Source organism: Aeromonas sp. 25-AL00135, assembly GCF_054052385.1.
The window spans coordinates 56,746-112,089 of sequence record NZ_JBSTYQ010000009.1; the positions used below are offsets into that span (position 1 = coordinate 56,746).

Below are 55,344 nucleotides of genomic sequence, written 5' to 3' on the forward strand. Positions count from 1 at the left end.
ATCGGCGGGAGTTTGGCGGGCAGCGGCGGCGCGGCGAGACGGCCCTGCGGGCGGCGGCACCACCAGATCCACAGACCACTCACGGCGCTGGCCAGCACCATCAGGCAGATAAGCAGCATGGCGAGCTGGTGGGGCCAGCCGTAGAGCTTGCCCATGTGCAGCATGACGCCGCTCTCCACTGTCTTGGCGACCAGGCCGTAATCCTGCCAGCGCACATCGGCCATCACCTTGCCGCTGTATTGATCGATATGCAGGGTGGCGTCGTTGCGTGGATCGTCGGCAAACAGGGCGATGGTATAGACACCGGTGGCGCCGACCGGCGGTGTGATGCTGTACCCCGGACTCACTTTCCGGGCAGTGGCGATATCCACCACCTGTTGCAGCGCAATGCGCTGGCTTGCCATCACAACTCCCTCATGCTCGCCGTGGTTCATGGCACCGTGATCGTGCCCCTCATCGACCGGCTGCGAGCTGGGCATGGGAGTGCTCTCCACCGCCCAGGGAACCGTCTGCTCGTGGGCCTGATTCAGGCTGCGGGCCAGCGGTGCCGATTTGGGCACCTCGTTCCACATGGCGGCGGGGAAGCGGTTCCAGACTGCGGCAAACTGATCGCCCCAGAAACCGGTCCAGGTCATGCCGCTCAGCAGTAACAGCAGCAGGAAACCTGCGCCCCAGAAGCCGACCACGGCGTGCAGATCCCGCCACCAGAGGCGGCCACGCTGGCTGACTCTGGGCCAGAGGATGCCGCCCACCCCGGGCCCCTTGCGTGGCCACCAGAGGTAGAGACCACTCAGCAGCAGCACCAGCCCCCAGCCTGCGGCCAGTTCGATCAGCCGATCTCCGGTGGTACCGAGCAGCAGGTCGGCGTGTAGCGCACGGGCCACCGCTTGCAGATTCCACTTGTTGTCCATGGTGCCGAGCAGGGCGCCGCTGGCGGGATCCATAAACAGGGTCAGTTCCTGTTCACCCCGATTGACGATGAACTGGGCGCTCAGGTCGGGAGCTGCAGGCGGCAGGTATTTACGCAGGCTGGCATCGGGCATGGTCATCATCGCCTTGGCCAGCAGTTGGTCGGCACTCAGGGTCTGGCTGGCGGGGGCGACCTTCATCAGCTCTGGGTACATCAGGTTGTCGAGCTGGGGTTTGAACAGATAGACGATCCCGGTCAGTGACAGCAGGATCAGGAAAGGGGCGACAAAGAGACCGGCGTAGAAGTGCCAGCGCCAGATCCGTTGGTAATGACTCGAGTCCCTGTTTTTCATTGCACATCCTTGTTGGGGTGCCAAACCTTTCGGTTGGTGGAATGTTTGTGGCGGCGCGGATAATAGCAGTAACGTTTCGTTAACTGCAATCACACATCTCGAGACCGATTCAGTGCGGGATGTCGGTAACATGAGGTGCCGACGGTTTGCAGGATAGGATGATCACGCTTTGGGGAAAGCCTGTTTGCTGCTGGACTTTTCCTTATAAATTATTACCTTGTGGTAACAATTTGCAGGTGATGGTGGTGGTAACGGAATGGGAGCAGTCATGCAGCCACATGGGCAATTTGACATGGAGCGCAGGGGTCAGATGCTGATCTGCCGCCCGAGTGGCCCTTTCAATCTGGCTGGTGCCATGGCCTATGAGGCGCGTTTTCGTCACGAACTGGCCGGTCTGATGGATGGCCCCTGGGGGATTGTCGAGGTCGCGACCGAGTTTGAAGCGGCCGGGCCCGAGGTGCTGGCCCGTTTTCGTCGCCAGTTTGGCTGGTGTGCCGAGAGTGGCTGTCAGTTTCTGGCGGTGGTCTTCGTAGGGGGCTTCAAGCGCTATCTGGCGGATAACATCTTCAAGGGATTGCCCTTTCGGGCGGTACGTTACTTCGAGCAGGAGGCAGCGGCCATCCAGTGGCTGGGGGAGCAGCTCAACACAGCTCCCTGTGAACCTGCGAGCGCTTGACGACCCCGCATTCTGGTTGGCTCGGGTTTACTCCAGCTTGATAAACCACTTGTCCCGTTCGTCAACGCAGTCGGGTTCACCCATTTCGAATTCGCGGCAGATCAGCGGTCGCACCTCGTAGATACGGCACATCATGGTGTTGCGGTCGAGGGCGGCGCACCAGCCATCGTCCAGCCGGCGCATGACCGGTATCTCGCCATCCCGTTCCAGTACATAACGGTCCGGCACGCCGGTATCGGTAAAGAGCATCACTTCGAGGCGGCAGCAGCAGGCTTCGCAGTTCTGGCAGCTCACATCGGTTTGGATTGCTTGGGTCATGGTGCCTGTCTTGCCGCATGGCGGCATCGGAGATATGAAACAGGCGCCTGTCTGGCGCCTGTGGTCTGGCTAACGGCTTGCAAAAAACCTTAGCCCAGTTTGCGGGCGCGGTAGCTGCGACCCTTGATCTTGCCTTCCTGTAACCGCTTGAGGGCGGCGCTCGCCACGCTGCGCTTCACGGCGACGTAGGAGTACTGCTCGGAGATCTGGATCTTGCCCACGTCGGCGCCGGCAATGCCGCCTTCACCGGTCAGGGCGCCCAGAATGTCACCGGCCCGCACCTTGGTCTTGCGGCCTGCATCGATGGAGAGGGTCACCATCTGCGGGGCGATCGGCTTGATGTCGCGGCCGATGCTGTCGAGATCACCCAGCGGCATCGGAGCCTGCTGGTACTCTTCGATAAAGTTGACGCGCTGGGCCTCGTTCGGCTGATAGAGACTCAGGGCCAGACCCTGTTGGCCGGCACGACCGGTACGGCCGATGCGGTGTACGTGCACTTCCGGATCATAGGTCAGCTCGTAGTTGATGACGGCGCCCAGCTCCTTGATGTCGAGGCCACGGGCCGCCACGTCGGTGGCCACCAGAATGGTGGCGCTGCCGTTGGCAAAGCGCACCAGCACCTGATCCCGCTCGCGCTGTTCCAGATCGCCGTTCAGCGCCAGCGCCGAGAAGCCCTTGGCAGCCAGATGGTCGGCCACGTCGTTACAGGCGCGCTTGGTGTTGCAGAACACCACGCAGGAGCTTGGCTGGTAGTGGCTCAGCAACCAGGTGAGGGCGTCGAGGCGCTGGCCGGCAGGCACTTCGTAAAGCTTCTGTTCGATGGCGCTCCCCTCGTGCAGGGACTCCACGCTCACCTCGACCGGATTGCGCTGCACGCCGCGGCTCATCTGGGCGATCCCTTCCGGATAGGTCGCGGAGAAGAGCAGGGTCTGACGCTGCTGGGGGGCATAGCTGATGACCCGGTTGATATCTTCGCCAAAGCCCATGTCCAGCATGCGATCCGCTTCATCCAGCACCAGCGTCTTGAGGCCGGAGAGCTCCAGTGTGCCCTGCTCCAGATGCTTGAGAATACGACCCGGGGTGCCGACGGCGATGTGGGCACCAAAGCTCAGGGTGGCGGACTGCGGTGCGGTCGGGGTGCCGCCGCACAGGGTCACCAGCTTGACGTTGGGCAGGGCGCGCGCCAGACGACGGATCTCGGTGGCCACCTGATCCGCCAGTTCGCGGGTCGGGCAGAGCACCAGCGCCTGCACTTCGAGGCGGTTGACGTTGAGCTTGGCCAGCAGGCCGAGGCCGAAGGCGGCGGTCTTGCCGCTGCCGGTTTTTGCCTTGGCGATCAGGTCTTTGCCATCGAGCACCAGGGGCAGGCTCTGGGCCTGGATCGGGGTCATCTGCAGGTAACCCAGGCTGGTGAGGTTCTCTTGCAGGGCGGGGGAGAGATTGAGGCTGCTAAATTCGCTGTTGTTCACAAAAGGACTCTATTTCGGAGAAAACGGGGATGCGCGAGCGCTAAGGCCGCGCATCATACCAGAATGTGGCGTCGGATGTGGCGGATTTTTGAACGGCTGGCCACGAGGGGCCATTAAAGGTTCATTTGTTGCCAAACCGATCGCGGACGAGCACCGACAATGCGATAAGGACTATTTTTCAAACACTCATATAATTATTTATCGTGGATAAACGTTTTCTATTTTCAGTGTTTTAATATAATGATTGGGAAATATTTCACGAACGGTTACTGCGCCACATGGAATGTTACGAAAATGCTGATTAAATATTTTCAAAGAACATGAAAACGGCGCCGCCATTACTCAACATGATGTTTTAAAAGGATTTATTTTATCCGTGTTGCGCGATTAATATCAGTTCATTGCACAATTAATTTAAAAACGTTTGTATTATCCTGCCTCCATAATATTGCGCGGGATTGTGATGGCTATCTGATTTTTAAATGTGCAAATGTCTATGATGGCGCCGGTCAAAAATTACAATTTACTCAGGTGCTACAGGTATGGAATACGTTCACTTTGTGCTCGGACTGGTGATGGTCCTCGCTCTCTCTCTGCTGGCTAACCGCCACAACTGGAAACAGATCAAACTGCGTTATATCGGCCAACTGTTGGTGGTCGAACTGGCGCTGGCCTGGTTCATGCTGAACTCGGAAGTGGGTCTGGCGGTGGTGGGTGGCTTCGCGGCCGGCTTCACCAAGTTGATGGAGTTTGCCAAACAGGGTACCGACTTCGTGTTCGGTGGTCTGGTCAACGAAGGGGCCTTCTCCTTCTTCCTGATGGTGCTGATGCCCATCGTCTTCATCTCCGTGCTGATCGGTATTCTGCAGTACATCCGCCTGCTGCCGCTGGTGATCCGCGGTATCGGTACCGTGCTGGCCAAGATCAACGGCATGGGCAAGCTGGAGTCTTTCAACGCCATCAGCTCGATGATCGTCGGCCAATCCGAGAACTTCATCGCGCTCAAGAACATCCTGCCGCACCTGAACGAGAAGCAGATGTACACCCTGGCGGCGACGGCGATGTCTACCGTCTCCATGTCCATCGTCGGTGCTTACATGCAGCTGATCGAGCCGCGCTACGTGGTTGCCGCGCTGGTGCTCAATATGTTCAGTACCTTCGTCGTTCTGTCGCTGATCAACCCCTACGAGCCGGATAACTCCGTGACCGACATCAAGGCCATTGCCGAAGGTGACGAGCACCACACGCCGAAGAAAGAAAACTTCTTCGAGATGCTGGGTGAGTACATCATGGCCGGTTTCACCGTTGCCGTGATCGTGGGTGCCATGCTGGTGGGCTTCATCGCCCTGATCGCTCTGATCAACTACCTGTTCGAGATGGCATTTGGCGTGAACTTCCAGTTCGTCATGGGCTACCTCTTCTACCCGATCGCCTGGATCCTGGGTATCCCGAGTGGTGAAGCGCTGCAAGCGGGCTCCATCATGGCGACCAAGCTGGTGACCAACGAGTTCGTGGCGATGATGGATCTGGGCAAGGTGGCTGCCGAGCTCTCTCCGCGCACCGTCGGCATCCTCTCCATCTTCATGGTCTCCTTCGCCAACTTCAGCTCCATCGGCATCATCGCCGGTGCGGTAAAAGCGCTGAACGAAGAGAAGGGCAACATGGTTTCCCGCTTCGGTCTGAAGCTGGTCTACGGTTCTACCCTGGTCAGCCTGCTCTCTGCTGTTATCGCAGGCATCATGATCTGATCCTCTAGTGGTTCGCGCCACTGCTTGGGCCCCTGACCTCGTCAGGGGCTTTTTTGTTTCTGGCCTACAGCCGCCAGCCGTACCACCAGCCGGCGACCAGCAGGGTGAGGGTGCAAAAGCCGGTTTCGATGGCGCCGCCACTGCGCAGCGGCCAGCCTGGCAGGCGGTAACGGCGCTTGATGGGCCAGAAGAGCGGAATGCCCGCCGGGGTGAGCCAGTCCCCCAGCAGATGGCTGAGGTAGCCGACGATAAGCGCATCCTTGACCCCCATGGGCAGGGTGCCCGGCGGCAGGCTCTGGTTCAGCCCCCAGACAGCGGCGGCGACCGCCAGCAGACTGTGGGTGAAGCCGCGATGGCCGAACAGCCGCGACAGAGGTTTCGAGATCCAAGGCAGGCGCTGCCCCAGCACCGATTTGGGGTGGTCGAGGTCGGGCAACAGGGCGCTGGCCAGCGCGGCAGGGATGGTCTGCCACAGGCTGGCATCGGCCAGTGCCGGAGTGAGCTGCAGTTTATGGGCGATCAGGGTGCAGGTAACGGAGAAGAGCAGGTGCCCTTGGGCGGTCATGATGATTACGGCGTGGACAAGATGGCGGCGCATCTTACCAGCCTGACGGTTGTGGTCAGCTCTTATTTTAAAAATCAGGATGTTACGGCGAAAAAGCGCCCATGTTGGGCGCCTTTAGGGTCTCTTTACAGCTTGCCTTTGACCAGCCACTTATCGAGGGCGTTGGCAAAACGCTGTTTGTCGGCGGCATTGAAGGGGGCCGGGCCGCCGGTTTGCACGCCGGCCGAGCGCAGCTCTTCCATAAAGTTGCGCATGCCGAGCCGCGCCTTGATGGTCTCGCGGGTGTAGATCTCGCCGCGGGGATTGAGTGCCTCGCCACCGGCATCGATCACCCAGGAGGCGAGGGGGATATCACCGGTGATCACCAGATCGCCGGGCTGAACCTGCTGGGCGATGACATGATCTGCCACATCGAATCCCTTCTCCACCTGCTGGGTTTTGATGAAAGGCGAGGGGGGCACCCGCAATCCCTGATTGGCCACCAGGGTGGTGACGACCTGGGCGCGGTGGGCGGCGCGGTAGAGGATCTCCTTGACCGGAATGGGGCTGGCATCGGCATCAACCCAGATGGGCATGGCATGGTTTCCTGTAGTGAAAGCGGATGGAAAACGAGAGTGGTCATGTTAACACAGGCCTCCCCTTCCCGGCGCGGGGCTGAGTCGGCCCAACCTTTGGTGTAAGCTGGGGCCAGCACATGAAACGAGAAGGAGACGAGATGGATCGGGTGCCCGGTGAAGTAATTTATGCCCTGACCCTGGATGGCAAGGGTGGCATGGCGCCGCTGACGGCGGGAAGCGAAGTCCCGGCGGCACATCCCGGCTGGCTGCATCTGGATTACGGTAATCCCGATTCGGCGCGCTGGCTGTTGCAGACTCCTTTGCTCAGCGAGGCGGCCAGGGAGTCGCTGCTCGGCCAGAGCAATCGTCCCAAGCTGGTGCGGATGGGGGAGACGGTGCTGCTGATCCTGCGCGGCATCAACCACAACAAGGATCACAGGCCCGAAGAGATGGTGGCGCTGCGCATCTTCATCACCCCGGATCTCATTATCAGCAGCCGTCGTCGTCCGCTGCTCTCAGAACAGGATGTGTTCAACCAGCTCAAGCTGGGGGGCGGCGCCGATACCCCGGCCGACTGGCTGGTGGAGATCTGCGATGCCCTGACCGACCGGGCGGGGGAGTTTGTCGAGGAGCTGCACGACAAGATCCTCGATCTGGAGGAGATGGTTCTGATGCGCGACATGCCCGCCAATGGCCGCTTGGCGCTGATCCGCAAGCAGCTCATCATGATCCGCCGCTACCTCTCCCCCCAGCGGGATCTGGTGGCGCGCCTTGCCAACGAGAAGATCAGCTGGCTGGATGAGGATGACCGCCGTCGTCTGCTCGATATCGCCGATCGGCTGCGGCGCTGGCTCGATGACCTCGATGCCGGAGTGGCGCGCACCGCTGTGCTGGCAGACGAGATCAACAATCTGATGGCGGAGGCGACCAACCGCCGCGCCTACCAGATGTCGGTGATGGCACTGCTCTTTTTACCTGCCAGCTTCCTGACCGGTCTGTTTGGCATCAACCTCGGCGGTATCCCCGGGGCCGAGAATCCGACCGCCTTCTGGGTCTTCTGCGGATCCTTGGTGGCGCTGGCAAGCGGGCTGGCTATCTGGCTCAAACATCGGCGCTGGTGGTAAGGAGGCATAACCCATGTGGCAATCAATTGGCCTGACCCTGCTGCTGTTGCTGGGTCATACCCTGATCCGGCGGCTGATTCACAAGAGCCTGCTGGCGCTCGGTCAGAGCAGGCAGGTGAGCGAGAACCGGGTGCTCTACGTGGCCCATGTGTTCCACTTCCTGCTCGGCTGCGCCACCTTGCTGGTACTGGCCGGGGTGTGGGGGCTCGACTTCTCCCGACTGGTGGTGCTCGCGTCCTCCTTCTTTGCGGTATTGGGGGTCGCCATGGTCGCCCAGTGGTCGATCCTCTCCAACATCACCGCCAGCATCACCATCTTCTTCGCCTTCCCCTACAAGATTGGCGACCGGATCCGCATCCTCGACAAAGATGATTCGGTCACCGGCGTCATCACCGAGATTGGCTTGTTCTACGTGCGGGTGCGTGATGACAACGGCGATCTGGTCACCTATCCGGCCAACCTGATCCTGCAAAAGCCGGTCAGGAAGCTGGAGGGCAAGGTGGCGGAACCGCTGCAACCGGAATAGAAAGCAACCGGAATAACAAAAGGCTCCCTCGGGAGCCTTTTTACTGTGCGGTGGTTGGCGCTAGCGTTCGAAGAAGCGGTAGAGGTGCTCCACCTGAACCGGGCAGTCGGCCACCTGATGCAGATGTTCGCGGGCCTGCTCGACGGTGCCGAAACTGACCGGGCAGCCGAGGGTGTCGGTCAGCTCGTAGAGGGCGCCATCCTTGCCTCTGAATTCGATGAGCCAGCCGGGAATAGCCACATCGTGGAGTATTTCAGCCTCTTGCAGGATCTGTTGCTGATAGAGCTTACGAAGTTCACTGACTGTCATGATGCTCTCCTGTGGGGAATATCCAGCTCCAGTCTATGCCTGCCCTTTATGTGCGGCAACAGTGGTGCGGCAACGGGATCATCCCCGCAGGACCTCCCATGCCCAGCGGATACGGATAAAGGTCTCGGCATTGCCGCCCCGATCCGGATGGTGCTGCAGTGCCAGCTCCCGCCAGCGGCGGCGGATCGCCTCCTGACTCGCCCCCTCATTCAACTCGAACAGGGCCAGCGCCTCGGCTTTGTGCCCCTCACCGTCATAAGCGCGCCAGAAGCGGTTGAGCAGGGTTTCAACTTCGGCACGGTCGGTCTGCCAGAACACCTGCCAGTCGAGATAGTAGCTACGCAGATTTTCGCCAAGGGCAAAGCCGTGGTTGGTTTGTAGGTTCTCGGCCAGCGGTTCGAGCCGGATATCCAGGGTGCTGATCACCAGCCACCATCCCTCTTCATAAAGCTCGGCCTGCAACTGGTAGAGGGCGTTCATGATCAGGAAGTTGACCCGAAACAGCTGCAGTTGCTCATCGTCAGCCAGCCGGGGGATCGCCCCCTGCTGGCGCAGAGCAGCCATCAGTTCATGCACCTTGTAGCTACCCGCCGCCTGTTGCAGCAGCACCAGCAGAGGGGCGATCAGCGGATTGTGGTTGGCTTCGTTCATTCGGCGCCCTGCTCCCTGGGCGGCTGCAGGGCGATCAGCAGCTCACCCGCTTGCGGAGTGACGGGGCCGGTAACGATCTGGGGCTTGCCCTTGCCATCCATGATGAAGAGCGGGATGGCGCCGGGATTGGCGGTCTGATACTGGGCCCAGTCGAACGCCTCGCTCAGGCGGGTCGCCTTGATCTGGCCACCCCGGCTCAGCAGGCCGCTCAGCCGGGCATAGTTGATGTCGGGGCCGAACAGGTTCTGGCGAGCGCGAAAGGTGGCACTCTCCCGGTTGGCCTTGCCGTGTTGCTCGCTGGATCGCAGGGAGTAGACCTGCTCCTCGCCGTAGAGGTGGGCAAAGTGCAGCACCCCGAGGGCGTTGTTGTGGCGGTTGGGGGAGAGCGCCAGCACGGTACTGATGCTGGTGAGCGGCAGGTGCAGCTCGGCATGTTCCGACTGGGGGTTGCCGAAGTAGCAGGGGAGGTTGCTCATCCGCGCCTGTTTGCAGAACTCCCAGGCGGGATCGCAGAGTTGCACCGGCACCCCCTGATCCGCCAGCGCCCGGCCGATGGCCCGCGCCACCGAGTTGGCCCCTATGATGAGCCAGGTGTTGGGGGCGCTCTGGCGCATCTTGAGCAGGCTGGCCAGCGGTGCCGAGGTGAGGCTCTGCAACACCACGGTGGAAATGATCACCGCAAACACCAGCGGCACCAGCTTGTCGGCATCGGGGATCTCGGCCTGATGCAGGCTGATGGCAAACGAGGCGCTGACCGCTGCCGCGACTATGCCGCGCGGGGCGATCCAGCTCAGCAGGGCGCGAGCTCGCCAGGAGAGATCCGAGCCCCAGGTCGAGACCAGAATACAGAGCGGGCGCGCCACAAACTGCACCACGCACAGCAGCGCCAGCACCATGGGGCCGAGCTGCCAGAGCTGTGCCAGATCGAGGCGGGCCGCCAGCAGGATAAACAGGCTGGATATAAGGATGACCGCGAGATCCTCCTTGAACGCCAGCACCTCTTCCAGATCCAGCCCCTCCTGATTGGCGAGCCAGATGCCGAACACGGTCACCGCCAGCAGGCCGGACTCGTGGCTCAGCCAGTTGGAAAGGCTGAAGGTGACCAGCACCAGCGCCAGCACGCCGAACTTGTGCAGGCTGACCGGCAGCCAGTCCTTGCGAATGAGCAGGGTGGTTAGCCAGCCTGCCACCACCCCGATCAGGGAACCGACCAGCACTGTCTTGCCCAGCGCCAGCAGGGTATGGCTGATGAGATCCCCCTGACTGCCGAGGCGCACCGCCTCGAACACCAGCACTGCAAACAGGGCGCCGATAGGGTCGATGACGATCCCCTCCCAGCGCAGGATGCGGTCCACCTCCCGGGTGGGGCGGATCACGTTGAGCATGGGGGCGATCACCGTCGGGCCCGTTACCACCAGCACAGCGCCGAGCATGGTGGCGACCCGCCAGTCCAGCCCCAGCAGGAAGTAACCGGCGCTGCCGATGACGGCGAAGCTGACCAGCATGCCGGTGGAGCAGAGATTGCGCACCACCTTGCCGATCCCCTTGAGCTCGGCCAGATGGAGGGTCAGCGCCCCCTCGAACAGGATGATGGCTACCGACAGGGAGACCAGCGGAAACAGCAGATCCCCGAGCAGGGCATCGGGGTCGAGCAGGCCGCTGACCGGGCCCAGAGTCAGGCCGGTGAGCAGCAGAAACAAGATGGCGGGCACCCGCAGCGACCAGGCAAGCCATTGGGCCAGCACGGAGACCAGGGCGATCCCGGCCAGAGAGAGGGCAATCATGCAGACCTCGATTCAGGCAGTGAGTATGGAGCTAGTGTAGTGGCTAAGTTGGTCAGATTGACACCCGAAGGCGCGAGCATCATGGCCGGGATGGGGAGATGTGCGACAGTCGGCGTCATGGTGGCTGGCGGTGGTGTGCAGGGCGCCAGCCAGACGCCAACCGTGGTGATGGGGTGGCCTTGGGGCCGGATTAGATGGGGCTCTCCTTGTGGAGCTCGCCGACACAGTCGGCCAGCGCCAGTACCAGTGCGGAGCGCACCATCTGATCGAGCCGGTTTAGCTGCATCTGGTAGAAGGCCCAATCCTCTTCGCTGGCGGGGGGCTCCAGCTTCATCATGCCGCCCTGATTGACCCCGTGCAGGCGGTCGAGCAGATCGCGGATCGGCTTGTCGCTGAAGCGGTAATCCTTGGGGTCGCGCACCAGAAAGTCGCGGATCTTGATATAGGCTTCGATATCCTGATAGCGCTCGAGTGAGATGAGACCGAGGGCGAAGATGAGCTTGAGGCGCACCTCCAGCTGGCCGAGGGGGCCGCTCTGGTTGAGCAGGGGTTCGATGGCGTATTTGACGGCATACTCCTCCTGACGAAACGCGCGTCGCATCAGGGAGTCGACCGCCTCTTCCAGGATGGTCACGGCTTCGAGAAAGAAGCCGCGGGGGCCATCCTGCTCGTTCAGTCGTTCCAGTACTTCATCTTCCTGGTGTGTGGTCATAGGTGCATTGGGTCCAGCTGACAGGGAGAGAGTCAGCCTCTCTCCCGGTTTTTATCATATGGGGCACATTCCCTTGCCATTCAAGCGCTTGGCGCGCTATCAGTGATGGCTGAATGCGCCGCAAGCAGGGTTATTACAGGGTTTCGTAACGGGCGACGATGGCGCGAACCACTTCGCTCTCTTCATCCAGTCCGGTGACGCGGGCCAGCGCTTTGGCCGGGCCAAGCTCCGCCAGCAGGGCTTGCAGCTCCACCGCCTGCGGATCATCGACATTGCGATAGTGGAGCGCCGCGGCGATCCCCTCCTGCAACTGCTCGTTGGGCAGGCCGTACTCCAGGGTGCCCAGCAGCGGCTTCACCAGTCGATCTCCCGCCGCCAGCTTGCGCAGTGGCTGACGGCCGACCCGGTCAATCTCGTCCACCAGATAGGGGTTGGCGAAGCGGGCCAGGATCTTCTCGATGTAGGCGGCGTGCAGGCGCGGGTCGAAGCCGTAGCGTTTCACCAGTACGGCACCGCTCTCCTCCATGGCGCGGCGTACCTTGCTGCGGATCACCGGATCCTCGATCGCCTCGCGGACGGTGCGGTAGCCCCGCAACTTGCCGAGATAGGCGGTGACGATGTGGCCGGTGTTGAGGGTGAACAGCTTGCGCTCGACGAAGGCCATTAGGTTGTCGGTGGGCTCCATGCCCGCCACCTGTGGCAGCTCCCCCTTGAACTGGGTCTGGTCGACGATCCACTCGCTGAAGCTCTCTACCGTTACTTCCAGCGGGTCATCGTTGGCAGCCGCGGCGGGCGGCACGATGCGATCCACCGCCGAGTCGACGAAGCCGATACAGGATTCGAGCGTGGCATGATACGCGACCGGCAGGTACTTGAGTACCTCCCGCTTGAGGTGGCTGGTGCCGCGCACCATGTTTTCGCAGGCGATGACGTTGAGCGGAGTCAGGTTGCCGGCATCGAAGCGAGCTTGCAGCCCCTTGGCCAGGGTGCTGGCAATCTTGTCCAGAATGTTGGGGCCCACTGCCGTGGTGACCAGGTCGGCGGTGATGATACGGGCGATCACCTCGTGACCGGCGGAGCTCACCGCCGCCACGTTGCGCACCACATCCAGCTTCTGATCCGCTCCCACCACATGGACCTTGTACTCCTGGCGGTGGTTGAGCTGGTCGATCAGGGTGTCGTTGACGTCGGCGAAGGTGACCTGATGGCTGGCATCCGCCAGCACTTTGCCGATAAAGCCGCGACCGATGTTACCAGCACCAAAATGCAATGTTTTCATGATATTAACCTCTTGAACCAAAGACGATGAAAGATGATTAGGCAGCCTGTTCGGCACCCAGCAGATCCAGGAAGGCCTGGGGATCCGTGGTGCTGGCCAGCCGGTCGATGAGACCGGGTTCATCCAGTGCATTGGTCAGGCGGGTTATCACCTGCATGTGTTCGTCGTTGCGGGCGGCGATGCCGATCACCAGCCGCGCTACCTCATCGGCAGCCTCGCCAAAGGCGACCCCGGCCGGGTACTGGCAAATGACGATGCCGGTACGCTTCACAAACTCCTTGGCGGCGATGGTGCCATGGGGCACGGCGATGGATTCGCCGAGGTAGGTGGAGACCAGCTGTTCGCGCTCCAGCATGGCGTTGACGTAGTCGGGAGCCACGTAGCCGCGCTCGGCCAGCAGTCGGCCTGCGGTCAGGATGGCGGCCTCCTTGTTGTCCGCTTTCAGTCCCAGATGCACGTCATTACGGCTCAGGGTAAAGACTTCGGCCGCTTGCGGCTCGTAGCTGTCGTCGTTGGCCGCCACCAGCAGCTGCGGGTTGGCGACGTCATCGTTGGCGGCCTGGGTCAGGCTCTGTACCAGCTCCTGATAGAGGCCGTTGTCGAGGAAGTTGGTTAGGGAAATATGGTGGGCATGCGGCGCATGGCGACGGGCCCGCTCGGTCAGATCCTTGTGGGTGATGACCCAGTCCACCTGATCGTCGAGCTGATCGATGGCGCGGTTGGTGACGCTGATATCGAGCCCTGCGGCCTGCACCCGCTTGCGCAGCATGCCGGCGCCCATGGCGCTGGAGCCCATGCCCGCATCGCAGGCGACCACAATATTGCGTACCGCCATCAGTTCGCCGCCCGGCTTCTTGGCCGCTGCGGTTTCGGGCTTGCCGCCCTTCATGGCTTTCATCTTGCGAGTGGCTTCACCGAGGGCATCGGCCTCGTCGGCTTCCGGCTGTTGGGCTCGAACGAATACGGCGGCGACCAGGAAGGAGACCAGAGTGGCGCTGATGATGGAGAGGGCGACCCCGATCAGGGAGGCTTTCGGCGTCATCAACAACACTGCGAAGATGGAGCCCGGCGACGCGGGGGAGACCAGACCTGCATTGAACAGGGTCAGGGTAAAGACCCCGGTCATGCCACCGGCGATCACCGCCAGAATGAGGCGCGGGTTCATCAGCACATACGGGAAGTAGATCTCGTGGATGCCGCCGAAGAAGTGAATGATGGAGGCGCCAGCCGCGGACTGCTTGGCCGCACCACGACCGAACACCATGTAGGCCAGCAGCACACCCATGCCCGGGCCCGGGTTCGCTTCAATCAGGAAGAAGATGGAGCTGCCGTGCTCGGTCGCCTGCTGGATCCCCAGCGGCGAGAAGATGCCGTGGTTGATGGCGTTGTTGAGGAACAGGATCTTGGCCGGTTCGACGAAGATGGAGGTGAGCGGCAGCATGTGGTTTTCCACCAGGAAGCCGACGCCACCGGCAAGCAGGCCGGAGAGCACCTTGACGAAGGGGCCAATCACGAAGAAAGCGAGGATCGCCAGCAGCATGCCGATAAGGCCGGCGGAGAAGTTGTTGACCAGCATCTCGAAGCCGCTCTTGACGCGACCGTCCATCGCCTTGTCGAAGCGCTTGATGGCCCAGCCACCGAGCGGGCCGACCATCATGGCTCCCATGAACATGGGGATATCGGTTCCCACGATGACACCCATGGTGGTGATGGCACCGACCACGCCGCCGCGCTCACCGCCCATCAGTTTGCCGCCGGTGTAGCCAATCAGCAGCGGCAGCAGGTAGGTGATCATGGGGCCGACTAGCTTGGCCAAGGTTTCATTGGGCAGCCAGCCGGTGGGGATGAAGAGGGCGGTGATAAAGCCCCAGGCGATAAAGGCGCCTATGTTGGGCATGACCATATTGGACAGGAAGCGTCCAAAATTCTGTATCTTGACTTTGGTATCCGGTGATAACATGTCGGGACCCCGTTTTAAGCCTGTTTGATTAAAAGTGGTAGTCGGGATGGCCGGTTTTGCCGAACCTCCATCCCGGTCGTCTAAGCAACTTCAATCTACCAGCTTGCGATCAAATTAGGCTGAAAACGGGGTGTCTTGTGATCCAGCTCTCAGATACCCAGCGGTACCCCCTCCATAACCAGTGATCCACATCACATACTCATGCTGTAATTCGGCTACATTTCGATCTTTTATGTTTTACGTGATTATTTTTTGTGACCTAGCTCACCAAAGTTGCTTTGTGGTCCTCTTGCTAAATAGTGATTGGTGTCACAAATCTGATTTTTGTATTCGAATGGGACAAGTAATTCAGTCACTCATCAGCGGGTAGTGACGATGGATCTATCGAAACACTCCATTGCTTACCAATGAATCAATAAATTTGTAACCCGCTTTCAGTTTTTTTCGGTCGGCGATGAGGGCTCTTTTGCGGCTGATTGATGGGAATGGGCGCCAACATGCAGGATGTGATTGCGCGGCTGACGTTCGGGGATCTTGCTTGCCGTGCAGGGCTGATAGCAGATAAAAACAAACCGCCAGCAGGCGGTTTGTCAGTTTTTGCGATCTGGCCCCTGTCGAGGCAGCGGCTCAGTAGAAGCCGGCATCCTCGGGAGAGGGGCGGGTCTTGAAGCGGCGATGGAGCCACATGTACTGCTCCGGCGCCTTGCGCACAGCGGCTTCGATCTCGCGGTTGGCGCGGGCGGCATCAACCATGTCATCTCCGCTCGGGTAGTCGGCGAGCGGCGCGCCGATATGCAGGGTGTAACCCTCGCTGGTGCGGATGTTGTAGCAAGGCAGGGTGACGGTATTCTTCACCCGCGCCAGGGTGGCGGTGCCGGTGATGGTGGCGGCCTGCTCTACCGCGAAGTAGGGCACGAACACGCTGGCGTGGCTGCCGTAGTCATGATCCGGTGCATACCAGAGGGCGTCGCCGTTGCGCAGCGCCTTGATCATCCCCTTCACATCCATCCGGTCCACCAGATATTTGTTGGAGGCGCAGCGACCGTGGTACTGGGCATACTCCAATACCGGGTTGGTGTTGGGGCGATAGACCCCGACCCCGGGGCGCACCAGCCCGAAACAGCGGGCGTTGAGTTCCAGCGTCAGGAAGTGGCAGGAGAGCAGCAGCATGCCCTGACCTTTTTCCATGGCGGCGATGACGTGCTCTTCCCCTTCCACCTTCATCAGGTTGCGCATCCGCCAGTCTGGCCAGAACCAGGCGATCCCCACCTCGAACACGGCGCAGCCCACGCTCTCGAAGTTTGCCTTAAGCAGTTTCTCCCGCTCATCCCGGGTCAGCTCGGGCATCGCCAGCTCCAGATTGCGACGGGCAATCTTGACCCGGGACTTCAATATCCTGGCGGCGAGACGACCGAGCTGACGGCCCAGCCACAGCTGGCTACGCCACGGCAGCAGGGTCAGCAGCCAGAGCAGGCCGAGGCCGAACCAGCTGGCCCAGTAACGGGGATGAAACAGGCGGGGCTCCAGGCGGGGAGCGTTGTCGTGGGCCATGGCTAATCTCTTGTTCGCAAACACAATCGGGGGATTCTAGCCGAAAAGGGGGGGCGGGGGCGAATGGCTGTGTGCTGGTCAGAGGGGTAGCCTGCGTCCGGTTAGCGTGACAGCGGCGGCAACTGCGGTCGGCTTTTTCTACACCGGATAAAAGAGTGTGATAAAATCGCCCGCTGATTTTTCAGGTTTTGAGAGTCGATACAGATGAAGATCACCCTGCCCGAGTTTGAAAAAGCCCGCGTTCTGGTCGTTGGCGATGTCATGTTGGACCGTTATTGGCATGGCCCCACCGGCCGGATCTCGCCCGAGGCACCGGTGCCCGTGGTCAAGGTTGAACACATTGAGGAGCGTCCGGGCGGTGCCGCCAACGTTGCCCTCAACTCCGCCGCCCTTGGCGCTCATGCCGTGCTGCTTGGCCTGACCGGTCAGGATGAAGCGGCCGATGCGCTGGCTGGCCAGATGGCTGGCGTCAAGGTCGCCTGTGACTTCGTTCGTCTGGCCGACTTCCCGACCATCACCAAGCTGCGCGTGCTGTCCCGCAACCAGCAGCTGCTGCGTCTGGACTTTGAAGAGCCCTTCCACTCCGTCGATGCCACCCTGCTGATGAGCAAGGTCGAGCAGGCACTGCCAAACAGTGACGTGATGATCCTCTCCGACTACGGCAAGGGGGCCCTCAACGATGTGCCCGGCATGATCCAGCGTGCCCGCGCCGCCGGCATTCCGGTGCTGGTCGATCCCAAGGGAACCGACTTCGAGAAGTATCGCGGCGCCACTCTGCTGACCCCTAACATGTCCGAGTTCGAGGCTGTAGTGGGCAAGGTGAAGAGCGAGGAGGAGCTGGTAGCCAAGGGGCTGGATCTGGTCAAGCGCTTCGAGCTGGATGCCCTGCTGGTCACCCGTTCCGAGAACGGCATGACCCTGATCCGCGAAGGCCAGCCGGAGCTGCATCTGCCGGCTCAGGCCCATGAGGTTTACGATGTGACCGGTGCCGGTGATACCGTCATCTCCACCTTGGCCACCTCGCTGGCCGCTGGCAAGAGCCTGGACGAAGCCTGTGCGCTGGCCAATACCGCCGCCGGTATCGTGGTCGGCAAGCTGGGTACCTCTACCGTGAGTCCGGTCGAGCTGGCCAATGCCCTCTACACCGAGCAGGAGACAGGCTTCGGCGTGATGTCTGAAGCCCAACTGAAAGTGGCGGTTCGTGCCGCTCGTCTGCGCGGCGAGAAGGTGGTGATGACCAACGGTTGCTTCGACATCCTGCATGCCGGCCATGTCTCCTATCTGGCCAACGCCGGCAAGCTAGGGGATCGCCTGATCGTGGCGGTCAATACCGACGAGTCGGTTCGCCGTCTGAAAGGGCCGGGTCGTCCGGTCAACCCGACCGAGCGTCGCATGGCCGTACTGGCTGCGCTGGGCGCGGTGGATTGGGTAGTGCCGTTTGGTGAAGATACCCCGCAGCGCCTGATCGCCGAAATCCTACCCGACCTGTTGGTCAAGGGCGGCGACTACAAGCCGGAAGATATCGCCGGTTACGCTGAAGTGACCGCCAATGGCGGCGAGGTGCGCGTTCTCAACTTCGAGGATGGCTGCTCCACCACCGACATCATCAAGACGATCCGCGAGCGCGGCTAACGTTCTGCTGGCTCCGCAATCTGGCGGGGCTCATTATCGGCGGTAGCAAGCAGGCAGAAATACGGATAACAAAAAGGCGACCTTGCGGTCGCCTTTTTCATGTCCGATAGCGGCTATCAGCCTTTGGCTTTTGCCGTGGCAGGCATCAGACCCTGGTTCACTTCCACCAGGTCCTGCGCTTCCAGAATACCGGCAGCCTGTTTCAGGCTCAGGATATTGAGGATGTAGTTGTAACGGGCTTCGGAGAGCTTCTGCTTGGCCTCGTACAGCTTGCGAGTGGAGTCCAGCACGTCGACGATGGTACGGGTACCCACTTCGTAACCGGCTTCGGTCGCCTTCAGGGCGCTGTCGGCGGAGACCACGGACTGGCTGTAGGCACGTACCGAGCCGATGCTGGCGTTCACGTTGTTGTAGGAGGAGCGCACTGTGCTCTGCACCGAGCGGAAGTTCTTCTCCAGCAGTTCGCTGGCCGCCACGTAGTTGTACTGGGCCTGCTTCACCTTGGAGCTGGTGGCGCCACCGCTGTAGATGGGCAGCTTGAAGGTCAGACCGATATTGGCCTGATTGTCATTGCCACCGCTCTGAATGTTATCCAGCTTGTAATCGGTATTGCTGGTTTGCAGTCCGGCACCCAGATCCAGCGTCGGCTCATGGCCGGTTTTGGCCAGATCGATCTGCTCCTTGGCAATGTCCTTGCTGATGCGGGCACTGTGCAGTTGCAGGTTTTTGTCCAGCGCCAGCTCAAGCCACTTGTCGGAGCCGAAGGCGGTCTTCTGCGGGCTGAAACGATCGGTGTTCAGCACGTCCAGATTGCGGTGATCGATACCGGTCAGCTCGCGCAGGGTCTCGTAGCTGTTGTCCAGCGAGTTTTCGGCATTGATCTCGTCGGCCAGCGCCTGGTCGCGGGAGGCTTCGGCTTCATGGACGTCGGTGATGGCGGTCAGGCCCACTTCGAAACGCTGCTGGGTTTGCTCCAGCTGACGCTCTACCGCAACCTTGTTGGCACGGACGAACTCCAGGGTATCCATCGCCTTGAGTACATCAAAGTAGGCTTTGGCGGTGCGCACCATCAGGTTCTGGATTTCGAGGTTGTAGGCGACATCAGACTGGGTGGCCTGCTTCTCGCTGATATCCAGATTGACCCAGTTACTGCGACGATAAAGGGATTGCGACAGCGTCACTTCACCCTTGGCGTTGGTATTGCTCTGGGTGTCGTTCTTGTTTTGCAGATAATTGAGCCCGGCACCCAGATCGATCTGGGGCAGCAGAGGAGCACGGGATTCGTTGATCTTCTCGAAGGCCTGGTCGCGAACGGCTTTGGACTGCAGCAACTGCGGGTCTTTGATCTGGGCTTGCTGGTAGATGTCGAGCAGGTTTTCGGCATGGGCACCGGCACTGACGCCCAGCAACACCATGACTGACAAAAGTGTTCTTTTCATAGATCGTTTTAACCTTATGTAGTAACCCAAACTGGTTGCTGGAGAGGCAAATATTGTCACCGACCAAGCTTGATTGCAGCTTAATCACTCTACTATAAGCAAAATTTAATGCTAAGAGTCTCAGGTCCGGTGACGGGAACGTCAAGAACCGGACGCAGTTTTCTCCCCGCGCGCCTAGCCAAATGGTCTGTGGCTGCTAAAATCCACCCCTCATTACCATGGCATGTCGAGTGAATGAACGTTCATTCATGTTCCTCGGATTTTATGGTCAAACTGATACAAGTCAAGCTGACGGGAGCCCCGGATGTCGCAGCAACCCTTGCCGCAAGATCGGCATTACGCCGCCGATGATGTGAAAATCATTGAAAAATCAGCTGGATATAACGGCTTCTTCAAGGTGAATGTCTATCGTCTGCAGCATCGGTTATTTGCGGGCGGCTGGAATCAGCCCATCGTGCGCGAGCTGTTCGAGCGGGGCCATGCTGCCGCGCTGCTTCCCTATGATCCGGTGCGCGACCAGATAGTGCTGGTGGAGCAGTTCCGTATCGGCGCCATGGAGACCAGCCCGACCCCTTGGCTGCTGGAGCTGGTGGCCGGCATCATTGACGAAGGAGAGACCGCCGAGGCGGTGGTGCGTCGCGAAGCGGTGGAAGAGGCCGGGATCGAGGTGGCCCGCTGCGAGCATGCCATCAGCTATCTGGTGAGCCCGGGCGGCAGCACCGAGCGGATCGAGGTCTTTGTGGGCGAGGTGGATGCCAGCAAGGCCGAGGGACTGCACGGTCTGGCTGATGAGGGTGAGGATATCCGGGTGCACGTGGTGAGCAGCAAACAGGCCTACGCCTGGCTCAAAGAGGGACGCATCGACAATGCGGCCTCGGTCATTGCCCTGCAGTGGCTGGCCCTCAACCACGGCGAGCTGCGCTCTCGCTGGCTGGCGGATCGCTGAGGTGGCGCTGACCCTGCAACAGAGCAGGCGCTATGTGCCTGATCTGATGTCCTTGCAGCGAACCTGCGAGGTCAACTACTCACGGGTGTTGATTGATGGAGCTTTGCGATGCCGTTAGTTCAATCCCGGACCAAACGTTATGTGCCGGATTTGATGTCTTTGCAGAGAACTTGCGAGGTCAACTACATGGCATTGATGAAACTGCTGCCGCCTGATGGGGAAGTCGGCGCCGAGCGCCGCTATCGGGTCGGCAACGATCTGCAGTTCCAGCTCACCATCATTGGCGAGAGTCGCTTCACCAATCAGGTGATCCTGAGCCAGCACAACCCCGAATTGCCCGAATATTTACAAGCTCAGATAGAGATTCGTTTGTATCATGATGTGCGGATGGCGGAAGTGTGTGCAGCGCAACAGATTTCCCGTTTGCAACCACGTTATGATTATCCCAATAAAAAGATGCACCAGCGGGACGAAAAGGAGCAGGTAAATCTGTTTCTGGCCGAATGGCTAAAATTTTGTCTCAGACATGGTACCAGCCCGATCAATATCTCCAGTTGAACAAATAAAAAGAAGCGTGATTTTGGAAACAGAGCTCCCCCAGGCGCAGGACGGCAGTGTGCGCCTGTTGCAAATTACCGACACCCACCTCTTCGCGAGTGCCGAAGGGCGGCTGTTGGCTGTGCGCACCGCAGAGAGTCTGGCCGCCGTGCTGGAACAGGTGCAGGCCAATGAACACCCCTACGAGGTGATTCTGGCGACCGGCGATCTGTCACAGGATCACAGTCCGGAATCCTATCAGCGTTTCGCCTCCATGATGGCGCCCCTTGGCCGCCCCATCTACTGGCTGCCGGGCAATCACGATGACAGCCCGCTGATGACCGAATATCTCCATGCCGCCGGGATCAGCGAATCCAAGCAGCTGGTGGGTGACCACTGGCAGGTGATCCTGCTCGACACCCAGGTGCGCGGCAAACCTCACGGCATGATTGGCGATCACCAGCTGGCCGCCCTCGACCGTGCCCTGCGTCAATATCCTGATCGCCACGCTCTTATCACCCTGCACCATCAGGCGGTGCCGGTGGGCTGCGCCTGGCTGGATCAGCACAATCTCAAGAATGCCGATGACCTGTTCGCCGTGCTGGCCCGTCATCCGCAGCAGAAGACCATCCTGTTCGGCCACGTTCATCAGGAGTTTGACGAGGTGCACCGCGGGGTGCGGCTGATTGCCAGCCCATCGACCTGCATCCAGTTCAAACCGCTATCTGACGGCTTCGCGCTGGATGAATCCGGCCCGGGCTGGCGCTATCTCACCCTCTATCCGGATGGGCGGGTGGCCAGCGAGGTGTGGCGCCTGCCGGTGGGGCAGTTTGTGCCTGACCCCAACGCTACCGGTTATTGAGGAGTCGTCATGAAGCCCGTTCTCCTCTACCTGCACGGTTTCAACTCCTCGCCCGGTTCAGCCAAGGCGCAGCAGATGGCTGCCTGGGTGGCAGAACACAGACCCGATATCGAGGTGATCATTCCAGCCCAGCCCAATACGCCGGCGGCGGCCTGGGCGGCTATCGAACAGACCATTGCCGATCTGCAGCGTCGTTATGGTAGTGAATTCAAGCTCGGCGCCGTGGGTAGTTCTCTTGGTGGCTTTATGGCGACCCGGGTGAGCGAGCAGTACGGCTGCCGCGCGGCGCTGATCAATCCGGCGGTGCGCCCCCACGAGCTGCTCTGTGACTACCTCGGCCCCCAGACCAATCCCTATACCGGGGAGCAGTACGAACTGCGGCCTGAACATATGGATGAGCTGCGGGCGCTGGCGTTACCTGTGACAGCCCCCGATCGCCTCTGGGTGCTGCAACAGCAGGAGGACGAGGTGCTCGACTACCGCAAGGCGTTGGACGAGTACCGCTTTGCCCGTCTCTCGCTGGAGTGCGGCGGCGACCATGCCTTCGTGGCGTTTGAGCGCTACCCCGCCCAGATTATCCGTTTCCTCGGGTTATAGTCAGGTTTGAGTCAATAAGGGCGGTCTCGCCCTGCTTGTTCTTCTCCAGATCAAGCTTTCGGTGCGGGGAGTTTGTTCTACCCCCGCCTAGCAGTTAAGATTCCCTCCAAACGTCAATTCGCAAGGCCCTCCATGTCTACTCAATACAATGCGGATGCCATTGAGGTCCTCAATGGCCTTGAGCCGGTGCGTCGCCGCCCCGGCATGTATACCGACACCACCCGGCCCAATCACCTCGGCCAGGAAGTCATCGACAACAGCGTCGATGAAGCGCTGGCAGGTCACGCCCGCAATCTGGAGGTGATCCTGCATGAAGACCAGTCCCTCGAAGTGATCGACGACGGCCGCGGCATGCCGGTCGATATCCACCCGGAAGAGGGGGTCAGCGGGGTGGAGCTGATCCTCTGCAAGCTGCACGCGGGCGGCAAATTCTCCAACAAGAACTACCAGTTCTCCGGCGGTCTGCACGGGGTGGGTATTTCGGTAGTAAACGCCCTCTCCGATCGGGTCGAGGTGACGGTACGTCGCGACGGTCAGGTCTACGACATCGCCTTCGAGCGTGGCGAGAAGGTGCAGGAGCTGACCATCACCGGCACCTGCGGTCGTCGCAACACCGGCACCCGGGTGCGTTTCTGGCCGCAGGCGAGCTACTTCGATTCGCCAAAATTCTCGGTCACCAAGCTGGAGCACCTGCTCAAAGCCAAGGCGGTACTCTGCCCCGGCCTCACCATCAAGTTCCTCGATAAGAACACCGGCATCAAGCTGGAGTGGTGCTATGAAGATGGCCTCAAGGATTACTTGGTCGACGCGGTCAAGCAGTTCACCTGCCTGCCGGAGCAGCCCTTTATCGGCTCGTTCAGCTCCGAACAGTCGGCGGTGGACTGGGCACTCTGCTGGTTGCCGGAAGGGGGCGAATGCCTCGCCGAATCCTATGTGAACCTCATTCCCACTGCGCAGGGCGGTACTCACGTCAACGGTCTGCGTCAGGGTCTGCTCGACGCCATGCGCGAGTTCTGCGAGTTCCGCAACCTGCTGCCGCGCGGGGTCAAGCTGACCCCGGAAGATATCTGGGATCGCTGCGCCTACATCCTCTCCATCAAGATGCAGGATCCGCAGTTCGCCGGTCAGACCAAGGAACGCCTCTCCTCCCGCCAGAGCTCGGCGTTCGTCTCCGGCGTGGTGAAGGATGCCTTCAGCCTCTATCTGAACAGCAACACCGAGCTGGCGGAGCAGATCGCCGAGCTCTGCATCTCCAGCGCCCAGCGCCGGATGCGTGCCGCCAAGACGGTGGTGCGCAAGAAGATCACGCAAGGCCCGGCGCTGCCCGGCAAGCTGACCGACTGCGGCTGTGCCGACCCCATGCAGGGGGAGCTGTTCCTGGTGGAGGGTGACTCCGCGGGCGGCAGTGCCAAGCAGGCGCGGGATCGCGAGTTTCAGGCCATCATGCCGCTGCGCGGCAAGATCCTGAACACCTGGGAGGTGGAGGCCGGTCAGGTGCTCGCCTCGCAAGAAGTTCACGATATCTCGGTCGCTATCGGGCTCGACCCCGACTCCGAGGATCTCAGCGGCCTGCGCTACGGCAAGGTGTGCATCCTCGCGGATGCGGACTCGGACGGTCTGCACATCGCCACTCTGCTCTGCGCCCTCTTTGTGAAGCACTTCCGCGCGCTGGTGGAGAAGGGCCACGTCTATGTCGCCATGCCGCCCCTCTACCGGATCGATATCGGTAAAGAGGTCTACTACGCCCTCGACGAGGACGAGAAGAACGGCGTGTTGCAGCGGGTCGAGGCCGAGAAGAAGAAAGGCAAGGTGATGGTGACCCGATTCAAGGGTCTGGGTGAGATGAACCCGAAACAGCTGCGGGAAACCACCATGGATCCCAACACCCGCCGTCTGGTGCAGCTCACCATGGAGCCGGCAGGAGAGAGCGAAGGGGATGCGGCTGACGAGACCCTGCAGCTGATGGACATGCTGCTGGCCAAGAAGCGGGCGAGCGATCGCCGCGAATGGCTGGAAGAGAAGGGCAACCTCGCCATCATCTAAGCCGTCGGCCGGCCCTGTCGGGGCCGGCAAGCATTTAGCCGGAGTCGCCCTGTGGCGGCTCCCGAACCGAAAGAGAAAATCACATGAGTGATGCTATCGAGCTCAGTCTGGACGGGGTAGAGCGCCAGCCAATGCGCACCTTTACCGAACAGGCTTACTTGAACTACTCCATGTACGTCATCATGGATCGGGCCCTGCCGCATATCGGCGATGGCCTCAAACCGGTGCAGCGGCGCATCATCTACGCCATGAGCGAGCTGGGTCTGTCGGCCCTCTCCAAGCACAAGAAATCCGCCCGTACCGTGGGTGACGTGCTGGGTAAGTACCACCCCCACGGCGACAGCGCCTGTTATGAAGCCATGGTGCTGATGGCCCAGCCTTTCTCCTACCGCTACCCGCTGGTGGATGGTCAGGGCAACTGGGGGGCGCCGGACGATCCCAAATCCTTCGCCGCCATGCGTTATACCGAAGCGCGGCTGTCGCGCTTCTCCGAGCTGCTGCTCTCCGAGCTGGGGCAAGGCACGGTGGAGTGGACGCCTAACTTCGACGGCACCATGAAGGAGCCGGTGGTTCTGCCTGCCCGCCTGCCGCACATCCTGCTCAACGGGGTGACCGGTATTGCGGTGGGGATGGCGACCGACATCCCGCCCCACAACGCGCGGGAAGTGGCCTACGCCTGTGCCGAGCTGCTCGACAACCCCAATGCGGGGCTCGATGTGTTGATGCAGCACATTCAGGGACCGGACTACCCGACCAACGCCGAGATCATCACCCCGCGCGACGATATCCGCAAAATCTACGAGACCGGCAAGGGCTCCATCAAGCAGCGGGCGGTCTGGAGCGAGGAGGATGGCGACATCGTCATTACCGCGCTGCCCCATCAGGCTTCCGGCGCCAAGATCATGGAGCAGATCGCCGCCCAGATGGTGGCCAAAAAGCTGCCGATGGTCACCGATCTGCGCGATGAATCTGACCACGAGAACCCGACCCGTCTGGTGATCGTGCCGCGCTCCAACCGGGTGGACGTGGAGGGGCTGATGGCCCACCTGTTCGCCACCACGGATCTGGAGAAGAACTACCGGGTCAACCTCAACATCCTCGGCCTCGACAACCGGCCGCAGGTGAAGTGCCTCAAGACCATCCTCAGCGAGTGGATCCAGTTCCGCCGCGAGACGGTGCGTCGCCGTCTGCAGTTCCGCCTCGACAAGGTGCTGGCTCGCCTGCACATCCTCGAAGGCTTGCTGATCGCCTATCTCAACATCGACGAGGTGATCGAGATCATCCGTACCGAGGATGAGCCGGGCAAGGTGATGGTGGAGCGCTTCAACATTACCGAGACCCAGGCCGAAGCGATCCTCGAGCTGAAACTGCGCCATCTGGCCAAGCTCGAAGAGTTCAAGCTGCGCGCCGAACAGAACGAACTGGCCGAAGAGCGCGACAAGTTGGAGCTTATTCTGGGCTCCGAGCGCCGCCTCAACACCCTGCTCAAGAAAGAGCTGCTGGCCGATGCCGAGAAGTACGGCGACGATCGCCGCACCCCGCTGGTGGAGCGTGCCACCGCGGTGGCGCTGACCGAGAAAGAGCTTATTCCCAGCGAACCTGTCACCGTCATCCTCTCCGACAAGGGGTGGGTGCGCGCCGCCAAGGGCCACGACGTGGACGTGGCGGGGCTCTCCTACAAGGCGGGGGACAGCTATCTGGCCCACGCCTGTGGCCGCAGCAACCAGCAGGCGGTGTTCCTCTCCACGTTGGGGAGAACCTACGCCCTCGAATCTCACACCTTGCCATCGGCGCGCAGTCAGGGCGAACCGCTCACCGGCCGCTTTGCGCTGGGGGCAGGGGAAGAGGTGCGCCATCTGGTGATGGGCAACGAGGGTGAGCCGTATCTGATCGCCAGTGATGCCGGTTACGGCTTTGTCTGCACCTATGACGATCTCATCGGCAAGAACAAGAACGGCAAGGCGCTGCTCACCGTGCCGGAAGGGGGGCAGGTGATGGCACCCCAGAAGATCGGCTCGCCAGAGACCGATCTCTGCATGGCCATCTCCAACGAAGGGCGCATGCTGCTGTTCCCGCTCAACACCTTGCCGGTGCTCGGCAAGGGCAAGGGCAACAAGCTGATCAGCATTCCGTCGGCTCGCGTGAAGGCGAGAGAGGAGTTTGTGGTGATGGCTGCCGTGATCCCGCAGGGCCAGTCGGTCACCCTGTTTGCCGGCAAGCGCAAGCTCACCCTCAAACCGTCCGATCTCGACTACTACCGTGGCGAGCGCGGCCGCCGCGGCGCCAAGTTGCCCCGCGGTTTGCAGCGTGTTGATCGCATCGAGATTGAACCCGCCGCCGGTGCCGAGCCGGCAGCTGGGGAAAATCAGGAAGGGTAATTAATATAGAAGGGCGCGAAAGCGCCCTCATGAAATCAGAAGTATATTTGGCTGTTACTTAGTTTAAATTTAAGCCATTAACAACTGTTCCTACACAAAGTCTATTGAAAAATGTCCCACTAGTATTTGTATAAGTGACAACTTTTCCATTTATAACTATGGTCGCTATTTCGGTGCCATCATTATAACTCTGAACGAATACTAGCTTATCAGATGAAGAGTTTACATCTACGAATTGGCCTGAATAAAGGTCAGTGGTCATTTTATATCCAGACTTGTCTTGTGTGATCGAAAACTTCATATTGTCAAAGTAGTTTTTTTCAAAGTCACGTGTTTGAAATTCATCATTGGTTGGTTTAAAAATAACTGCGGCACAAGTTAAATTTCTAAACTTACCCTCCATTACAACTCGATTTGCATTTGCAGAAAAAGGTAAGAGAGTTAACATTGTAAAAAGGGAGTGTATAATTACTTTGAGGGTCATTGTTTGTACTTATATCCGGAAATTATTTTACGGTTTATTATAAATAGCTAGCGCAGTTATTTTTTTCATGCTTAACCTCATGAATTACAACTGTAGTTTTTGAACCATGATATCAATGAGTCAGAGGTCGATGAGTATTTAAGATTGTTTATCTCAACATACTCAATAAAATCATCTCCTATAACTTCGACAGATTTATGCTCTATGCAGTTATATTTTTTTTCATCATGAGATTTCATAATCGAGAAGGTACTTTTATAAATCTCACCTAACTCAGCCTTTTTATTAAAACACGTCTGCGAGTCTATGTAATCATTACAATCCATAGTAAATAGAAGTGCGGCATCCCAAGCATTATTGGGATAATAATATGAAAACTGAGCTGCGGATGGTTTTGCACATCCAGTTATAAAAATACAACAGCTAATGGTTATCAGATATAAACGCATTACATTCTTCCCTCACAGTATGGTTCTGCACCACCAGCTCGGCTATATGCACTTCGTAAGCCACATCGATTTCCTTGGGCATCAAGGTCACCTGGGCAAGCACAGTTACCTGTATAACTTGAAGAGTTGTTGGTATTGTTCTGAGCTGCTCCCGCAGCTCCCAAGATCATCACGGTTACCAATACAACATCAGCTGCGACAGCAGCACTACATTTTGCATAATTGAAACGTTCTTTTTCTGCAGCATATTTTTCATCGCTACAATATGTTTGGCTTACACACCCAAATAGGAAAATTGTGCATGCAGCGACTATGAATACTCTCATCCTCGTCCCATTCTCATTGAGTTATTTGGTTTTTAAATTTTAATTAATCCTGATGAAATTGCAGGTAAAAGTTAAGGTTTTAATTGAGGCTGTTCAGCGTGAATACAGCTTTGTTGGTAACGGTGGAATATATTGTTGGATGTTGTTTTAATTTTGTTTTATCAAAAGGCTGATTAGCGAGACATAGCCCGTAGGTCTGATTAGCGAAGTGTAATCAGACGATCGCGAAAACAGGTTGCCGCTATTCTGCTGGTACGCCAGCAGATCTCTTCTCTATGTCCATAGCCATCGAGATTGCGGTGCGGACGATTACGCTTCGCTAATCGACCCTACGCGCTCCTGCTTGATTTAACGCTCTGCTGCTTGTTGATGGTTTGCCCCCTCATCCCCGACCCTTCTCCCCTTATCTATGGCAAAGAGTGGGAGAAGGGAGCAGAGATCGCAGCCATTGATAGTGACCGTGGTATGGCGTGATAGCTAAGCCTGACAGCTACGGCTACAGAGTGGCAGGTGCTGATCCCCTCTCCCCTTGGGAGAGGGTTAGGGTGAGGGAAAGCTGACGATAGGGGCAAACGCCGCAAAAGGCGCCAGATTGCCAACCTGAAAAAGAGCCATCCATCCCGCCAAAAGAGAGGGCCCCGCCATGCATGATGGCGGGGCCCTTCGCATTATCAGCTGCATTGCCGATTCAACCGTTCGCGCTGGCAGGGGCTACTGAAATGGTTGGCCCGAATCCAATTAGACAGGAATGGCTGTCGCCGCCGGTGGCGGGGTGATCTTGGAGGCGATCAGCAGGCGCAGGCGGGGCACCAGCAGTAGCAACACCAAGCCGCCCGCCAGTGAGCCCCAGCCGAGCATATTGAATACCGAGCTGTAACCCGGGTTGGTGGCGACCGGGGTGCTGCCGATATTTTGCGGCATGGCGCCGGAGACATAGCCCGCCAGCACCGAGGCGACGCCGGTCACCATCATCCAGCAGCCCATCATCAAGCCTTGCAGGCTGGCGGGGGCCAGCTTGCCGATCATGGCGTAACCGATGGGGGAGATGAGCAGCTCGCCAAAACTCTGCAGCACATAGCTGATGGCGATCCACTTGAAGGCGACCAGCCCGTCGGCCCCCGCCAGATGGATACCGATCGGCAGCACCAGCATCCCCAATCCCATGCAGAACAGGGAGGCGGCAAACTGGGAGGGGATGTCGATATTCCACCCCTGTTCGCGCAGCCGCTTGAACAGCAGCGCCATCAGGGGGCCACCGATGACGATGACAATGGTGTTGATGTTCTGGATCCACTGGGGGGCGACCTGCAGCCCGAACACGTTGAGGTTGATGTTGTGCTCGGAGAAGAGCATCAGCCCCATGGGCGCCAGCTGGTAGAGCGACCAGAAGATGAGGGAGCCAAGGGCGAGGATCAGGTAGGCCACCATGCGGCTGCGCTCGGCGGCGTCCGGGTGGCGGGCGGTCATCACGCAGAGCAGCACCAGCACCACGGCCCCCAGGATCAGCACGAAGCTGCCGCTGAAGCTGGCGTGGGTCAGCAGCAGGCGCAGCGCCGGCACCAGCATGGCCAGAATGGCGAGGCCACCGAGCATTCGCAGATAGAAACCGCGCCCCTTGATATGGCGCAGCGGGGTGCTGATATCCGCCAGAATCGGCCAGCAGGCGAAGGTGGCGATGATGGCGATGATGTTGCCCAGCGTCGCAAACAGGAACAGGGTGCGGTAATCCTCGGTGAGCTGGAAGTAGCCCGCCACCGTGAAGCCGATAAAGAAGCCCAGATTCATCCCGGCGTAGTTCCACAGGAAGGCGCTCTCGCGGCGGTGATCATCCGGGGCGAAGCGCTGGGTCAGCATCATGTTGAGGCAGGTGACGTTGAGGCCGCTGCCGGTAAGGAACATGGCGAGCCCCCAGTAGAGGCCGGTGATCCCCATCTCGGCGATGAAGTAGCAGCCGATCACCTGCAGCACCATCCCCATCACGAACAGGTTGCGGTTGCTGAGGTAGCGCCCGCCGAGATAACCGCCAAACAGGTGCAGGCCATAGTTGAAGGCCCCGAAGACCCCCATCATGGCGTTGGCCTGGGATTCGCTGAAGCCGAGTCGCTTGGTGGCGTAGAGCACCAGCGTGGAGTAGAGCACGGCAAACCCCAGGGTCGAGAAGGTCTGGATAAAGAACAGCGCCCCGGAGCCGGGGGGAATGGTGGGGTGTTGATTCGAAGCGCTCACGGTCTGTCTCCTGTGAGAGAAGAAAGTCATTACTCGTCCTGAGAGCGTACCGGTCTGCTGCCGGCTAGCCTTGTGCGCTTCCATGCTGGTCTGAAGGCCGGTCTGTCATTTAGCGGCCAAGCAGTGCAAATAGCCATACCTGAAATTTAATCCGGCGCGATTAATTGCTTTTTATTGATCTATTCCGCCTTTTTATGCGCGATTGAGCCGTGGTTGTAGCTCGATTTACCACGTGATTGCGACACGGTTGATGTGATCCAGTCGGCTATTTTGTGCCGATTATGGCGCTGTAGCGGGATCTGCGTCCCGCTTTGTTGCCCCGAAACGCAGCTGGCGCCAAGTTGTTGTATTGCAGGTTGTTTATTCATTCTTGGGCGTTGGGTGAATAAATATCGGGAAGAGAAGGGGCAGCCCCGGGGTGACTTGTGCGTGTTACCTATCTGCTTGGGAGAGAGTGAGGGGAGGATAGAACAACGCCCGGCGGGCCGGGCGTTGGGTTATCCCACATCGGGGGCAACAAAAGAGGCGGCGAAAGCGGCCTTAGAAGTCGTGGTAGAGCGGCCAGCCGAGCAGCGGGTGCTTGAGTCCGGCGCGCATCTCGATGTTGTCGAGCTTCTCCGGTGAGGCGTTCTCTTTTTGCAGCAGCTGGTACTGGCGCACAAAGCCGAGGGTGTGCAGCAGGTTGGGCACAAAGCCCGGGCTCAACTCCTGCCGCAGGGCGGCGGCCATGTCGGCGGGCAGCGCATTCAGCATCAGAGCCAGCTGGGCGGCGAGGTAGTCGGTGTCATACCAGCCCTCGTCGAGCTCAATCTCCCGCGCCAGTTTGCGCTTGAGATCCTGCTTCACCTTGAGCGGGGCGGCGCCACTGCCCTTGCCGCAGAGGATGCGGTAGAGCAGCGCTTCGGCCAGCTTGTCCTCCATGGTGGGGTGGTCGCTCTCGCAGGCGAAGAAGTGCTGGTCGATGAGTTCCATCAGGCGACTCTTGTTGTGCTCGGTCAGCGCCTTCTCGTACTCCTGCCACCCTTGCCACTCCTCCACATCGGGCGGGCTCGAGATCTTGTCCAGCAGGCGGGCATCCACATCACCGTAGAGGCTGTTGCCAGCCTGCTTGGGGCTGACGGTAATGAGCATCGACCAGCCCTTCTGGAACGGCTTGATGGGGCCTTCCGGCGCCTGCAGCAGCGCCAGCGCCTTGGCCGGATCACGCGCCGAGAGCTCCTGCAGGCCGAGGCTCACCACGCCTATGACGTCGTGGGCCGCCTGCTCCAGCAGGTGCATCTTGTACTTGTTGTAGTACTTGTCGGCGAATTTGAGGCTCATCAGCACCGCCTTGCCCTTGATGGCGGCGAGCTGCTGCTGACTCAAGAGTTCGTTGTCGCGGCCAAAGCGCAGCACCTGGGTCAGAAAGGGGCCCTGGTTGGCATCGCGAATGACTAACTGCATGAATGGGCTCCTTAATCCAGAAAGCTGAACATGTCGTCGACGTCGCCGTACTCGTCTTCCTCGACCTTGTTCTTCTCTTTGGCCTGCATCACCAGCTCGGCGGCAAACTTGTTGATGATGCCGTCCCAGGTGGAGTGCTCGTTGCGCAGCAGCGCCTTGATGGCTTTCTCCACCTCGGGGGCCAGCTCGCGAATGAGCATCAAGAGGCTGCGCGGGTCGTCCAGCGCGTAGTCGTGGACATCCTCACTCTGCTGGCGCTCGCTGTAGCGCAGGGACTCTTCGAGATCTTCCTCTTCGGCGTGCAGCACGTCGCGATAGCCTTCGTCCTCTTCATAGCGATCGCCGCGATAGAACTCGATAAAGGGGATGGCGAGGTAGAAGAGACCGGCCGGATCTTCGGCCACGCACTCGAGGATCTCGCGCTGCTTGGCTTCGCTATCCTGAGTGCGGATCAGGTAGTTGAGGAAGTCGAAGGTGTGCTGTTGCAGCTCGTCGGCGTTGTTCTTGATCGCCTCTTCCCAGTAGAGCGGCTGCTGGCAGACGATGTCGCGGATCCGCTCCGGGGTCATCAGCTCGGAGATGATGGAGGGGAAGGAGATATCGTGCTGGCCGTTAATCTGGGTCAGGGTAACGATATCAATGTTTTCAATCACTTCTGCCAGCTGGTCGTCAGACATGGTCTTGGCGATCAGCTCGAACTTCTCGCTGGCCTGCTTCGGCTCGATAACGGCCAGCTCTTTGATCTCGATGGCGGTAATTTCTATCAGACTGTTGCTCATGCCTTGCCCCAATTAGAAACGGACTTCGTCGTACATATCCTGATCGCCGTCGTCATCACCATAGCGGTCACTGCCGCCGTGGTAGTCGGCGTCGGCATCTTCCCCGTCTTCATCTTCTTCGTCGCGCAGCTCATAGTCGTCATCGCTGCGGTGGCTACCGCGCGGTAGCGGGTTGTCGAGCAGGAACAGCACGGCGCAGGCTTCCATCAGCTGATCTTCGCTCTGGGCCCGCACCGCCTTGACCAGCGGCAGGGCGGCGTTGTTGAAGCCGACGCTCACCTTGAACTCGTCCCAGCCCGGCTGCTCGCCGCTGGCGAGCCACTTGTTCCACTGCGACTTGGCCTTGGCCGGGAACTGCACCCGGCCATAGAGGGCCAGCGGCAGATACTCGGGCATAAACTCCAGCATGCTCATATCGGCCAGCAGCAGGCTCTTCATCTGGTCGGTGAACTGTTCCAGCCCCTTGGGGTCGTCCTGATCCCGGTAGGATTCGATGTTTTCGCTGGCATCGCTTTGTAGCGACTTGAGCCGCGCCTGGTCCCATCTCTTTTGCATAGTTGCTCTTTCTGCCTGCTGTTTCAGGGGTAGAACTGATCCCACATCTCCTGCATGGCGGAGGCGGGGTCGGTCACGATGACGTTGTTGAAATCCTTGATAAAGGCGGCCCGCTGTTTCGGATCGGACAGCACTTCATAGGCCTGCTTTACCTGGTGCAGCTTTATGGCTGCCTGCTCTTTCTCTTCTTCACTGGCCCCGTGCAGCTTGTCGGGGTGGTACTGGTTCGACAGCCGACGATAGGCTTTCTTGATGTCGTTTTCGCTGGCGTTGGACTTGACGCCCAGCACCCGAAAGTAGTTGTTCATGGCAGATCCTGCATCACTGGCATCATAGGATTCACGCTGCGAGTGCCTGATGGTGGGGATTGGCAAACCAGGCACGGCAAAAACCCGTCATTTTAACGGAAACAGCCCGCCAACGCGATGAGTTGGGCGATCAATTAACGGGCGAGATGAAGAGGTGTCAGTTGAGCGTCTATTGTTGCCAGTCGGTCTGGCCAGTGCAAGGGGCGGGCACGGGAAGGCGATGAAAAAATGGTCAGGGGCGAGTGTGGGGTGAGATGGCGGCGGCAGCGCAAATCGGGCTGCCGCCGCGGGGGTTACTCCTCCCAGAAGGAGGCGGAGGTGTGGTAGATCATCTTCTTGCTCATCCCGCCATCGACCACCAGATTGGCACCGTTGATAAAGTCGTTGCGAGGATCCGCCAGAAAGAGGCAGGCGCGGGTGATGTCGTCGGGGCGCCCGACCCGGCCGCTCGGGTGCTGGCGGTGATCCGCCTCGGTCAGGGTGTGGTAATCCTCCGCCTGGATCCAGCCCGGGCTGATGGCATTGACCGTGATGGGGTAGTCGGCCAGCGAGTTGGCGAGGGACTGGGTGAGGGCGACCAGCGCCCCCTTGGAGGCGCCATAGGCATCCCAACCCGGTTCGTTCTGCTGCCAGCGGGTGGAGGCAATATTGATGATGCGGCCATAGGGCAACCCGCGGTTGGCCTGCACAAAGGCGCGGGCGCAGAGCATGGCGCCGCGCACATTGACCGTCATCACCAGATCGAACTGGGCTGCGCTCAGCTCCTCGAAGCGGGTGTGGAACTTGCTGATGGCGCCGTTGTTGATCAGCAGATGGATGCCGCCATGCTGCGCGCTAACCTCGGCAAAGAGGCGCGTGATGGCCTGCTCATCGCGCAAGTCGAGCGGGTAAAAGTGGATTTCGGGATGGTCGAAAGCGTGAGGAGCCAGATCGGTGGCGATCACCCGATAGCCAGCCTCGGCCAGCCCGATACAGAGCTGACGGCCAATCCCGCCAGCGGCGCCGGTGACCAGTGCGATTTGGGGTTGGTTGGTCAGCTCGTTCATTGTGCCGCTCCGTTGCGCGCCCGCAGCACCTTGATGAGGGCAGACACCTCCTGCTGGCCAAACCCTTGCGCCACTCCTTCCTCAAACAGATCGGCGGCAAAGCGCGGGAAGCGATTGTCTATCCCGGCATCGCTGGCATGACCGGCGAGGCGGCTGATGGCGGCGCTCCAGGTTTTCAGGCTGGCGTAGGGGTGATCGAAATCGCCGCTCGCCAGCGTCTTGCCAAGATGGGCCACATCGCCCCCCAAAATCGGGGAAAGTTCGCTGAACTGGGCGCACACCTTGGCCACCGGCAGCCCTTCCGCCTCGCAGATCAGCGCGCCGTGCAGGGCACCGAGCAGACCACCGGCAAAGTAGGCGGCGACGGCGCAATCTTGCGCCGCGGCGGCGCCCACCGCCTCGGCCACATGGTCGAGGGTGGGGGCGAGCAGGCGCAGCACCGGCTCGGCGTCGCTAAAGGCGGCGCTGGCGCCCGAGCAGATGATGCTGGCATCGCTGGTGCCGATCTGATCCGGGAAGCAGAGGATGGCGCCATCGAGATAGCGGGCGTCGCGGGCGTGGCACCAGCTCTCCAGCGCTCTGGCCCCCTGCGGACTGCCGGTGGAGAGCTGCACCAGCAGCTTGCCCGCCACCGCATCGCTCGCCTCATCCAGCAACTGCTGGCTGACGGCGTAGTTATCGACGCAGACAAGGGTGATATCGCTTGCGGCGATGGCCGCGCTAACCGAGGGGGCGAGTGTCGCACCCAGCGCTTGCAGCGGGGCCGACTTGGCGGCGCTGCGATTCCAGACGGTGACCGGATGGCCCGCCTTGAGCAAGGTGGTGGCGAGGGCGGAGCCCATTGCCCCGAGGCCGATGACAGAGAGATGGCGCATGATGGCTCCTGACGGTGTTGATAGACGCTGATATAGAAAATTGGGATGCCTTGTGGCAGGTGAACCACTATATTTGCCCCGTGTTGCCGTGAAAAATGGCTTTTATGACTGTCTGGTATAGGTGAATTCTATGGATGTGCGAACCTTGCGTGCGTTTGTGGCTGTCTTCGAGGAGGGCAACATCACGGCGGCTGCCACCCGCCTTTTCATTACCCAGCCCACCCTCTCCACCACCATCAAGACGCTGGAGGATGAGCTGGGGGTGACCCTGTTTGTGCGACAGGCGCGAGGGGTTGAGGGGACTGAAGCTGCTCACCGGCTCTATCCCCGTGCCAAGCGGCTGATCGCCGACACCGACTCCCTTGCCCGCGAGTTTCGTGAAACGTCCCCCTGCCTCGAGCTGACGATGGGAATTGAGGCGGATCTGGGTGATGGCGTGGTGGGGACGCTGGTGCAAGGGGCGCTCGCCCACGAGGAGATCCTGCTGACTCTGGAAGAAGGTTGCTGTGGCGATGTGCGGCTGGGCTGCGAATCCCTGCGCTGTGGTGACGAGCTCTTTATCCCCCTGCTGGAGGAGGAGTTCGTGCTGGTGCTGCCACCGGCTCACCCGCTGGCGGGCAAGGGGACGCTCACTCCGGCTGAGCTGGCGGACGAGCCCTGGGTCACTTGCCCGCGCCACGACTCCCACCTGCGGCTGATCGCCATTCTCGGCAATCAGGCGCCGCTCTATCCACGGCGGGCGGGGTCGCTGCGACTGGCGGCGACCATGGTGGCCGCCGGGGCGGGGATCGCCTGGTTGCCCCGTTCGCTTTGTCCGCCCGGTTGTACGGTCGCCGAGCTGGCGGCCTCTTCCTTCAAGCAGCGGGTGGGGCTCTGCTACGCCCCGGATGCGTTGCGATCGGCGGCGGTGACTGCCCTGCTGGCTCAGGTGCGCGGGATGCAGCTCCCCGCCTGATGTCGGTATAAAAATGTCGGCATAAAAAAGGGCCATCCGGTTGGGATGGCCCTGTTGAAGGCAATGTTGTTGCGTGCCTAGAGCGACGCCCCCCAGAGCCGCAGTTGCAAGCCCCACTTCGAGCTCCAGCCGGTGGTGCTGCTTACCAGCTTGCCATCCTTGATAACGAGGAAAGTCGGGGTGACCCCCACCTGCCACTGGGCGGCCAGCGCTCCCGACTCGTCGCTGTGGGTCGGGAAGGTGAGCCCCTTCTTGCTCATTCCCTTGGCTAACTGTTCCGAATTACCGGAGCGCAGCGCCACCGTCAGCACGTTTTCCCCCTCCTGCCAGAGCTGTTGCACGGCCGGGGTGGTGAAACGGCAGACACCGCACCAGCTGGCCCAGTAGTAGACCAGCAGCGGCTTGCCCTGGCTTAAGGTAGCGAGATCCGTGCTGCTGCCATCCTGCAGGGTGACGGGGGCGCTCATCGCCCCCTCTGGCAGGGTGGGGCTGCGCCACAGATCCAGCAACGTCGAGATGACCAGTGCCATCAGAAGCAGCCAGAGCGCCTCCTTGCCCCAGCGGCGCCAGCGGGGTTGAGGGTTGGTAGTCATCCCTTACCCCTGCTTGGCCAGTTCGGCCTTCACCAGCTGCTCCAGCTCCTCATAGGGGATGGCGCCCGGCACCAGCTGGTTGCCAATCAGGGTCGCCGGAGTGCCCTGTACCCCCAGAATGGTGCCGATGCGCAGGCTGTTGCGCAGCTCTTCGGTCGCCTTGGCGGCCGGTTTGAGCGCCACGTTGCCGGTGGCGGCCAGCGCCTTGTTGATATCCGCCTCGGTCAGCATCCCCTGCTTGCTCATCAGCTTGTCGTGCAGGGTGAGGAAGCGGGCGGGATCCTGCTGCCACAGGGTCAGGCTGTATTGGGCCGCCTTGGCGGAGGTCTGCCCCTTGAAAGGCAGCAGCTTGATCACCAGCCCCAGATCGTCCGGATAGGCCTTGAGCAGCTTGGTCAGCTGGGGATCGAACTGCTTGCAGTAGGGGCAGTTGTAGTCGGTGAACAGCACCAGCGTCAGCTTGGGGTTCTTGGCGCCGAGGCGCGGGCTGGTGGCGCTGTTGAACAGCACATCCTTGTTGCCCTTGATGAAGTTGCCAAGCTGCGCCTCCTGGGCTGCCGCGTTCTGTTTCTCCCAGGATTCGGCGGCCTCGTCGAGGATCTTGGGGTTGGCGATCAGGGTCTCGCGGATCAGCTCCTTGATGCGCGCCTCCTGCTCCGGGGTGAAGGGGGCGGCGTGCAGGGCCGGAGCCAGAAGGGCTGCGGAAAGGGAGGCCAGCAGGGGCAGGGCGCTCAGAGTTGGTTTCATGGTTGCTCCTTAAAATCGGGTGGTGCCAGCCTGAAGCAGGCCAGCCTTGTGCAATGTGGTCAGCAGATCGTCCTTGTCGAGCAGGGGTGACAGCGTGACCCCCTGCGGCAACTCCGGGCCGTAAATCTGGTTGAAGGGAACCGCTGCCGCACCCCGCTTACGCAGGAAGGCGGCGATGGCGTCGCTCGGTTTGCTCCAATCGCCGCGCAGGGCCACCACATCGGGGGCCGAGAGTGCCTGTTGCACCTCATCGCGCAGCAACACGTTGTATTTGTTGGCCTTGCAGGTAACGCACCAGTCGGCGGTGACATCGATAAAGACCCGTTTGTTCTGGGCCAGCGCATCTGTGATGGCGCGTTCAGAGAGCGGCTGCCAGACCACCTTGTCAACGTTGGCCGAGCCCTGCGCGCTAAAGGCGCCGCTCAGCAGCAGGGGGCTGCCAATCAGGGCGGTAAGGGCGATCGCCAGCGTGAAGCCGCGCATGCCGTAACGCCAGATGATGCCAGCCAGCAGTGCCAGCAGCATGGCAACCATCAGCCAGCCGGTGGCATAGCTGCCGAGATGGTTGTCGAGCAGGCTGGTGAGCCAGAGACTGGAGCCCAGCATCATCAAGCCGAGCAGGATGCGCAGATGGTTCATCCAGCGCCCCGGTTTCGGCAGCCAGAGGGCGAGCCGTGGCAGGGCCGCCACCAGCAGCCAGGGCAGGCTCATGCCAATTCCCAATGCCGTGAAGATCAGCCAGAGCTGGCCAAGTGGCGCCGCCAGCGCAAAGGCCACCGCGGTGCCGAGGAACGGTGCCGAGCAGGGGGTCGCCAGCAGAGTGGCGAAGCTCCCCTGCAGGAAGTGACCGCCGAGGCCGTTGCCGCCGCTGGTGGCGAGGCGGGTGCTGAGGGCGCTGGGCAGGCGGATCTCGAACAGCCCCAACAGGTTGGCGCAAAACAGCATGGTGACCAGCACCATCAAGCCGATAAAACCGGCGCTCTGGAACTGAATGCCCCAACCGACGGCCCCTTGCGTGGCGCGCAGCAGGCTGCTCATGGCTGCCAGTACCCAGAAGGAGGCGATGATCCCGGCGCTGGCGGCGAGGAACTGCTTGCGCACCGTTCCCTGTTCACGATCCTGATGTTGCAACACAGTTCCCAGCTTGAGCGCCAGCACCGGCAGCACGCAGGGCATCAGGTTGAGGATCAGGCCGCCGAGCAGCGCTGCCCCCAGCAGCCAGAACAGCGAATGACTCTGGTTGGGCAGTGCGAGTGGCGCGCCGATCGTCCCCTTGCCCTGCCATGCCTGCTCGCCACTGGTGAGCAGCAGGCCGAGGGATTGGCCACGCAGATCCGGCGCATCCCCTTGCCAGCCATCGCTCACCGGCACCCGGGCGATCAGGGTGTTGCCCTCGACCTCAAGCGCCGGTTTGCCAAACTCGGCCCCCTCCAGAGCGTCGATGAAGAGCGCTGGTGATTGCCAGCCCTCTGCCCGCTCGGCGCGCAGTTGCAGCTGGTTGTGCTGATAGCCGAGTTCGATCCGGGTCTCGGCAGGCAGCGGTTGGGGCAGGGTACTCATCGCCTTCGCCCAGGCGAAATCGAATTCGGCTGGGGCCTGCCCATCCAGCGCGAGGGTGAAGGGAAAGTCGGTCAGGATGCAGACGTTGCTGCAGGTTGATAGGCGCAGAGTCCCCTTGAGCGGTTGCCCGGTTGGGTAGTTGAGGCTGAGGGGGAAGGTCACGTCCCCCTGATAACCCTGGGTGCTGAGCCCGGCTACCTCGAAGTGGCGTGGCACCGGCCAGCGCCACTGAAAGTCACCGACCGGTTCGTCCCACAGGATCTGGGGAGCAATGCCCCCTTCTCCCGGACTGTGCCAGTAGGTTTTCCAGCCCGACTCCAGCTCCACATCGAGCAGGATGCGGGTCTGATCTGCCGTGCTGCGGTCGGCCTGCAGCCGTACCCGGGCGTGATCATTCTGTGGGCTGGTGAGCCAGCCCGTGTCGCTGGCCAATCCCATGGATTGCCACAGCAGACCGCCCAGTAGCAGGGCCGCCTTGAAGAGATTCGACATCTTTTTGGTCTCGCAAAAATTGAGTGACAGCTAACGAAAGAACGCTGTCGAACTCATTCCCGCCAGACGCACAGGGTGAGATGCAGACGCCGCTCGGGCGGCGAGATGACTCTGGGAGGGGGCAGTGGCGGTGTGTAGCGCCAAAGGGGGGTCAGCAGTGCGATCAGCACCGCCACGGCAAAGAAGAGCTGTTCGACGCAGAGCAGGGTGGCGGCGCTTAGCCACTTGCCGTTGAGCTGGCAGCTGGTGGGCTGTGGGCTGGCCGGTTTGGCATCCTCTTGATCCGTTGCCGAGCCTGGAACGGGTAGTGCCTGACAGCTGAGGGCGTGATCGAGCAGGGCAAGCCGGGCCAGCGGCTGGGCCGCACAATTGAGCACCAGCAGGCAGACCAGCAGCAGGAGATGTTTCGCTAGCCGTTGTTGCAACATCATGTTCGCCCCGTCCATCAAGATGGGGCCATCCTAACGACCAATGGCGGGTGGGGCAAGTCGGCGGCGTATTGATGTGCAGGACTGTGAGTGGCGCGACGGGGAGGGTGGTCGGTTCTGTTTGGCGAACGCTTGTTCGCTAAAAGGGGGATCAGTATACTGCGCCGAGTTAAAACTCGAGGTGTTCGATGCTCAAAATTGCCCGTGTGCTGCTGCTTGGTCTGCTGCTCATTTTCTGGTTCCTGTTCGGCCTGCTGCTCTGTCTGGTTCGTCCGCGCCATCCCAACAACGTCTATGTCTTCGCCCGCATGTATCACGCGGTCTGCCCGCTGATCGGGCTGCGAGTCAAGGTGACAGTGGCCGACGAGGTCAAATCGGTCGGCCCGGCGGTCTACGTCTGCAACCACCAGAGCAACTTCGACATCTTCACCGTGACCGGTGCGGTGCAGCCCGGTGTGGTGGCGGTGGGCAAAAAGAGCCTGCTCTGGCTGCCGCTGTTCGGCCTTATCTTCTGGCTCTCCGGCAACGTGCTGATCGACCGCTCCAACCGCTCCCGTGCCATCGGCACCATAGGTCAGGTGGTGGATCGCATCAAGAACCGCGGCACCTCCATCTGGATGTTCCCGGAAGGGACCCGCTCCCAGGGGCGTGGCCTGCTGCCGTTCAAGGCAGGTGCTTTCCACACTGCGGTACAGGCTGAGGTGCCCGTGGTGCCCATCGTCTGCTCCAGCTACTTCGGTCAGGTCGACCTCAATCGCTGGGATAACGGCGAAGTGCTGGTGGAAGTGATGGCGCCGGTCTGCAGCAAGGAACACGGTGCCAGCGGCATTCGCGATCTCTCCGACACCTGCCGCGCCCGGATGGAGGCCAAGCTGGCCGAACTGGACAGCAAGCTGGGCCACAGCCACGCCGCCTGACGGATAGCGCAGACGAATCGACAAGGGAGCTTGAGGCTCCCTTTTTTGTTGGTGAAAATCACCACCTGGTTGGCTATTTTCACCAATAAATCCTTCTTGAATTTCCTCATTAAATTCCTATCTGTATGTAAAACAACAATAATTTTTCTTGGCATGGCTCTTGTAATGCTTTGGGAAGAGATAGCCATCCCATCAACAAGGAGCCAGACCATGAGCGTATTCAGCCGCCTGACCGACGTGATAAATGCCAACCTGCACAGCCTGCTCGACAAGAGTGAAGAGCCGGAGAAGATGCTGCGCCTGATGATCGAAGAGATGGAGCTGGTGCAGGTCGAGATGCGTACCCAGGCCGCCCGCGTGATTGCCGAACAGAAGCAGCTGGAGCGTCACCAGCAGGCGTTGCAGGCGCAGATCCTGGAGTGGTCTGCCAAGGCCGAGCTCGCCATCCAGAAGGGACGTGAGGATCTGGCCCGCGCCGCCCTCACCGAGAAGCTGGCGGATGTCAAAAAATGTGAACAGCTGGAGCAGGACAAGGCCCGGGTGGCCGAGGTGCTGGCCCAGCTTACCGCCGATAGCGAACGGCTGGCTGCCAAGCTGACCGAGGCGCGCGAGAAGCAGAAACTGCTGACCCTGCGCGAGCAGACCGCCCACAGCCGCATTCGTGCCCGCGCTCAGGTGGACAACCAGCGGATGCATGAGCTGATGGCACGCTTTGACGGTTTTCAGGGCCGGGTCGATCAGCTGGAAGCCCAGCTGGAGGCGGCCACCCTGGGGCAGAATCCCTCGCTGGAGGCCCAGTTCCGCGAGCTGGAGCTCAATGACGAGATCGAGCGCGAGCTGGCTCGCCTCAAAGGCCAGAAAGCGGAGGTGTAATCATGAGCCCCTGGCCCAAGGATCTGGTGCATCGCAAGCTGACCGGGGTCTGCGCCGGTATTGCCAGGCGGTTGGGGGTCTCCAGAGTCACGGTGCGGGTGGTGGCACTGCTCGCCCTGATCCTGATGCCACCGCTGGCACTGGCCGCCTATCTGCTGGCGGTGCTGGTGATGCCGCCCCGTTATGAATTGAAGAGCTGGCTGGATTGACCGAAGGGTTGCCAAGCCGGCAGACAAGGTACTGATAAGGAGCAAGTTATGCTGGAATTTTTCATCTTGCTGGTGGTGCTGCTGGTCATGGCACTGACTGGTTTTACCCTGGTAGCCATGTTGCTGGTGAGCGGTCTGTTCGTGCTGCTTGGGGCGCTGGGCGGCATGCTTGCTCTGATCATCAAGCTGGCTCCCTGGTTGCTGCTGGTGCTGGCGGTTTGCTGGCTGATCAGTAACCGCAGCAAGCGTTCCAATACCTACCTCTGACCCGCCTGAGGTTGTGCAAGACGTTGTGTGATGCTCCCTGATTTCCCCTTTCCGGCCACTCATCGAGTGGCCTTTTTTTGCCTGCATCCCTTAAGGTCGGGTCGTTTCGGGTAACCACTGGGGGCTCCAGCGCTGCCAGAGTGCCGGGCTGTGGATCAGCTGCTCCTTGAAGGATTTCGGCTGCTGCTTGAGGCGATATTCGATGCGCAGGGCTGCCCCCCTCTCGCCGACTTCCTGTTGCCACGCCAGCGTCAGTGGCCCCTTGCCGCGCAGGGCGCGAGCGCCCTTGCCACTCTGATGCTGGCGCAGGCGGCGCAGCGGGTCTGTGCTGATCCCGGTATAGAGCAGGCCGGTGGCAGTACGCACCATATAGACAGACCAGCGGGAAGGGGCGGAAGGTTGCTGTACCTGTGTGGTGGTCGCGGGTTCTCTCATTCAAATTCTCTGTGCCAAACTCAGAGGCAGCTCAAGGAGGTGCGATGAGAGTCTGGTTTTGGTTGTGGTTACTGTTGTCGGTCCCGGCTCTGGGGGAGACGATCCGTCTCTACGATTACCATCAGCATCCCCCCTTCAACACCGGAGTGGATGCAGGGCTGAGCCGCGAGCTGGTCAAGTATCTCAATGAAAAGCTGGGGGGTGAACCCAGAATCGAGCTCTGGCTGGTCAATCGGGCCCGGCTGGCGCTGGAGATGGCGGATCCCGACTTTGACGGTCTGGTGGTCTGGGTCAATCCCGCCTGGGTGGGGGATCCCCATCGCGAACGCTATCTCTGGACCTTTCCGGTGATGCGCGACACCAACGAGCTGGTCTCGAACATCGACAACCCGGTCACCTATCGCGGGCCTGACTCCCTCAAGGGGTTGGTGTTTGGCGGGGTGGAGGGCTACCGCTATCAGGGGATCGATGATGCCGCTGCACGGGGAGAGCTGATGCGTCAGGATGCCAAGAAGGTGAAGACCAATCTTGATCTGCTGGTGCGCGGCCGCATTGATGTGACGCTGGTGAGTGGTTCATCGCTGGGCTTTTTCATCGACGCACAGCACTATCAGGGCAAGCTGTTTATCTCACCCTTCCCCCAATCCAGCTATACCCGCCATATCCTGCTGCCCAAATCCCGTCCCGAGCTGCATGCCACCCTCAACGACATCGCCGAGCAGATGGACAGGGATCCCCGCTGGCACAAGGTGCTGGAGTCCTATCGCGGTACGCCCTGAGGGCGGCGCTTGAGCCGATGCAGTGGCAACAGGCTCACCAGCAGACCTGCCCAGACAAAGGCGAAACCGACTGCCTTGATGGGGTCCGGCGCCTCTCCAAACCAGTAGATGGCGAGCAGGAAGGCGAGGCTGGGCTCGATATATTGCAGCAGCCCCACCGTGCTCATCCGGGTTCTCGCCACTGCGTAGCAGAACAGCCCCACCGGCAGCAGGGTGGCGGGCGCACTGCCCATCAGCAGCAGCTTGTCGGCCAGATCCCCGTTCACGAATGCCCCTTCCCCGTGCCACGCCAGCGTGCCGATGATGATCAGCGCGACGGGCAGTTGCACCATGGCTTCCAGATAGAGGCTGGTGCCGGTGTCGTAGTGGATCTTCTTCTTGATAAGGCCGTAGCAGGCGAAGTTGGCCCCCATGATGAGGGAGAACCAGGGGAGTTGGCCGTAGCAGAAGAGCATGTAGGCGAGACCCGCCAGCGCCAGGGCGACCGCCAGATGCTTTTGCGGGGTGAGCCGCTCTTTTAGGAAGATGACGGCGAATACGATATTGAACAGCGGGGTCATAAAGAAGGCGAGGCTGGTGGTCAGCACCTGCCCGGTAGTGAGGCACCAGGTGAACATGCACCAGCTGATGGACATCACGGGGCCCGCCAGCAGAATGAGGCCGAGCTGGCGCGGCTCGCTGCGCAGTTGTGCCCAAGGCACCTTGTGGCCAAGCAGCAAAAACAGGGCGCCCAGCAGCACCACAGACCAGAGCACCCGGTGGGAGATCAGCTCCCACATGTTGACCTCGGGCATGAATTGATAATAGAGCGGTAGCATCCCCCACAGGATGAAGGAGAGGGTCGCGGTGCCGGTACCTAGCCAGTTTTTCATTATTGTCCGTTTATTAAATTAAACATCCATGGCGATAGTAGGGGGCGCGCCCTGTTTCCACAAGAGGGAAAACAGGGAAATGCTGGTACTATCAACGTCATGCAGCGAATCGATAAGTTGTTTGAGCAAATCAGGGCCTGCCGTCTGTGCGAGGCTCATCTGCCGCTGGGGCCTCGTCCGGTGATCCGCGGGGCCGAGAGTGCCCGCCTGCTGATCATCGGTCAGGCGCCCGGCACCCGGGTGCATGCCAGCGGTATCCCGTGGGATGACCCCTCCGGTGACAGGCTGCGCCAGTGGCTCGGGGTCGATAAAACCACCTTCTACGACGAATCCCGCATCGCCATCATGCCGATGGGGCTCTGCTATCCCGGCAGGGGAAAATCCGGCGATCTGCCACCGCGCCCCGAATGTGCGCCTACCTGGCACGACAAGGTATTGATGCTGTTGCCCAATATCGAACTGACCCTGCTGATCGGCCAGTATGCACAAGCCCATTACCTGCGGGGGGCGGCCAAGGGATCGCTCACCGACACGGTGCGCAGCTGGGCCGACTATGGTCCCGGCTGGCTGCCGTTGCCGCATCCCTCCCCGCGCAATACTCTCTGGCTGAGGAAGAATCCCTGGTTCGAACAGGAGATCGTCCCCCATCTGCAGCAAAGGGTCGCCCCTTTGCTGGCACGACCCTGAGTGCTTAAACCGCCGGCTCGGCCAGCGGTTTTGGCTTGCTGCGCGCCATGGCGATGAGCGGCAGGACGATGCAGATACAGCCCAGCAGCAGCGGCAGGCCCGGCTGCTCGTCAAACAGCCACACCCCGATGGCCACCGCCATCAGCAGACCGGTGTACTCCGCCGAGGCGATCTTGCTCGCCTCCGCCTTGCGATAGGCCACCACGCACAATCCTGCATAGACCATGATCAGCGCCGAAGAACCGAAGGCGGGCCACCACATCTGCCACTGCCAGTCGCCCCCTTCCCACAATGCCAGCGCCAGAATAAAGGGCATGCTCAGCACGTTGGTGAAAAACAGGGTCTGGGCGATGGGCTGCTTGAGCGGGATCCGCTTGATCAGCAGGTTGTTGAGCGCCATCGACAGCGCTACCCCGAGCGCCGCCAGTGCGGCCCAGTTCACCTCGGTCGGGCGCAGCACGATCAATACCCCGATAAACCCGATAACCGCAGTCAGCACCTTCTGGCGCGAGATCGCTTCCCCCGCCATCCACACTGCCAGCGGCACCATCATCAGGGGGGCGGCATAGAAGAGGGCATTGGCAGTGGCGAGCGGCAAGCGGGTGAGGGCCACCACCATCAGGCAGACGCCGACCGCCCAAATATGGGCCCGCAGCAGGTGCCACTTGATGGCCACCGGTGGATTGCGGCGCCATGACCAGAGCAGCCAGGGCATCAGCAGAATAGCGGCCGAGAGCTGGCGGAAAAAGACAAACTGGAAGATGGGCTGATCCGGCTCCAGCACCTTGACCAGCGCATCGGAAAAGACCGCCACCATATTGCCCAGCACCAGATAAAGGATGCCGATCCCTACTGCATTCATACCACCTCCCACTTCAGATGAGGGGAGGGTAGCGTGCCGGTTGATATCCAGTAAAATGATAAAAAATGACCACTCATGAGATATTTAGATAATGAAGCTTCCTCCCCTGCGTGCGGTGCAATATTTCGAGGTAGTGGCCCGGCTGCTCAGCTTCTCCCGTGCCGCCCTTGAATTGAACGTCAGCCAGAGTGCGGTCAGCCACCAGATCCGCCTGCTGGAGGATTTTCTGGGTGAGCGCTTGCTGTTGCGTCAGGGGCGGCTGCTCTCGTTGACACCCCAGGGGGAGAGCTACTTCGAGGGGATTGCCGCCGGGCTCAGCCAGATTGCCCAGAGCAGCGAACAGTTGCGCGGTGGCGGCGAGATGCGAGTCCGGCTCGCGGTCTACAGCTCGTTTGCGGTGAAGTGGCTGATCCCGCGGTTGGCCGGATTGCGCCAACTCTACCCCGAGCTGGATTTGAGTCTGGAGATGGTGGCGGAAGACCCCGAACTTTCCGATCGGGTAGCGGATTGCTTTATCACAGTCTCACCCCACGGGCGGGGCTACTGCCACGACCTTATCTATCAGGAGCGGCTCTTTCCGGTCTGTAGTCGCCGCCTGTTGCAGCAGATCAGCGGGGAGTGGCCTGAGGCCATCTGGCAGTTGCCGCTGCTATCGGTGCAGTCCATTTACAAGGCGCGGGGGGAGGATTGGCAGCGCTGGGCCAAGGCGGGTGGCTTGGTGATCCCTGACGAGGCGCGGATGCACCATTTCAGCCATGTGCTGCTGGCGATGGAGGCGGCGGCCTGGGATCAGGGGGTGGCGTTCGTGAATGACTACATGCTGCGGCCCGATGATCCCCAGCTGGTGGCCTTGCCGGTACACCAGCTGGAGACGGGGGATGCCTTCTACTTTACCTGCAAGCGCTCACGGGCCCATGAGCCCGCCATCAGCCGGTTACGCCAGTGGCTGATGATGGAGACACGCCAGAGCATGCCGTTGTAATTGCTCGGGTTATCAGGCTCTCTTGAACTGACTCAGTACAAACAGGCTGGTGGCACAGACGACGACCGAAGGGCCTGCCGGGGTGTCCTGATACCAGGAGAGGGTCAATCCACCCAGCACGGCGAGGCAGCCGATCAGCGCGGCAAAACCGGCCATCTGCTCCGGCGTCTGGCTGAAACGGCGGGCGGTGGCGGCGGGAATGATCAGCAGGGAGGTGATGATCAGCGCCCCGACAAACTTCATCGCCACGGCAATCACCAGCCCGATCAGCAGCATCAATATGCAGCGCAGCACATCGACCCGGATCCCTTCTACCCGTGCCAGCTCTTCCGAGATGGTCATGGAGAGCAGGGGATCCCACAGCCGCCACAGGGTGAGCAGCACCAGTGCACCACCGCCGTAGATCCAGAGCAGATCCATCGGTTGTACCGAGAGCAGGTCGCCAAACAGGTAGGCCATCAGATCCACCCGCACGTTATCCATAAAACTCAAGGTAACCAGACCGAGGGACAGGGCGCTGTGGGCCAGAATGCCGAGCAGGGTATCCGTTGCCACCTGCTGGTTGCGACTCATGATCACCAGCAGCATCGCCATGGCGAGGCAGCAGACCACCACCGCCAGGGTGAGATCGACCTGCAGCAGGATGCCCAGCGCGATGCCGAACAGGCAGGCGTGGGAGAGGGTGTCGCCAAAATAGGCCATCTTGCGCCATACCACGAAGCTGCCGAGGGGACCGGCCAGCAGGGCGATGCCGAGACCGGCCGCGAGGGCGTATAACAGAAAGCTGTCCACTTGAATGTCCTGTTGCTTGCGCTATTTGCTGTGAGCGTTGTTGCGAGAAGGCAGGCGGATGACGGGGGCCTGCGGTTCATGATGATGGTGTTCGCCGTCGCAGTGGTGATGGTGGGTATAGACCGCCAGCACCTCCTGCTCCGGTCGCCCGAACAGACGGGCAAATTCGGGGTGGCGGGCCACGCTTTCCGGCTCGCCATGACAGCAGACGTGGCGATTGAGGCAGATCACCTCGTGGGTGCTGGCCATCACCAGATGCAGGTCGTGGGAGACCATCAGCACGGCGCAATTGAACTCGGCGGCGAGCTGGCCGATGAGGGCGTAGAGCTCGATCTGGCCGGTGATATCGACCCCTTGTACCGGCTCGTCCAGCACCAGCAGCTCGGGCTTGACCAGCAGGGCGCGAGCCAGCAGTACACGCTGCATCTCGCCACCCGAGAGCTTCTGCATCCGGTTCTCCAGCAACCCTTCTGCGCCAACCCGGGCCAGAGCTTCCTCGATGGAGAGGCGGCTATTTTTGCCCAGTTGCAGGAAGCGGCGTACTGTCAGCGGCAGGGTGGGATCCAGGTAGAGGCGCTGTGGCACATAGCCGACTCTCAGGTCGCGGCTGCGGGTGATCTTGCCCGAGTCCGGGGTGAGCAGACCCAGTACCAGCTTGCTCAGGGTGCTCTTGCCCGCCCCGTTGGGGCCGACGAGCGTGGTGATTTTGCCTTTATTGAGGGTAAAGGAGACCTTGTCGAGCACAGAGCGTCCATCAAACGAGAGAGAGACCTCTTTCAGCTCTACCAGTTGGCTCATGACAACTCCGGGGTTTACAGCCAGTGAGAGTTATAATATAACAAAAAGCGGCTGTTATATTATCACATACTCACCCCCTGACGAGATTCACCAATGAGAATTATTGCGCTTTTCACTGCCCTGCTGGCGGTGAGTTTGCCTGTTCGTGCCATTGAGGTACTGACCACCATCAAGCCCCTTGGCTTCATCGCAGCAGCGATCACTGACGGGGTGAGCGAGCCCAAGGTATTGCTGCCGACCGGTGCCTCTCCCCACGATTTCTCCCTGCGTCCCTCCGATATTCGCAGCATCAACAGTGCCGATCTGGTGGTGTGGGTTGGTCCCGAGCTGGAAGGTTTTATGGCCAAGCCGCTGGCCAACCATCCCCATGCTCTGGCCCTGACTCAGGTTGAGGGGATGCCGCTGTTCAACTACGCGACTCAGGATAGTCACGATTCCCATGACCATGATGATCACGATCATGCCGCCCACGAGCACGGTGACCATGATGAAGGGCATGAGGGACATCATCACGAAGGGGTCGATCCCCATATCTGGCTTGGCCCGACGCAGGCCAAAGTGATTGCCAAGGCGATCGCAAGTGAATTGGGCAAGCTGGATCCGGCCAAGCAGGCTCGCTATGACGCCAACCTCGCGGCATTTGATACCAAGGTGGATGCCAAAGACAAGGTGATTGCTGGCCAGATGAAGGCGGTGAATGAGAAGGGGTACTTTGTCTTCCACGAGGCGTATGGCTACTGGGAGCGCCACTATGGCATGAGTTCAAAGGGTCACTTTACCGTGAGCCCTGAGCGTCGCCCGGGCGCCAAGACCCTGGTGGATATCCGCAAGGCACTGGAAGAGAAGCAGGCGAGCTGCATTTATGCCGAGCCGCAATTCTCACCGGCTGTGATCGAATCGGTGGCACGCAATACCGGCGCCAAGGTGCTGTTGCTTGATGAGGTGGGTGAACAGGTGCCACTCGGCCCGGATGGTTATCCCCAATTCATGCAGCAACTGGCAGACGCATTCGCCCAGTGTCGCTGATTAGCAGCTGAGCCTCTCATCCGGAGGGACTATACTGACCTCCAGCATCTGACATGGAGTGTCCGGTATGAAATGGTTGCTGATCCCGGCCTGTACTCTGGCGCTATGTTGCGCCAGCGTGCAGGCTTCGCGTCTTTCCGAATATATTGCCAGTCCGGACCTGCGGGCCAAGCTGCAGGAAGTGTATGGTGGCCGGGCCATCCAGCGGGCCGAGGCATTTTCTCGCTTGCTCACCCCCAGAGCGGGTACAACCGACCAGCAGAAGATCGAGCTGGTGAACAACTACTTCAACAATCTCACCTATAGCGAGGATCCCAAGCTGTGGGGTGATGAGGATTACTGGGCCAATCCGCTGGAGTTCATCGGTGCCCGGGGTGGGGATTGCGAGGATTACAGCATCTCCAAGTACTACACCCTGATGGAGCTGGGGGTGGATGAGAAGAAGCTGCGACTGGCCTACGTCAAGGCGGTGCGTTACAACCAATTCCACATGGTGACGCTCTACTTCCCGACACCCAAAGCTGACCCACTGGTGCTCGACAACATCAACAGCCGGATCCTGCCGGGTAGCAAGCGTACCGATCTCATTCCCGTTTACAGTTTCGATGCCAAAAGCATCTGGATCATGAAGTCACGGCGGGAAGGGACGCTGGCGGGGAGTGCCGATCGGCTGGCGCAGTGGACATCGATGAAGACCCGTTTCTCCAGCGAGCAACTGCGCTCTCCCCGTCGTCAGCTATAGCTTGCCTGCCGCCTTCAACTCATCGAAATATTTCGCCGCGCCCGGATGCTGTTCAATACTCAGCACCGGGCCGGTTTTATTGCGTGCCCGGTGAAACATATTGGCGTAGCCATAAGTCTGCTCATTGAACTTGGTCTGCTGGGTCAGCATGGCCTTGGTCAGACGATAGACAGACTCTTCCGGCATGGTGGCATTGGTAACCAGGGTGGCGGCAATGGCAAAGGTGGGAGTTGCCTTCAGATTGCCGGGGTAGATACGAGCGGGCACCTGACTACGTTGGTAATATTTGACCCCCTTGAGTAGCTGATCCCGGGTGGCCCCATCGATGGGGAGGAAACTGACCGCGCAACGTTTGGCGGTGTCGAGCACAATCCGGTTAGGGTGTCCCATCACCAGTGCAAATGCGTCGATCTGCTTGCTGCAGAGCGCATCCGGCAGGTTGGCCATGCTCTTCAGATCGAGATCCTGCTCTTTCGCTCCCAAGATGTTGAACAGGGTCAGCGCCGTCTGGCGTGTTCCCGAGTTCTTCAACCCCATGTCGATGGGGGCGATCTTGAGCTGTTCCAGTGAAGTGATATCGCCATCGGCACGGATCACTATGGTGAAGGGCTCGGCATGGGTGGCAAACAGGGCGCGCAGCTCAGGTTGCGGCTGCGTGGCAAAAGGGCCCAAGCCCTGGCTTGCCTGATACAGCCAGTCTGACTGCACCATGGCGTAGGAGGTCTCGCCACTCTTCAGCCGCGTCAGGTTTTCTATTGAACCCGATGAACTCTGCAGTGTGCACGCAAGTTGCTCGTCGACCTCATGAGCCAGACGGCAAAACTCTTTGGTTATCTGGTGATAAATCCCCTGCTCACCCCCGGTGGTGATAGTCACGGTTTCAGCCATCAGGCCGGGTTGCCACAGCAGGGGCAACAGCATGGCGAGCTTCTTCATGATTGCGCCTCCTTGGCATAACCATCGATACCCCAGGTCCGCAGTTTGTCGATGTCGCGACACTCTCCCGATTCTGCCAGTAGGGTATAGCCAGCAGCATGCATGGTTTGGGAGAGCAGATTCCAGTAGAGCGGTTCATCGGTCAGCTGACAGCTGATAAAAATGGGATTGAGCGGGTCAAGTTGATTGAAGGTATCCGCATTGAGGGGAATGGCGCTGAAGGCGAGCTCACACCCCTGTTCCTGCAACGCAGCCAAGGTAGACTGGCCGTGGGCGGGGAATGTGGCTACATCCCAGCGCCAATCCAGTGTCTTGCCGCGACCCTGGCTTAGCAGAGGAGCGATTTCTGACCATTGCGGATGATTGAGCAGGGAGAGGGGCAGCAAGACCCCTTCTATATGAGAGTGCTGCCACTGTTGCAGGGCACTCTGGATGGTTGCGAGATCGCTGTCGGCACCGAGGGGTTGGCTGGGCAAGAAACGCTGATAGAGCGCGATCTCCCCTTGTGTGGAGACAAATTTTTGCAGTTGCCCGCCTTCCGGCAGCGGGCTCACTCCTTGCAGCGGCTGTGGGGTCGTCAGTGGCAGCTGTTTTCCCAGCTGGGTGATTTTGAGTCGTTGTTGCAGCAGATCCCGTTTGCGTTCGGAGACCAGTTGGTTGATGGAAAGTGCCACTTCTTTGAGGTCTTGCAACCAGGGAGTGGGCAGGGTGCTGTTGAACTGGTGTTTGCGGATACGGATCAGCTGCAGGTTGATCTGCTCCAGGGGCTGCAGCAGGCGTTGGCACACCAGGGAGATGATCAGGGTAAATACGACGAGGCCCGCCAGCAGCGCCAGACCGGTGCGACTGATGGCATTCCACAGATGCTGATAGGCGTAGCCGCTATGCCCCTCAAGGGTCAGAGTGCCCAGCATGCGCCAGCCATCGGTCAACTCTTGCTCAATCTTGACGGGGGGCATGCCGATAACCGAGGGAAGCCAGCCGGGGACATTTTGCTGGGTAGAGTGGAAGACCTTCTGAAACAGCACCTGACCATCCGGATCCACCAGAATGACCGAGCTGACGAAACCACCATCGAACATGGCATTGACGATGGTCTCGGCCAGCACATTGTCGTCATTAAGCAGGGTTCCTTGCAGTACCAGCCCGAGAGCGGTGATGGCGGTTTCCAGGTTGGCTGACATCTGGTCGAGGATGGATTGGCGGACCGTCGTGACTTCCAGTGCAAACAGCAGCGCTGCACCGATCAGGAACAGGACGACAATTATTCTGATTAACAGTTTTGCTAACGGCATATCCACTCCATGGAAAAGTTATCGCAACATTTCAGGTTTCTATTCAGTATCGAATCCGACCCGGTTCTTAAAAATAGGAAAAAATGGTTAAAAAAGACGATCATTTCTGCCCATCCGGGCGGGTTATGCATAAAATGTGAGGTTCATGCAGATTGTGATGAACTATTTGTAACTATTTGTGTCCAACAAACAGTTTTATACGGTTTTGTCACAACTGACATCGCAACTCACACTCTTTAGATCTAAATACAGGATAGCGGATGAAACGTCTCCGTCCCTTGGTAGTACAGGCTGCCAATTGGGAACCACCGGTTCCCCGCAAACACTTTTACGCCATGCTGATGCTGACGGCCATGACCCTGTCAGCAGTGGCATTATTGCCAGCTCCGGGTGACATCCTCGAGCGGCCGCTGCGTCTTGAGTTGCCCATTGATACCGCAGGTACGGCAACCAACGAAAACAACACCGACTTTAACGAAATCCCCGATCACGAACTGGTTGATCAGAGTGCGCCGGATGACGACATCCCGGTTGACACCACCCCCCAGTGGCAGGATTACCGGGTCCGCAACGGCGAAAACCTGACCGCCATTTTTAACAATCTCGGTCTCTCCACCACCACCCTCTACAAGGTGCTGGACGCGGACAACAAGAACTATCTGGCGCGCCTCAAACCGGGCCAGAATATCGAGCTGCTGATCGATCAGGACAACATCCTGCAGCAACTCAAAATCCGCCTGAACATCAAGCAGACGCTGGTGATGGCGCGCAGCGACGATGCCTATACCGCCTCCATGATCAATGAGAAGGTTGAGTGGCAACCGCAGCGTTACAACGGCGTGATCAACGGCAGCTTCTATGTCAGTGCCCGCAATGCGGGGATTCCAGCCAACCATATCCAGAAAATTGCCAACCTGTTCCAGTGGCGGATGAATTTCGCCAAGGATCTGCAGAAGGGCGACAAGTTCAAAGTGCTGGTACGCCAGGAGACGGTGGAAGGCAAGAGCACTGGCAACAGCCAGCTGCTGGGTGTGGAAGTGACCAGCCAGGGCAAGACGGTGTCGGCCTGGCTCTCCGATGACGGCAACTATTACGACGGTCAGGGCAACAGTCTGGAGCGCGGATTCCGCCGCTACCCGACCCATAGCCGCTATCGGATCAGCTCCAATTTCAACCCGGCGCGCAAACATCCGGTAACCGGTATGGTGCGTCCTCACGAGGGCACTGACTTTGCGGTGCCGGTAGGCACGCCAGTGCTGGCGACTGGCGATGGTATCGTCCAGAAGGCAACCAGCCACCCGCTGGCGGGTACCTATATCGTCATCAAGCATGGCCGTACTCTCTCTACCCGTTATCTGCACCTGAGCAAGCTGCTGGTCAAAACCGGTCAGCGAGTGAAGATGGGCGACAAGATCGGCCTCTCCGGCAACACAGGTCGCTCGACCGGTGCTCACCTGCACTACGAGCTGCGGATCAATAACCGCCCGGTCAATGCCATGACCGCCAAGCTGCCGATGGCTGAACCGCTCAGCGGCAAGGAGCGTCGTCAGTTCCTTGCCAAGGTGAAGAGCTACCGCAAGGAGCTGGCCGCGGGTTGATACCTGTCGTCACAGCCTGAAATGAAAGGCCCCGCCAGATTGGCGGGGCCTTTTTATATGCGCAGTGAGGGTCAATAACCCTTGTCGAAGTCGATTTTGCCATCCAGTGGCTGGCCATCGATAAAGCGGATGTAGTTGCGCACAAAGATCTGGGCCACATCATCCGGGAAGCTGTAGGCGCTGTTGTGGGGGGTGACGATGAGGTTGGGTTGGCCCCACAATGGACTGTCGGCGGGCAGCGGCTCCTGCTCGAACACATCCAGCACCGCCATCGCCAGCTTGCCGGTACGCAGTGCGGTGAGCAAATCGCCCGAGTGCACGGCGCTGCCACGACCGACGTTGAACAGGATGGCGCCCGGTTTGCAGTGTTCGAAGCGGGCGGCATTGAACAGATGACGGGTATCGCGGGTGGCAGGCAGCACGCTGACGATGACATCGGCCTGCGCCAGCATCTTGTTGAGCGCAGGTAGCTGATAAACCTGATCAAACCCGGCCCGCTCCCGACCGCTGCGGCTGATGCCCAGCACCTTCATGCCAAAATGTTTGCCGGTGTGGGCGATATGCTGGCCAATGCTGCCGGTCCCCAGGATCAGCATGGTGCGCCCCTTGAGGCCCTGATAGGGGTGACTCTGCCACAGTCGCTGTTTCTGCTGTTCCCGATAAAGGGGAATTTGGCGCATCAGGCTGAGCAGATGACCAAAGACATACTCGCTCATCAGCGGGCCGAAGATGCCGCGCACATTGGTGAGCTGGTAGTCGCGGCGACTGTCAGGGTCGAGCAGCACATCGACTCCCGCATAGGTGGACTGGAACCAGCTCAGCTTGTTGGCTTTGGGCAGCAGCGGTTTGGCGCGGGCCGGTTCGGCCATCAGAATATGGGCTTCGCCGATCAGTTTTTCGGCATCGCTCTGGTTATCGGCCCGCAGAATGCGCAGATGGGGGAGGTTGGCGGCCTTGAGCAGCCGTTCGTAGTGAGCATTATCCTGGCTGAGCAAAAGAAGGGTACGTTGGCTCATACTCTTGTTCCTTATCAGAATTTGCGGCGCAACAAGATGCCGCTCTCGACCCATCTTACCTGACTTC

55 protein-coding genes (1 of these 55 only partly in view) are annotated in these 55,344 nt (G+C 60.1%); 22 read left to right on the top strand and 33 right to left on the bottom strand.

Annotation, left to right across the window (positions count from 1 at the left end):
- Window positions 1–1,262, bottom strand: partial view of a PepSY-associated TM helix domain-containing protein gene (locus ACW5XC_RS10200; protein WP_042053614.1) — the 5' portion only. The gene continues 133 nt to the left of window position 1, outside the view; only the first 1,262 of its 1,395 coding nucleotides appear in the window; it begins with the start codon at window positions 1,260–1,262; its stop codon lies beyond the left edge, outside the window.
- Window positions 1,263–1,530: 268 nt separating this feature from the next.
- Between ACW5XC_RS10200 and ACW5XC_RS10205 the strand changes: the two genes are divergently transcribed.
- Window positions 1,531–1,938, top strand: coding sequence for a hypothetical protein (locus ACW5XC_RS10205; protein WP_005335923.1), 408 nt, complete (start codon window positions 1,531–1,533; stop codon window positions 1,936–1,938).
- A 27-nt stretch (window positions 1,939–1,965) separates the two neighbouring features.
- Here the strand turns inward: ACW5XC_RS10205 and ACW5XC_RS10210 are convergent, their stop codons facing one another.
- Complete coding sequence (locus ACW5XC_RS10210; protein WP_005335921.1) at window positions 1,966–2,256, bottom strand: YkgJ family cysteine cluster protein; 291 nt, start codon at window positions 2,254–2,256, stop codon at window positions 1,966–1,968.
- Window positions 2,257–2,345: 89 nt separating this feature from the next.
- Window positions 2,346–3,725, bottom strand: coding sequence for an ATP-dependent RNA helicase DbpA (dbpA, locus tag ACW5XC_RS10215; protein WP_042053613.1), 1,380 nt, complete (start codon window positions 3,723–3,725; stop codon window positions 2,346–2,348).
- Between the two features lie 542 nt (window positions 3,726–4,267).
- Here dbpA and ACW5XC_RS10220 point away from each other — a divergent pair.
- Window positions 4,268–5,473 carry a NupC/NupG family nucleoside CNT transporter gene (locus ACW5XC_RS10220; RefSeq protein ID WP_005363118.1) on the top strand — a complete coding sequence of 402 codons (1,206 nt, stop codon included), beginning with the start codon at window positions 4,268–4,270 and terminating at the stop codon, window positions 5,471–5,473.
- Between the two features lie 64 nt (window positions 5,474–5,537).
- On the opposite strand, the gene ACW5XC_RS10225 is transcribed toward ACW5XC_RS10220, so the two are convergent.
- Entirely contained in the window at window positions 5,538–6,038 is a 501-nt protein-coding gene (locus ACW5XC_RS10225; protein ID WP_042053671.1) for a metal-dependent hydrolase, read from the bottom strand.
- A 125-nt stretch (window positions 6,039–6,163) separates the two neighbouring features.
- Window positions 6,164–6,613 carry a YaiI/YqxD family protein gene (locus ACW5XC_RS10230; RefSeq protein WP_042053612.1) on the bottom strand — a complete coding sequence of 150 codons (450 nt, stop codon included), beginning with the start codon at window positions 6,611–6,613 and terminating at the stop codon, window positions 6,164–6,166.
- Between the two features lie 140 nt (window positions 6,614–6,753).
- Here ACW5XC_RS10230 and zntB point away from each other — a divergent pair, with 140 nt between their 5' ends.
- On the top strand, window positions 6,754–7,719 hold the full coding sequence (gene zntB, locus ACW5XC_RS10235) for a zinc transporter ZntB (protein WP_005341467.1): 966 nt from the start codon (window positions 6,754–6,756) through the stop codon (window positions 7,717–7,719).
- A gap of 13 nt (window positions 7,720–7,732) precedes the next feature.
- Window positions 7,733–8,245 (top strand): mechanosensitive ion channel domain-containing protein, encoded by a 513-nt coding sequence (locus ACW5XC_RS10240; protein ID WP_005354921.1) that lies wholly within the window; start codon window positions 7,733–7,735, stop codon window positions 8,243–8,245.
- A 60-nt stretch (window positions 8,246–8,305) separates the two neighbouring features.
- On the opposite strand, the gene ACW5XC_RS10245 is transcribed toward ACW5XC_RS10240, so the two are convergent.
- The 7 genes from ACW5XC_RS10245 to lpxL all read right to left on the bottom strand — a co-directional run bounded on the left by ACW5XC_RS10245 (window position 8,306) and on the right by lpxL (window position 16,491).
- The gene (locus ACW5XC_RS10245; protein WP_005363113.1) at window positions 8,306–8,554 is read right to left on the bottom strand and encodes a hypothetical protein; all 249 of its coding nucleotides are present in this window, start codon (window positions 8,552–8,554) and stop codon (window positions 8,306–8,308) included.
- 78 nt (window positions 8,555–8,632) lie between these two features.
- On the bottom strand, window positions 8,633–9,205 hold the full coding sequence (locus ACW5XC_RS10250) for a DNA-J related domain-containing protein (RefSeq protein WP_042053609.1): 573 nt from the start codon (window positions 9,203–9,205) through the stop codon (window positions 8,633–8,635).
- Entirely contained in the window at window positions 9,202–10,989 is a 1,788-nt protein-coding gene (locus ACW5XC_RS10255) for a cation:proton antiporter (RefSeq protein WP_005335908.1), read from the bottom strand. Before ACW5XC_RS10255 ends, ACW5XC_RS10250 begins: the two co-directional genes overlap by 4 nt.
- A gap of 190 nt (window positions 10,990–11,179) precedes the next feature.
- Window positions 11,180–11,701 (bottom strand): MltR family transcriptional regulator, encoded by a 522-nt coding sequence (locus ACW5XC_RS10260; protein WP_005335907.1) that lies wholly within the window; start codon window positions 11,699–11,701, stop codon window positions 11,180–11,182.
- Between the two features lie 133 nt (window positions 11,702–11,834).
- A complete protein-coding gene (locus tag ACW5XC_RS10265) occupies window positions 11,835–12,980 on the bottom strand; it encodes a mannitol-1-phosphate 5-dehydrogenase (RefSeq protein ID WP_042053607.1) in 1,146 nt (381 codons plus the stop codon).
- A gap of 37 nt (window positions 12,981–13,017) precedes the next feature.
- A complete protein-coding gene (locus ACW5XC_RS10270; RefSeq protein ID WP_042053605.1) occupies window positions 13,018–14,940 on the bottom strand; it encodes a PTS mannitol transporter subunit IICBA in 1,923 nt (640 codons plus the stop codon).
- A gap of 627 nt (window positions 14,941–15,567) precedes the next feature.
- Window positions 15,568–16,491 carry an LpxL/LpxP family Kdo(2)-lipid IV(A) lauroyl/palmitoleoyl acyltransferase gene (lpxL, locus tag ACW5XC_RS10275; protein ID WP_042053603.1) on the bottom strand — a complete coding sequence of 308 codons (924 nt, stop codon included), beginning with the start codon at window positions 16,489–16,491 and terminating at the stop codon, window positions 15,568–15,570.
- Window positions 16,492–16,695: 204 nt separating this feature from the next.
- On the opposite strand from lpxL, the gene hldE reads away from it, so the two are divergent.
- Window positions 16,696–18,123, top strand: coding sequence for a bifunctional D-glycero-beta-D-manno-heptose-7-phosphate kinase/D-glycero-beta-D-manno-heptose 1-phosphate adenylyltransferase HldE (gene hldE, locus ACW5XC_RS10280; RefSeq protein WP_040067070.1), 1,428 nt, complete (start codon window positions 16,696–16,698; stop codon window positions 18,121–18,123).
- Between the two features lie 116 nt (window positions 18,124–18,239).
- Here the strand turns inward: hldE and tolC are convergent, their stop codons facing one another.
- Window positions 18,240–19,562, bottom strand: coding sequence for an outer membrane channel protein TolC (gene tolC / locus ACW5XC_RS10285; protein ID WP_005354907.1), 1,323 nt, complete (start codon window positions 19,560–19,562; stop codon window positions 18,240–18,242).
- Window positions 19,563–19,866: 304 nt separating this feature from the next.
- On the opposite strand from tolC, the gene nudF reads away from it, so the two are divergent.
- From nudF to parC, 6 genes are all read left to right on the top strand, one after another.
- Window positions 19,867–20,508, top strand: coding sequence for an ADP-ribose diphosphatase (gene nudF / locus ACW5XC_RS10290; protein WP_042052481.1), 642 nt, complete (start codon window positions 19,867–19,869; stop codon window positions 20,506–20,508).
- 108 nt (window positions 20,509–20,616) lie between these two features.
- Complete coding sequence (locus ACW5XC_RS10295; RefSeq protein WP_042052480.1) at window positions 20,617–21,066, top strand: DUF1249 domain-containing protein; 450 nt, start codon at window positions 20,617–20,619, stop codon at window positions 21,064–21,066.
- A 22-nt stretch (window positions 21,067–21,088) separates the two neighbouring features.
- Window positions 21,089–21,907, top strand: coding sequence for a 3',5'-cyclic-AMP phosphodiesterase (cpdA, locus tag ACW5XC_RS10300; RefSeq protein ID WP_041202814.1), 819 nt, complete (start codon window positions 21,089–21,091; stop codon window positions 21,905–21,907).
- 9 nt (window positions 21,908–21,916) lie between these two features.
- Window positions 21,917–22,504, top strand: coding sequence for a YqiA/YcfP family alpha/beta fold hydrolase (locus ACW5XC_RS10305; RefSeq protein ID WP_042052479.1), 588 nt, complete (start codon window positions 21,917–21,919; stop codon window positions 22,502–22,504).
- 132 nt (window positions 22,505–22,636) lie between these two features.
- Window positions 22,637–24,547 (top strand): DNA topoisomerase IV subunit B, encoded by a 1,911-nt coding sequence (parE, locus tag ACW5XC_RS10310; RefSeq protein ID WP_042052478.1) that lies wholly within the window; start codon window positions 22,637–22,639, stop codon window positions 24,545–24,547.
- Window positions 24,548–24,630: 83 nt separating this feature from the next.
- Entirely contained in the window at window positions 24,631–26,925 is a 2,295-nt protein-coding gene (gene parC, locus ACW5XC_RS10315; protein WP_040067062.1) for a DNA topoisomerase IV subunit A, read from the top strand.
- 58 nt (window positions 26,926–26,983) lie between these two features.
- Here the strand turns inward: parC and ACW5XC_RS10320 are convergent, their stop codons facing one another.
- The 8 genes from ACW5XC_RS10320 to ACW5XC_RS10355 all read right to left on the bottom strand — a co-directional run bounded on the left by ACW5XC_RS10320 (window position 26,984) and on the right by ACW5XC_RS10355 (window position 35,416).
- Window positions 26,984–27,409: a hypothetical protein gene (locus ACW5XC_RS10320; protein ID WP_143182601.1), complete on the bottom strand. Its 426-nt coding sequence runs from the start codon at window positions 27,407–27,409 to the stop codon at window positions 26,984–26,986.
- 1,513 nt (window positions 27,410–28,922) lie between these two features.
- Window positions 28,923–30,410, bottom strand: a complete 1,488-nt coding sequence (locus tag ACW5XC_RS10325) for a peptide MFS transporter (RefSeq protein ID WP_236727542.1) — start codon at window positions 30,408–30,410, stop codon at window positions 28,923–28,925.
- A gap of 540 nt (window positions 30,411–30,950) precedes the next feature.
- Window positions 30,951–31,853, bottom strand: coding sequence for a cold adaptation protein AtcC (atcC, locus tag ACW5XC_RS10330; protein WP_005343118.1), 903 nt, complete (start codon window positions 31,851–31,853; stop codon window positions 30,951–30,953).
- 11 nt (window positions 31,854–31,864) lie between these two features.
- Window positions 31,865–32,632 carry a cold adaptation protein AtcB gene (gene atcB, locus ACW5XC_RS10335; protein WP_005335887.1) on the bottom strand — a complete coding sequence of 256 codons (768 nt, stop codon included), beginning with the start codon at window positions 32,630–32,632 and terminating at the stop codon, window positions 31,865–31,867.
- A 12-nt stretch (window positions 32,633–32,644) separates the two neighbouring features.
- Window positions 32,645–33,187, bottom strand: coding sequence for a cold adaptation protein AtcA (gene atcA, locus ACW5XC_RS10340; RefSeq protein WP_042052476.1), 543 nt, complete (start codon window positions 33,185–33,187; stop codon window positions 32,645–32,647).
- A 23-nt stretch (window positions 33,188–33,210) separates the two neighbouring features.
- The gene (gene atcJ, locus ACW5XC_RS10345) at window positions 33,211–33,495 is read right to left on the bottom strand and encodes a cold adaptation protein ActJcold adaptation protein ActJ (protein ID WP_005343121.1); all 285 of its coding nucleotides are present in this window, start codon (window positions 33,493–33,495) and stop codon (window positions 33,211–33,213) included.
- Between the two features lie 293 nt (window positions 33,496–33,788).
- Window positions 33,789–34,541 (bottom strand): SDR family NAD(P)-dependent oxidoreductase, encoded by a 753-nt coding sequence (locus tag ACW5XC_RS10350; protein WP_042052475.1) that lies wholly within the window; start codon window positions 34,539–34,541, stop codon window positions 33,789–33,791.
- Window positions 34,538–35,416, bottom strand: coding sequence for an NAD(P)-dependent oxidoreductase (locus tag ACW5XC_RS10355; RefSeq protein ID WP_042052474.1), 879 nt, complete (start codon window positions 35,414–35,416; stop codon window positions 34,538–34,540). Before ACW5XC_RS10355 ends, ACW5XC_RS10350 begins: the two co-directional genes overlap by 4 nt.
- A 130-nt stretch (window positions 35,417–35,546) precedes the next feature.
- Here ACW5XC_RS10355 and ACW5XC_RS10360 point away from each other — a divergent pair, with 130 nt between their 5' ends.
- Window positions 35,547–36,371, top strand: coding sequence for a LysR family transcriptional regulator (locus tag ACW5XC_RS10360; RefSeq protein WP_042052473.1), 825 nt, complete (start codon window positions 35,547–35,549; stop codon window positions 36,369–36,371).
- 77 nt (window positions 36,372–36,448) lie between these two features.
- Here ACW5XC_RS10360 and ACW5XC_RS10365 read toward each other — a convergent pair whose 3' ends face one another.
- The 4 genes from ACW5XC_RS10365 to ACW5XC_RS10380 are packed head-to-tail and all read right to left on the bottom strand — an operon-like array spanning window position 36,449 to window position 40,194.
- Window positions 36,449–36,964, bottom strand: a complete 516-nt coding sequence (locus ACW5XC_RS10365) for a protein disulfide oxidoreductase (RefSeq protein ID WP_042052472.1) — start codon at window positions 36,962–36,964, stop codon at window positions 36,449–36,451.
- Between the two features lie 3 nt (window positions 36,965–36,967).
- Complete coding sequence (locus ACW5XC_RS10370; protein WP_042052471.1) at window positions 36,968–37,711, bottom strand: DsbA family protein; 744 nt, start codon at window positions 37,709–37,711, stop codon at window positions 36,968–36,970.
- A gap of 9 nt (window positions 37,712–37,720) precedes the next feature.
- Entirely contained in the window at window positions 37,721–39,763 is a 2,043-nt protein-coding gene (locus tag ACW5XC_RS10375; protein WP_042052470.1) for a protein-disulfide reductase DsbD family protein, read from the bottom strand.
- Window positions 39,764–39,816: 53 nt separating this feature from the next.
- Entirely contained in the window at window positions 39,817–40,194 is a 378-nt protein-coding gene (locus ACW5XC_RS10380; RefSeq protein ID WP_042052485.1) for a hypothetical protein, read from the bottom strand.
- Window positions 40,195–40,379: 185 nt separating this feature from the next.
- On the opposite strand from ACW5XC_RS10380, the gene ACW5XC_RS10385 reads away from it, so the two are divergent.
- From ACW5XC_RS10385 to pspG, 4 genes are all read left to right on the top strand, one after another.
- A complete protein-coding gene (locus tag ACW5XC_RS10385) occupies window positions 40,380–41,108 on the top strand; it encodes a 1-acylglycerol-3-phosphate O-acyltransferase (RefSeq protein ID WP_019446682.1) in 729 nt (242 codons plus the stop codon).
- Between the two features lie 210 nt (window positions 41,109–41,318).
- Window positions 41,319–41,981 carry a phage shock protein PspA gene (gene pspA / locus ACW5XC_RS10390; protein WP_042052469.1) on the top strand — a complete coding sequence of 221 codons (663 nt, stop codon included), beginning with the start codon at window positions 41,319–41,321 and terminating at the stop codon, window positions 41,979–41,981.
- Window positions 41,982–41,983: 2 nt separating this feature from the next.
- Window positions 41,984–42,190: a PspC domain-containing protein gene (locus ACW5XC_RS10395; RefSeq protein ID WP_042052468.1), complete on the top strand. Its 207-nt coding sequence runs from the start codon at window positions 41,984–41,986 to the stop codon at window positions 42,188–42,190.
- A gap of 48 nt (window positions 42,191–42,238) precedes the next feature.
- The gene (gene pspG, locus ACW5XC_RS10400) at window positions 42,239–42,457 is read left to right on the top strand and encodes an envelope stress response protein PspG (protein ID WP_005335871.1); all 219 of its coding nucleotides are present in this window, start codon (window positions 42,239–42,241) and stop codon (window positions 42,455–42,457) included.
- A 90-nt stretch (window positions 42,458–42,547) separates the two neighbouring features.
- On the opposite strand, the gene ACW5XC_RS10405 is transcribed toward pspG, so the two are convergent.
- Complete coding sequence (locus ACW5XC_RS10405; protein WP_042052467.1) at window positions 42,548–42,892, bottom strand: GIY-YIG nuclease family protein; 345 nt, start codon at window positions 42,890–42,892, stop codon at window positions 42,548–42,550.
- 44 nt (window positions 42,893–42,936) lie between these two features.
- Between ACW5XC_RS10405 and ACW5XC_RS10410 the strand changes: the two genes are divergently transcribed.
- A complete protein-coding gene (locus ACW5XC_RS10410; RefSeq protein WP_042052466.1) occupies window positions 42,937–43,671 on the top strand; it encodes a substrate-binding periplasmic protein in 735 nt (244 codons plus the stop codon).
- Here ACW5XC_RS10410 and rarD read toward each other — a convergent pair.
- On the bottom strand, window positions 43,653–44,543 hold the full coding sequence (gene rarD / locus ACW5XC_RS10415) for an EamA family transporter RarD (protein ID WP_042052465.1): 891 nt from the start codon (window positions 44,541–44,543) through the stop codon (window positions 43,653–43,655). The genes ACW5XC_RS10410 and rarD overlap by 19 nt on opposite strands.
- A gap of 99 nt (window positions 44,544–44,642) precedes the next feature.
- On the opposite strand from rarD, the gene ACW5XC_RS10420 reads away from it, so the two are divergent.
- Window positions 44,643–45,230, top strand: a complete 588-nt coding sequence (locus ACW5XC_RS10420) for a uracil-DNA glycosylase family protein (RefSeq protein WP_042052464.1) — start codon at window positions 44,643–44,645, stop codon at window positions 45,228–45,230.
- A gap of 4 nt (window positions 45,231–45,234) precedes the next feature.
- On the opposite strand, the gene ACW5XC_RS10425 is transcribed toward ACW5XC_RS10420, so the two are convergent.
- Window positions 45,235–46,092 carry a DMT family transporter gene (locus ACW5XC_RS10425; protein ID WP_040067030.1) on the bottom strand — a complete coding sequence of 286 codons (858 nt, stop codon included), beginning with the start codon at window positions 46,090–46,092 and terminating at the stop codon, window positions 45,235–45,237.
- A gap of 91 nt (window positions 46,093–46,183) precedes the next feature.
- On the opposite strand from ACW5XC_RS10425, the gene ACW5XC_RS10430 reads away from it, so the two are divergent.
- Window positions 46,184–47,074, top strand: a complete 891-nt coding sequence (locus ACW5XC_RS10430) for a LysR substrate-binding domain-containing protein (protein ID WP_042052463.1) — start codon at window positions 46,184–46,186, stop codon at window positions 47,072–47,074.
- A gap of 12 nt (window positions 47,075–47,086) precedes the next feature.
- Here the strand turns inward: ACW5XC_RS10430 and znuB are convergent, their stop codons facing one another.
- Both znuB and znuC read right to left on the bottom strand, forming a co-directional pair.
- Window positions 47,087–47,866: a zinc ABC transporter permease subunit ZnuB gene (gene znuB, locus ACW5XC_RS10435; protein ID WP_005335854.1), complete on the bottom strand. Its 780-nt coding sequence runs from the start codon at window positions 47,864–47,866 to the stop codon at window positions 47,087–47,089.
- Between the two features lie 21 nt (window positions 47,867–47,887).
- Window positions 47,888–48,664, bottom strand: a complete 777-nt coding sequence (gene znuC / locus ACW5XC_RS10440; RefSeq protein ID WP_005354861.1) for a zinc ABC transporter ATP-binding protein ZnuC — start codon at window positions 48,662–48,664, stop codon at window positions 47,888–47,890.
- Window positions 48,665–48,757: 93 nt separating this feature from the next.
- Here znuC and znuA point away from each other — a divergent pair, with 93 nt between their 5' ends.
- Window positions 48,758–49,690 carry a zinc ABC transporter substrate-binding protein ZnuA gene (gene znuA / locus ACW5XC_RS10445; protein ID WP_042052462.1) on the top strand — a complete coding sequence of 311 codons (933 nt, stop codon included), beginning with the start codon at window positions 48,758–48,760 and terminating at the stop codon, window positions 49,688–49,690.
- Window positions 49,691–49,757: 67 nt separating this feature from the next.
- Window positions 49,758–50,432: a transglutaminase-like cysteine peptidase gene (locus ACW5XC_RS10450; protein WP_042052461.1), complete on the top strand. Its 675-nt coding sequence runs from the start codon at window positions 49,758–49,760 to the stop codon at window positions 50,430–50,432.
- Here ACW5XC_RS10450 and ACW5XC_RS10455 read toward each other — a convergent pair.
- Entirely contained in the window at window positions 50,427–51,368 is a 942-nt protein-coding gene (locus tag ACW5XC_RS10455) for a TAXI family TRAP transporter solute-binding subunit (RefSeq protein ID WP_042052460.1), read from the bottom strand. The two genes, ACW5XC_RS10450 and ACW5XC_RS10455, sit on opposite strands and share 6 nt — an antisense overlap.
- Window positions 51,365–52,663: a LapD/MoxY N-terminal periplasmic domain-containing protein gene (locus ACW5XC_RS10460; protein WP_042052459.1), complete on the bottom strand. Its 1,299-nt coding sequence runs from the start codon at window positions 52,661–52,663 to the stop codon at window positions 51,365–51,367. Before ACW5XC_RS10460 ends, ACW5XC_RS10455 begins: the two co-directional genes overlap by 4 nt.
- 260 nt (window positions 52,664–52,923) lie before the next feature.
- Between ACW5XC_RS10460 and mepM the strand changes: the two genes are divergently transcribed.
- Window positions 52,924–54,261 (top strand): murein DD-endopeptidase MepM, encoded by a 1,338-nt coding sequence (mepM, locus tag ACW5XC_RS10465; protein WP_005354854.1) that lies wholly within the window; start codon window positions 52,924–52,926, stop codon window positions 54,259–54,261.
- A 71-nt stretch (window positions 54,262–54,332) separates the two neighbouring features.
- On the opposite strand, the gene ACW5XC_RS10470 is transcribed toward mepM, so the two are convergent.
- Window positions 54,333–55,277 carry a D-2-hydroxyacid dehydrogenase gene (locus tag ACW5XC_RS10470; protein WP_005363043.1) on the bottom strand — a complete coding sequence of 315 codons (945 nt, stop codon included), beginning with the start codon at window positions 55,275–55,277 and terminating at the stop codon, window positions 54,333–54,335.
- Window positions 55,278–55,344: the final 67 nt, after the last annotated feature.

Coding starts and splice junctions, on each gene's coding strand:
- ACW5XC_RS10205 (WP_005335923.1), top strand. CDS start 1,531: ATGCAGCCACATGGGCAATTTGACATGGAGCGCAGGGGTCAGATGCTG.
- ACW5XC_RS10210 (WP_005335921.1), bottom strand. CDS start 2,256: ATGACCCAAGCAATCCAAACCGATGTGAGCTGCCAGAACTGCGAAGCC.
- ACW5XC_RS10220 (WP_005363118.1), top strand. CDS start 4,268: ATGGAATACGTTCACTTTGTGCTCGGACTGGTGATGGTCCTCGCTCTC.
- ACW5XC_RS10225 (WP_042053671.1), bottom strand. CDS start 6,038: ATGACCGCCCAAGGGCACCTGCTCTTCTCCGTTACCTGCACCCTGATC.
- ACW5XC_RS10230 (WP_042053612.1), bottom strand. CDS start 6,613: ATGCCCATCTGGGTTGATGCCGATGCCAGCCCCATTCCGGTCAAGGAG.
- zntB (WP_005341467.1), top strand. CDS start 6,754: ATGGATCGGGTGCCCGGTGAAGTAATTTATGCCCTGACCCTGGATGGC.
- ACW5XC_RS10240 (WP_005354921.1), top strand. CDS start 7,733: ATGTGGCAATCAATTGGCCTGACCCTGCTGCTGTTGCTGGGTCATACC.
- ACW5XC_RS10245 (WP_005363113.1), bottom strand. CDS start 8,554: ATGACAGTCAGTGAACTTCGTAAGCTCTATCAGCAACAGATCCTGCAA.
- ACW5XC_RS10250 (WP_042053609.1), bottom strand. CDS start 9,205: ATGAACGAAGCCAACCACAATCCGCTGATCGCCCCTCTGCTGGTGCTG.
- ACW5XC_RS10255 (WP_005335908.1), bottom strand. CDS start 10,989: ATGATTGCCCTCTCTCTGGCCGGGATCGCCCTGGTCTCCGTGCTGGCC.
- ACW5XC_RS10260 (WP_005335907.1), bottom strand. CDS start 11,701: ATGACCACACACCAGGAAGATGAAGTACTGGAACGACTGAACGAGCAG.
- ACW5XC_RS10265 (WP_042053607.1), bottom strand. CDS start 12,980: ATGAAAACATTGCATTTTGGTGCTGGTAACATCGGTCGCGGCTTTATC.
- ACW5XC_RS10270 (WP_042053605.1), bottom strand. CDS start 14,940: ATGTTATCACCGGATACCAAAGTCAAGATACAGAATTTTGGACGCTTC.
- lpxL (WP_042053603.1), bottom strand. CDS start 16,491: ATGGCCCACGACAACGCTCCCCGCCTGGAGCCCCGCCTGTTTCATCCC.
- hldE (WP_040067070.1), top strand. CDS start 16,696: ATGAAGATCACCCTGCCCGAGTTTGAAAAAGCCCGCGTTCTGGTCGTT.
- tolC (WP_005354907.1), bottom strand. CDS start 19,562: ATGAAAAGAACACTTTTGTCAGTCATGGTGTTGCTGGGCGTCAGTGCC.
- nudF (WP_042052481.1), top strand. CDS start 19,867: ATGTCGCAGCAACCCTTGCCGCAAGATCGGCATTACGCCGCCGATGAT.
- ACW5XC_RS10295 (WP_042052480.1), top strand. CDS start 20,617: ATGCCGTTAGTTCAATCCCGGACCAAACGTTATGTGCCGGATTTGATG.
- ACW5XC_RS10305 (WP_042052479.1), top strand. CDS start 21,917: ATGAAGCCCGTTCTCCTCTACCTGCACGGTTTCAACTCCTCGCCCGGT.
- parE (WP_042052478.1), top strand. CDS start 22,637: ATGTCTACTCAATACAATGCGGATGCCATTGAGGTCCTCAATGGCCTT.
- parC (WP_040067062.1), top strand. CDS start 24,631: ATGAGTGATGCTATCGAGCTCAGTCTGGACGGGGTAGAGCGCCAGCCA.
- ACW5XC_RS10320 (WP_143182601.1), bottom strand. CDS start 27,409: ATGACCCTCAAAGTAATTATACACTCCCTTTTTACAATGTTAACTCTC.
- atcC (WP_005343118.1), bottom strand. CDS start 31,853: ATGCAGTTAGTCATTCGCGATGCCAACCAGGGCCCCTTTCTGACCCAG.
- atcB (WP_005335887.1), bottom strand. CDS start 32,632: ATGAGCAACAGTCTGATAGAAATTACCGCCATCGAGATCAAAGAGCTG.
- atcA (WP_042052476.1), bottom strand. CDS start 33,187: ATGCAAAAGAGATGGGACCAGGCGCGGCTCAAGTCGCTACAAAGCGAT.
- atcJ (WP_005343121.1), bottom strand. CDS start 33,495: ATGAACAACTACTTTCGGGTGCTGGGCGTCAAGTCCAACGCCAGCGAA.
- ACW5XC_RS10350 (WP_042052475.1), bottom strand. CDS start 34,541: ATGAACGAGCTGACCAACCAACCCCAAATCGCACTGGTCACCGGCGCC.
- ACW5XC_RS10355 (WP_042052474.1), bottom strand. CDS start 35,416: ATGCGCCATCTCTCTGTCATCGGCCTCGGGGCAATGGGCTCCGCCCTC.
- ACW5XC_RS10360 (WP_042052473.1), top strand. CDS start 35,547: ATGGATGTGCGAACCTTGCGTGCGTTTGTGGCTGTCTTCGAGGAGGGC.
- ACW5XC_RS10365 (WP_042052472.1), bottom strand. CDS start 36,964: ATGACTACCAACCCTCAACCCCGCTGGCGCCGCTGGGGCAAGGAGGCG.
- ACW5XC_RS10370 (WP_042052471.1), bottom strand. CDS start 37,711: ATGAAACCAACTCTGAGCGCCCTGCCCCTGCTGGCCTCCCTTTCCGCA.
- ACW5XC_RS10375 (WP_042052470.1), bottom strand. CDS start 39,763: ATGTCGAATCTCTTCAAGGCGGCCCTGCTACTGGGCGGTCTGCTGTGG.
- ACW5XC_RS10380 (WP_042052485.1), bottom strand. CDS start 40,194: ATGATGTTGCAACAACGGCTAGCGAAACATCTCCTGCTGCTGGTCTGC.
- ACW5XC_RS10385 (WP_019446682.1), top strand. CDS start 40,380: ATGCTCAAAATTGCCCGTGTGCTGCTGCTTGGTCTGCTGCTCATTTTC.
- pspA (WP_042052469.1), top strand. CDS start 41,319: ATGAGCGTATTCAGCCGCCTGACCGACGTGATAAATGCCAACCTGCAC.
- ACW5XC_RS10395 (WP_042052468.1), top strand. CDS start 41,984: ATGAGCCCCTGGCCCAAGGATCTGGTGCATCGCAAGCTGACCGGGGTC.
- pspG (WP_005335871.1), top strand. CDS start 42,239: ATGCTGGAATTTTTCATCTTGCTGGTGGTGCTGCTGGTCATGGCACTG.
- ACW5XC_RS10405 (WP_042052467.1), bottom strand. CDS start 42,892: ATGAGAGAACCCGCGACCACCACACAGGTACAGCAACCTTCCGCCCCT.
- ACW5XC_RS10410 (WP_042052466.1), top strand. CDS start 42,937: ATGAGAGTCTGGTTTTGGTTGTGGTTACTGTTGTCGGTCCCGGCTCTG.
- rarD (WP_042052465.1), bottom strand. CDS start 44,543: ATGAAAAACTGGCTAGGTACCGGCACCGCGACCCTCTCCTTCATCCTG.
- ACW5XC_RS10420 (WP_042052464.1), top strand. CDS start 44,643: ATGCAGCGAATCGATAAGTTGTTTGAGCAAATCAGGGCCTGCCGTCTG.
- ACW5XC_RS10425 (WP_040067030.1), bottom strand. CDS start 46,092: ATGAATGCAGTAGGGATCGGCATCCTTTATCTGGTGCTGGGCAATATG.
- ACW5XC_RS10430 (WP_042052463.1), top strand. CDS start 46,184: ATGAAGCTTCCTCCCCTGCGTGCGGTGCAATATTTCGAGGTAGTGGCC.
- znuC (WP_005354861.1), bottom strand. CDS start 48,664: ATGAGCCAACTGGTAGAGCTGAAAGAGGTCTCTCTCTCGTTTGATGGA.
- znuA (WP_042052462.1), top strand. CDS start 48,758: ATGAGAATTATTGCGCTTTTCACTGCCCTGCTGGCGGTGAGTTTGCCT.
- ACW5XC_RS10450 (WP_042052461.1), top strand. CDS start 49,758: ATGAAATGGTTGCTGATCCCGGCCTGTACTCTGGCGCTATGTTGCGCC.
- ACW5XC_RS10455 (WP_042052460.1), bottom strand. CDS start 51,368: ATGAAGAAGCTCGCCATGCTGTTGCCCCTGCTGTGGCAACCCGGCCTG.
- ACW5XC_RS10460 (WP_042052459.1), bottom strand. CDS start 52,663: ATGCCGTTAGCAAAACTGTTAATCAGAATAATTGTCGTCCTGTTCCTG.
- mepM (WP_005354854.1), top strand. CDS start 52,924: ATGAAACGTCTCCGTCCCTTGGTAGTACAGGCTGCCAATTGGGAACCA.
- ACW5XC_RS10470 (WP_005363043.1), bottom strand. CDS start 55,277: ATGAGCCAACGTACCCTTCTTTTGCTCAGCCAGGATAATGCTCACTAC.